Source organism: Pacificimonas aurantium, from assembly GCF_020092905.1.
Lineage (GTDB): Bacteria > Pseudomonadota > Alphaproteobacteria > Sphingomonadales > Sphingomonadaceae > Pacificimonas > Pacificimonas aurantium.
Genome location: NZ_JAGSGB010000002.1, coordinates 398,012 through 453,386, shown reverse-complemented (window position 1 = coordinate 453,386; position 55,375 = coordinate 398,012). Strand labels below are relative to the sequence as shown.

Annotated in this window: 54 protein-coding genes, 2 tRNA genes, 1 other RNA gene and 1 pseudogene (2 of these 58 cut by a window edge); 42 read left to right on the top strand and 16 right to left on the bottom strand. The window is 63.5% G+C overall.

The features are described from left to right. The 4 genes from KCN53_RS08990 to KCN53_RS08975 all read left to right on the top strand — a co-directional run. Positions 1-31, top strand: partial view of a hydrogen peroxide-inducible genes activator gene (locus KCN53_RS08990; protein ID WP_088712675.1) — the end only. 872 nt of this gene lie to the left of the window's left edge; only the last 31 of its 903 coding nucleotides appear in the window; the start codon falls outside the window, past its left edge; the stop codon is at positions 29-31. 54 nt (positions 32-85) lie between these two features. Further along, positions 86-1,066 carry an NADPH:quinone oxidoreductase family protein gene (locus KCN53_RS08985; RefSeq protein WP_088713454.1) on the top strand — a complete coding sequence of 327 codons (981 nt, stop codon included), beginning with the start codon at positions 86-88 and terminating at the stop codon, positions 1,064-1,066. Positions 1,067-1,068: 2 nt separating this feature from the next. After that, positions 1,069-2,400: a M20/M25/M40 family metallo-hydrolase gene (locus tag KCN53_RS08980; RefSeq protein ID WP_088712676.1), complete on the top strand. Its 1,332-nt coding sequence runs from the start codon at positions 1,069-1,071 to the stop codon at positions 2,398-2,400. A gap of 102 nt (positions 2,401-2,502) precedes the next feature. After that, the gene (locus KCN53_RS08975) at positions 2,503-4,383 is read left to right on the top strand and encodes an ABC-F family ATP-binding cassette domain-containing protein (RefSeq protein ID WP_088712677.1); all 1,881 of its coding nucleotides are present in this window, start codon (positions 2,503-2,505) and stop codon (positions 4,381-4,383) included. A gap of 29 nt (positions 4,384-4,412) precedes the next feature. On the opposite strand, the gene KCN53_RS08970 is transcribed toward KCN53_RS08975, so the two are convergent. Then, positions 4,413-5,117, bottom strand: a complete 705-nt coding sequence (locus tag KCN53_RS08970; RefSeq protein WP_088712678.1) for an SDR family NAD(P)-dependent oxidoreductase — start codon at positions 5,115-5,117, stop codon at positions 4,413-4,415. Between the two features lie 273 nt (positions 5,118-5,390). Here KCN53_RS08970 and KCN53_RS08965 point away from each other — a divergent pair. The 3 genes from KCN53_RS08965 to KCN53_RS08955 all read left to right on the top strand — a co-directional run bounded on the left by KCN53_RS08965 (position 5,391) and on the right by KCN53_RS08955 (position 9,125). Beyond that, positions 5,391-5,467, top strand: a tRNA-Asp gene (locus KCN53_RS08965). 60 nt (positions 5,468-5,527) lie between these two features. Then, a complete protein-coding gene (locus KCN53_RS08960) occupies positions 5,528-7,054 on the top strand; it encodes a cryptochrome/photolyase family protein (RefSeq protein ID WP_088712679.1) in 1,527 nt (508 codons plus the stop codon). A 106-nt stretch (positions 7,055-7,160) separates the two neighbouring features. Continuing rightward, positions 7,161-9,125 carry a winged helix-turn-helix domain-containing protein gene (locus KCN53_RS08955; RefSeq protein WP_143712237.1) on the top strand — a complete coding sequence of 655 codons (1,965 nt, stop codon included), beginning with the start codon at positions 7,161-7,163 and terminating at the stop codon, positions 9,123-9,125. A 132-nt stretch (positions 9,126-9,257) separates the two neighbouring features. Here KCN53_RS08955 and KCN53_RS08950 read toward each other — a convergent pair whose 3' ends face one another. The 6 genes from KCN53_RS08950 to KCN53_RS08925 form a co-directional block, all read right to left on the bottom strand. Further along, positions 9,258-9,578 (bottom strand): chorismate mutase, encoded by a 321-nt coding sequence (locus tag KCN53_RS08950; protein WP_317988416.1) that lies wholly within the window; start codon positions 9,576-9,578, stop codon positions 9,258-9,260. After that, positions 9,575-9,808 (bottom strand): DUF2842 domain-containing protein, encoded by a 234-nt coding sequence (locus KCN53_RS08945; RefSeq protein WP_088712681.1) that lies wholly within the window; start codon positions 9,806-9,808, stop codon positions 9,575-9,577. The genes KCN53_RS08950 and KCN53_RS08945 overlap by 4 nt, the downstream gene beginning before the upstream one ends. Beyond that, positions 9,805-10,383: a 5-formyltetrahydrofolate cyclo-ligase gene (locus tag KCN53_RS08940; protein WP_224199547.1), complete on the bottom strand. Its 579-nt coding sequence runs from the start codon at positions 10,381-10,383 to the stop codon at positions 9,805-9,807. The genes KCN53_RS08945 and KCN53_RS08940 overlap by 4 nt, the downstream gene beginning before the upstream one ends. Before the next feature lie 50 nt (positions 10,384-10,433). Then, a non-coding RNA gene (ssrS, locus tag KCN53_RS08935) (6S RNA) lies at positions 10,434-10,591 on the bottom strand. A 12-nt stretch (positions 10,592-10,603) separates the two neighbouring features. Continuing rightward, positions 10,604-11,023: a cell division protein ZapA gene (locus tag KCN53_RS08930; RefSeq protein WP_088712683.1), complete on the bottom strand. Its 420-nt coding sequence runs from the start codon at positions 11,021-11,023 to the stop codon at positions 10,604-10,606. After that, the gene (locus KCN53_RS08925) at positions 11,023-11,304 is read right to left on the bottom strand and encodes a hypothetical protein (RefSeq protein WP_088712684.1); all 282 of its coding nucleotides are present in this window, start codon (positions 11,302-11,304) and stop codon (positions 11,023-11,025) included. Before KCN53_RS08925 ends, KCN53_RS08930 begins: the two co-directional genes overlap by 1 nt. 239 nt (positions 11,305-11,543) lie before the next feature. On the opposite strand from KCN53_RS08925, the gene tkt reads away from it, so the two are divergent. From tkt to thiE, 5 genes are all read left to right on the top strand, one after another. Next, positions 11,544-13,532 (top strand): transketolase, encoded by a 1,989-nt coding sequence (gene tkt, locus KCN53_RS08920; RefSeq protein ID WP_088712685.1) that lies wholly within the window; start codon positions 11,544-11,546, stop codon positions 13,530-13,532. A 26-nt stretch (positions 13,533-13,558) separates the two neighbouring features. After that, on the top strand, positions 13,559-14,563 hold the full coding sequence (gene gap, locus KCN53_RS08915; RefSeq protein ID WP_088712686.1) for a type I glyceraldehyde-3-phosphate dehydrogenase: 1,005 nt from the start codon (positions 13,559-13,561) through the stop codon (positions 14,561-14,563). Positions 14,564-14,580: 17 nt separating this feature from the next. Next, positions 14,581-15,780: a phosphoglycerate kinase gene (locus KCN53_RS08910; RefSeq protein WP_088712687.1), complete on the top strand. Its 1,200-nt coding sequence runs from the start codon at positions 14,581-14,583 to the stop codon at positions 15,778-15,780. A gap of 135 nt (positions 15,781-15,915) precedes the next feature. Then, positions 15,916-16,824: a fructose bisphosphate aldolase gene (locus KCN53_RS08905; protein ID WP_088713456.1), complete on the top strand. Its 909-nt coding sequence runs from the start codon at positions 15,916-15,918 to the stop codon at positions 16,822-16,824. A gap of 14 nt (positions 16,825-16,838) precedes the next feature. Continuing rightward, on the top strand, positions 16,839-17,522 hold the full coding sequence (gene thiE / locus KCN53_RS08900; RefSeq protein ID WP_088712688.1) for a thiamine phosphate synthase: 684 nt from the start codon (positions 16,839-16,841) through the stop codon (positions 17,520-17,522). A 94-nt stretch (positions 17,523-17,616) separates the two neighbouring features. Here thiE and KCN53_RS08895 read toward each other — a convergent pair whose 3' ends face one another. After that, the gene (locus tag KCN53_RS08895; protein ID WP_088712689.1) at positions 17,617-18,216 is read right to left on the bottom strand and encodes an outer membrane beta-barrel protein; all 600 of its coding nucleotides are present in this window, start codon (positions 18,214-18,216) and stop codon (positions 17,617-17,619) included. A 272-nt stretch (positions 18,217-18,488) separates the two neighbouring features. On the opposite strand from KCN53_RS08895, the gene efp reads away from it, so the two are divergent. The 3 genes from efp to KCN53_RS08880 are packed head-to-tail and all read left to right on the top strand — an operon-like array spanning position 18,489 to position 20,228. Further along, positions 18,489-19,052, top strand: coding sequence for an elongation factor P (efp, locus tag KCN53_RS08890; protein ID WP_088712690.1), 564 nt, complete (start codon positions 18,489-18,491; stop codon positions 19,050-19,052). A gap of 4 nt (positions 19,053-19,056) precedes the next feature. Next, positions 19,057-19,419, top strand: coding sequence for a hypothetical protein (locus KCN53_RS08885; protein ID WP_088712691.1), 363 nt, complete (start codon positions 19,057-19,059; stop codon positions 19,417-19,419). Between the two features lie 5 nt (positions 19,420-19,424). Then, on the top strand, positions 19,425-20,228 hold the full coding sequence (locus KCN53_RS08880) for an inositol monophosphatase family protein (RefSeq protein WP_088712692.1): 804 nt from the start codon (positions 19,425-19,427) through the stop codon (positions 20,226-20,228). A gap of 21 nt (positions 20,229-20,249) precedes the next feature. On the opposite strand, the gene KCN53_RS08875 is transcribed toward KCN53_RS08880, so the two are convergent. Together KCN53_RS08875 and KCN53_RS08870 are read right to left on the bottom strand one after the other, a co-directional pair. Further along, a complete protein-coding gene (locus KCN53_RS08875) occupies positions 20,250-21,260 on the bottom strand; it encodes a PEP-CTERM sorting domain-containing protein (RefSeq protein ID WP_172406237.1) in 1,011 nt (336 codons plus the stop codon). A gap of 24 nt (positions 21,261-21,284) precedes the next feature. Continuing rightward, entirely contained in the window at positions 21,285-22,241 is a 957-nt protein-coding gene (locus tag KCN53_RS08870) for a glycine-rich protein (RefSeq protein WP_088712694.1), read from the bottom strand. Positions 22,242-22,476: 235 nt separating this feature from the next. On the opposite strand from KCN53_RS08870, the gene ndhC reads away from it, so the two are divergent. The 21 genes and pseudogenes from ndhC to KCN53_RS08765 all read left to right on the top strand — a co-directional run bounded on the left by ndhC (position 22,477) and on the right by KCN53_RS08765 (position 42,056). Beyond that, on the top strand, positions 22,477-22,854 hold the full coding sequence (ndhC, locus tag KCN53_RS08865) for an NADH-quinone oxidoreductase subunit A (protein ID WP_088712695.1): 378 nt from the start codon (positions 22,477-22,479) through the stop codon (positions 22,852-22,854). After that, on the top strand, positions 22,845-23,390 hold the full coding sequence (locus KCN53_RS08860; RefSeq protein ID WP_088712696.1) for a NuoB/complex I 20 kDa subunit family protein: 546 nt from the start codon (positions 22,845-22,847) through the stop codon (positions 23,388-23,390). Before ndhC ends, KCN53_RS08860 begins: the two co-directional genes overlap by 10 nt. 48 nt (positions 23,391-23,438) lie before the next feature. Next, positions 23,439-24,020 (top strand): annotated as a pseudogene (locus KCN53_RS08855) (NADH-quinone oxidoreductase subunit C); the annotation flags it as partial. A 146-nt stretch (positions 24,021-24,166) separates the two neighbouring features. Beyond that, positions 24,167-25,315, top strand: coding sequence for an NADH-quinone oxidoreductase subunit D (locus tag KCN53_RS08850; protein ID WP_243444649.1), 1,149 nt, complete (start codon positions 24,167-24,169; stop codon positions 25,313-25,315). Beyond that, on the top strand, positions 25,303-25,761 hold the full coding sequence (locus tag KCN53_RS08845; RefSeq protein ID WP_088712699.1) for a hypothetical protein: 459 nt from the start codon (positions 25,303-25,305) through the stop codon (positions 25,759-25,761). The genes KCN53_RS08850 and KCN53_RS08845 overlap by 13 nt, the downstream gene beginning before the upstream one ends. Positions 25,762-25,896: 135 nt before the next feature. After that, complete coding sequence (nuoE, locus tag KCN53_RS08840; RefSeq protein WP_172406238.1) at positions 25,897-26,589, top strand: NADH-quinone oxidoreductase subunit NuoE; 693 nt, start codon at positions 25,897-25,899, stop codon at positions 26,587-26,589. Continuing rightward, positions 26,586-27,890, top strand: a complete 1,305-nt coding sequence (gene nuoF, locus KCN53_RS08835) for an NADH-quinone oxidoreductase subunit NuoF (protein ID WP_088713458.1) — start codon at positions 26,586-26,588, stop codon at positions 27,888-27,890. The genes nuoE and nuoF overlap by 4 nt, the downstream gene beginning before the upstream one ends. Continuing rightward, positions 27,887-28,114 (top strand): hypothetical protein, encoded by a 228-nt coding sequence (locus KCN53_RS08830; RefSeq protein WP_088712700.1) that lies wholly within the window; start codon positions 27,887-27,889, stop codon positions 28,112-28,114. Before nuoF ends, KCN53_RS08830 begins: the two co-directional genes overlap by 4 nt. Then, entirely contained in the window at positions 28,111-28,791 is a 681-nt protein-coding gene (locus tag KCN53_RS08825; RefSeq protein WP_088712701.1) for a hypothetical protein, read from the top strand. Before KCN53_RS08830 ends, KCN53_RS08825 begins: the two co-directional genes overlap by 4 nt. A 35-nt stretch (positions 28,792-28,826) precedes the next feature. Beyond that, positions 28,827-30,887: an NADH-quinone oxidoreductase subunit NuoG gene (gene nuoG / locus KCN53_RS08820; RefSeq protein WP_088712702.1), complete on the top strand. Its 2,061-nt coding sequence runs from the start codon at positions 28,827-28,829 to the stop codon at positions 30,885-30,887. Then, positions 30,887-31,939 carry an NADH-quinone oxidoreductase subunit NuoH gene (gene nuoH, locus KCN53_RS08815; protein WP_088712703.1) on the top strand — a complete coding sequence of 351 codons (1,053 nt, stop codon included), beginning with the start codon at positions 30,887-30,889 and terminating at the stop codon, positions 31,937-31,939. Before nuoG ends, nuoH begins: the two co-directional genes overlap by 1 nt. Next, positions 31,936-32,421 (top strand): NADH-quinone oxidoreductase subunit NuoI, encoded by a 486-nt coding sequence (gene nuoI, locus KCN53_RS08810; RefSeq protein ID WP_088712704.1) that lies wholly within the window; start codon positions 31,936-31,938, stop codon positions 32,419-32,421. Before nuoH ends, nuoI begins: the two co-directional genes overlap by 4 nt. A 59-nt stretch (positions 32,422-32,480) precedes the next feature. Next, positions 32,481-33,101, top strand: a complete 621-nt coding sequence (locus KCN53_RS08805; RefSeq protein WP_088712705.1) for an NADH-quinone oxidoreductase subunit J — start codon at positions 32,481-32,483, stop codon at positions 33,099-33,101. After that, positions 33,098-33,403 carry an NADH-quinone oxidoreductase subunit NuoK gene (gene nuoK, locus KCN53_RS08800; RefSeq protein ID WP_088712706.1) on the top strand — a complete coding sequence of 102 codons (306 nt, stop codon included), beginning with the start codon at positions 33,098-33,100 and terminating at the stop codon, positions 33,401-33,403. The genes KCN53_RS08805 and nuoK overlap by 4 nt, the downstream gene beginning before the upstream one ends. 11 nt (positions 33,404-33,414) lie before the next feature. Next, complete coding sequence (gene nuoL, locus KCN53_RS08795; RefSeq protein WP_088712707.1) at positions 33,415-35,463, top strand: NADH-quinone oxidoreductase subunit L; 2,049 nt, start codon at positions 33,415-33,417, stop codon at positions 35,461-35,463. Then, entirely contained in the window at positions 35,463-37,010 is a 1,548-nt protein-coding gene (locus KCN53_RS08790; RefSeq protein WP_088712708.1) for an NADH-quinone oxidoreductase subunit M, read from the top strand. Before nuoL ends, KCN53_RS08790 begins: the two co-directional genes overlap by 1 nt. Then, positions 37,010-38,479: an NADH-quinone oxidoreductase subunit NuoN gene (gene nuoN, locus KCN53_RS08785; RefSeq protein ID WP_224199545.1), complete on the top strand. Its 1,470-nt coding sequence runs from the start codon at positions 37,010-37,012 to the stop codon at positions 38,477-38,479. The genes KCN53_RS08790 and nuoN overlap by 1 nt, the downstream gene beginning before the upstream one ends. Continuing rightward, positions 38,398-39,183 (top strand): biotin--[acetyl-CoA-carboxylase] ligase, encoded by a 786-nt coding sequence (locus KCN53_RS08780; protein WP_088712709.1) that lies wholly within the window; start codon positions 38,398-38,400, stop codon positions 39,181-39,183. The genes nuoN and KCN53_RS08780 overlap by 82 nt, the downstream gene beginning before the upstream one ends. A 192-nt stretch (positions 39,184-39,375) precedes the next feature. Then, a complete protein-coding gene (locus tag KCN53_RS08775; protein WP_088712710.1) occupies positions 39,376-40,140 on the top strand; it encodes a type III pantothenate kinase in 765 nt (254 codons plus the stop codon). Position 40,141: 1 nt separating this feature from the next. Next, positions 40,142-41,782, top strand: coding sequence for a ribonuclease J (locus KCN53_RS08770; RefSeq protein ID WP_088712711.1), 1,641 nt, complete (start codon positions 40,142-40,144; stop codon positions 41,780-41,782). A 16-nt stretch (positions 41,783-41,798) separates the two neighbouring features. Further along, complete coding sequence (locus KCN53_RS08765) at positions 41,799-42,056, top strand: DUF1467 family protein (protein ID WP_088712712.1); 258 nt, start codon at positions 41,799-41,801, stop codon at positions 42,054-42,056. 45 nt (positions 42,057-42,101) lie between these two features. Here KCN53_RS08765 and KCN53_RS08760 read toward each other — a convergent pair whose 3' ends face one another. After that, complete coding sequence (locus tag KCN53_RS08760; RefSeq protein ID WP_143712238.1) at positions 42,102-44,429, bottom strand: hypothetical protein; 2,328 nt, start codon at positions 44,427-44,429, stop codon at positions 42,102-42,104. A gap of 93 nt (positions 44,430-44,522) precedes the next feature. On the opposite strand from KCN53_RS08760, the gene KCN53_RS08755 reads away from it, so the two are divergent. The 4 genes from KCN53_RS08755 to KCN53_RS08740 all read left to right on the top strand — a co-directional run bounded on the left by KCN53_RS08755 (position 44,523) and on the right by KCN53_RS08740 (position 47,577). Continuing rightward, positions 44,523-44,819, top strand: a complete 297-nt coding sequence (locus tag KCN53_RS08755; protein WP_088712714.1) for an Hpt domain-containing protein — start codon at positions 44,523-44,525, stop codon at positions 44,817-44,819. A 92-nt stretch (positions 44,820-44,911) separates the two neighbouring features. Continuing rightward, on the top strand, positions 44,912-45,961 hold the full coding sequence (locus tag KCN53_RS16170) for a DUF2336 domain-containing protein (RefSeq protein ID WP_088712715.1): 1,050 nt from the start codon (positions 44,912-44,914) through the stop codon (positions 45,959-45,961). Then, complete coding sequence (locus KCN53_RS08745; RefSeq protein WP_088712716.1) at positions 45,951-46,661, top strand: sensor histidine kinase; 711 nt, start codon at positions 45,951-45,953, stop codon at positions 46,659-46,661. The genes KCN53_RS16170 and KCN53_RS08745 overlap by 11 nt, the downstream gene beginning before the upstream one ends. A 130-nt stretch (positions 46,662-46,791) precedes the next feature. After that, positions 46,792-47,577, top strand: a complete 786-nt coding sequence (locus tag KCN53_RS08740) for a succinate dehydrogenase iron-sulfur subunit (protein WP_088712717.1) — start codon at positions 46,792-46,794, stop codon at positions 47,575-47,577. Between the two features lie 75 nt (positions 47,578-47,652). Here the strand turns inward: KCN53_RS08740 and KCN53_RS08735 are convergent, their stop codons facing one another. The 4 genes from KCN53_RS08735 to moaA all read right to left on the bottom strand — a co-directional run bounded on the left by KCN53_RS08735 (position 47,653) and on the right by moaA (position 51,912). Next, positions 47,653-49,794, bottom strand: coding sequence for a methyl-accepting chemotaxis protein (locus KCN53_RS08735; RefSeq protein WP_088712718.1), 2,142 nt, complete (start codon positions 49,792-49,794; stop codon positions 47,653-47,655). Between the two features lie 179 nt (positions 49,795-49,973). Continuing rightward, positions 49,974-50,048, bottom strand: a tRNA-Asn gene (locus tag KCN53_RS08730). A gap of 89 nt (positions 50,049-50,137) precedes the next feature. Continuing rightward, a complete protein-coding gene (locus KCN53_RS08725) occupies positions 50,138-50,911 on the bottom strand; it encodes an NAD kinase (RefSeq protein ID WP_088712719.1) in 774 nt (257 codons plus the stop codon). Then, complete coding sequence (gene moaA / locus KCN53_RS08720) at positions 50,908-51,912, bottom strand: GTP 3',8-cyclase MoaA (protein WP_207790648.1); 1,005 nt, start codon at positions 51,910-51,912, stop codon at positions 50,908-50,910. Before moaA ends, KCN53_RS08725 begins: the two co-directional genes overlap by 4 nt. 125 nt (positions 51,913-52,037) lie before the next feature. On the opposite strand from moaA, the gene KCN53_RS08715 reads away from it, so the two are divergent. Both KCN53_RS08715 and KCN53_RS08710 read left to right on the top strand, forming a co-directional pair. Continuing rightward, positions 52,038-54,122, top strand: coding sequence for a putative bifunctional diguanylate cyclase/phosphodiesterase (locus tag KCN53_RS08715; RefSeq protein ID WP_088712721.1), 2,085 nt, complete (start codon positions 52,038-52,040; stop codon positions 54,120-54,122). Continuing rightward, positions 54,122-54,766: a DsbA family oxidoreductase gene (locus KCN53_RS08710; RefSeq protein WP_088712722.1), complete on the top strand. Its 645-nt coding sequence runs from the start codon at positions 54,122-54,124 to the stop codon at positions 54,764-54,766. Before KCN53_RS08715 ends, KCN53_RS08710 begins: the two co-directional genes overlap by 1 nt. Before the next feature lie 30 nt (positions 54,767-54,796). On the opposite strand, the gene mfd is transcribed toward KCN53_RS08710, so the two are convergent. Then, on the bottom strand, positions 54,797-55,375 hold the 3' end of the coding sequence (mfd, locus tag KCN53_RS08705) for a transcription-repair coupling factor (protein ID WP_088712723.1). Its footprint extends 2,892 nt past the window's final position; 579 of the gene's 3,471 nt are visible here — the last part of the coding sequence; the start codon falls outside the window, past its right edge; its stop codon occupies positions 54,797-54,799.

Here is a 55,375-nt window from a genome sequence, read left to right as displayed (position 1 = left end):
GTTGGTCGACGCTGCCGCTGCGGGCTCCTAGAGCCCGGCAGGACGTCTGCCGGAAATGAACGAAAACAGACTTGGAGGGATCGAAATGAAAGCGCTGCTTTGCAAGGAACACGGACCGCCGGAAAAGCTCGTGGTGGAGGATGTTCCCTCGCCCGAGCCGAAGAAGGGTGAAGTTCGCATCAACCTGAAGGCGGCGGGGGTGAACTTCCCGGACACGCTGATCATCCGCAACCTCTATCAGTTCAAACCCGACCTGCCCTTCTCTCCTGGAGGCGAGGCCTCGGGCGTCGTCGACAAGCTGGGGGAAGGCGTTTCCCATCTGAAGGATGGTGACCGGGTATTGGTCATGTGCGGCAACGGTGCGTTCGCCGAACAGATCGCCGTCGATGCCAGCCGGGTCATTCCCATCCCCGACGATATGGATTTCGATATCGCCGCGGGCTTCACCATGACCTACGGCACCTCCCATCATGCGCTGAAACAGCGCGGCGACCTGAAACCGGGCGAGACTCTGCTCGTTCTGGGCGCTGCCGGGGGCGTCGGCCTCGCTGCGGTCGAGATCGGCAAGCTGATGGGCGCGAAGGTGATCGCCGCTGCGTCGACGCAGGAAAAGCTCGACCTCTGCAAGGAATATGGGGCCACCGAGTTCATCAACTATAGCGATGAAGATCTTCGCGAGGGGATCAAGCGGACGACCGGCGGTGCAGGCCCTGACGTGATCTACGATCCGGTGGGCGACAAGTTTTTCGAACCCGCATTTCGTTCTATCGGATGGAATGGCCGCTATCTTGTTATCGGCTTTGCCGGCGGCGAAATCCCGAAACTTCCCATGAATCTGCCGCTCATCAAGGGCGCCGCCATCGTGGGCGTGTTCTGGGGATCCTTCACGGCCCGCGAACCGAAGGTTCACCAGGAGAATATGACCGAGCTGATGGGCTGGCTGAACGACGGCAAGCTGAAGCCTTACGTGTCGAAGCGGTTCCCTCTTGAAGAGGGCGGCGAAGCCATTCGCTGGATGATGGACCGAAAGGCCATGGGCAAGGTTCTCGTAGAGATTGGCGACTGAGGATGTTTACCGCCCGTTGCGCCGCCCTTCTCGCATTCCCCATCGCCGCAGCGGCGGTTCCGGCCGCTGCACAGCTTAGCCCCGCTGAGCAGCGCATTCCCGCTGCCGTCGAGGCGGAGACCGAGACTGTTGAGGACTTCCTCGAGGAGATCGTGAACGTCAATTCAGGGTCCCTCAACGTCGAGGGTGTGCGGCGCGTAGGGCAGATGGTGCGGGAGGCCTTCGAACCGCTGGGCTTTACAGCCGAGTGGATCGACATGGCCGAGACGGGCCGCGCCGGGCATCTCGTCCTGACGCATGAAGGCTCGGGCGAGGGCAAGCGTATGCTGCTCATCGGCCATCTCGACACCGTGTTCGAGCCGGATTCCCCGTTCCAGCGCTACGAGCTCGATCCGGACGATCCGAACCGGGCGATCGGACCGGGTGTCGCCGACGACAAGGGCGGTATCGCCGTTCTGCTTTCGGCTCTCTCCGCGATGAAAGCGGCGGGAACGCTCGCGCCCGCCGACATCAAGATCGTCCTGACGGGTGATGAGGAGCGTCCCGGTTCGCCGCTCGACGTCGCGCGCCGCGACCTCATAGAGGCTGGCCGCTGGGCCGATGTCGCGCTCGGTTTCGAGGGGCTGTCCGTCGATGCGGATGGTCTTGAATATGGCACCATCGCACGCCGGTCCTCCACCAGCTGGACGCTGACCACCACCGGACGTCAGGCCCACTCCAGCGGTGTCTTTTCCGACGCTTCGGGCTACGGCGCGATCTACGAAATGGTGCGCATCCTCGATGACTGGCGCAGCGATGTGCGCGAAGGCAATCTGACCTTCAACGTGGGCGTCATGGGCGGCGGAACGACTGCGGAGATCGACGACCGCGGGCTCGCCATTTCCTCGTCGGGCAAGACCAATGTTATTGCGCAAACTGCGGTGGCGCGCGGCGGGCTGCGCACGCTGACACCAGAACAGGATGCCGATGTGCGCGCGAAGATGCAGGCGATCGTCGCGCTCAATCTGCCGGGGACGGACGCAGAGCTCGTATTTTCGGACGATGGCTACCCCGCCATGGCGCCGAAGGAGGCAAATCGTGCGCTCTTGGGCGAACTCAACGAGGTCAGCCGCGATCTCGGTCTGCCCGAACTCGGGGAATGGGATCCCGCACGGCGCGGGGCCGCGGACATCAGCTTCGTGTCGGAATATGTCGATGCAGCGCTCGCCGGCATGGCAACGGATGGCGGCAACAGTCACGCCCCGGGCGAGTATGTGCTGCTAGATTCGATCACCCGACAGGCGAAGCGCATGGCGGTCCTTATGAGCAGGCTCGCCCTCCAGCCGCGGGACTAGCTTCCGGCGGCGGGGGCTGCCTTTCCCAGCGAGCGCCCGGTCCTCCGCGCCTTTTCACAAGGCCTCTGCCGCTTCTCGCATGGTCATGCTAGGCGGTCGTCCATGCTGACGATGAAGGACATCACGGTGCGGCTTGGCGGCCGAACCATCCTGGACCGCGCGTCCGCGGCGATCCCGCCGGGCGGGCGCGTCGGGCTCGTGGGTCGGAACGGTGCAGGCAAGTCGACCCTGATGAAGGTCATGATCGGGGAGATCGAGACCGACAGCGGCGACTTCGACCTGCCGAAGGGCATGCGCATCGGCTATCTGGAGCAGGAGGCGCCGAGCGGCGAGGCTACGCCGTTGGAGCTGGTCCTCGCCGCCGATACCGAGCGTGCGGCTCTCCTCGAGGAAACCGAGACCTGTGAGGACCTTGGACGGCTAGGCGAGATTCACGAGCGCCTCAACATGATCGACGCCTGGTCCGCGGAGGCCCGCGCGGCGCGCATTCTGGTCGGGCTAGGCTTCGATGAGGAGATGCAGGGCAGGCCGGTCGACAGCTACTCGGGCGGCTGGAAGATGCGCGTTGCGCTCGCGGCGCTGCTGTTTTCGCAGCCCGACTTGCTCCTCCTCGACGAACCGTCGAACCACCTCGACCTCGAAGCGACGCTGTGGCTCGAGAATTTTTTGAAGGCCTATCCCGCCACCATGGTCGTGATCAGTCACGAACGCGACCTTCTCAACAATGTGGTCGATCATATCCTCCACATCGAGCAGGGACGCGCGAAACTCTACAGCGGCGGCTACGACAGCTTCGAGCGGCAGCGCGCCGAACATCTGGCTCAGCAGGCGGCAACGGCGCGCAAGCAGCAGGCGGAGCGCGAGAAGCTGCAGGCGTTTGTCGACCGCTGGCGGGCCAAGGCATCGAAGGCAAAGCAGGCGCAAAGCCGGGTGAAGGCGCTCGAAAAGATGAAGCCGGTGGCGGCCGTGATCGAGGATCCGACGCTATCCTTCGACTTTCCCTCTTCTCCAGAGCTGAAGCCGCCGCTCATGACGCTCGACATGGCGTCCGTCGGCTATAACGGGCGTCCGGTTCTGTCGCGTCTCAACCTGCGCATCGACCCCGATGAGCGCATCGCGCTCCTGGGGCAGAACGGCAATGGCAAGACCACGCTGGCACGGCTTCTGGCGGCTCAGCTGCCCCCCATGGACGGCGAAGTGCATGCGTCTGGCAAGATGACCGTGGGGTACTTCACTCAGTATCAGGTCGAGGAACTCGACCGGACGGCCACGCCGCTCGAGCAGATGACGCGCCAGATGGACAGCGCGCCGCAGGCAAAGGTCCGCGCGCAGCTCGGCAGGTTCGGCTTTTCCGGGGAACGCGCCACGCAGCTGATCGGCAGCCTGTCGGGCGGGGAGCGGGCGCGCCTCGCGCTCGCGCTCATCACGCGCCATGCCCCGCATCTTCTTATCCTCGACGAGCCGACGAACCATCTCGACGTCGACACGCGCGAAGCCCTCGTTCAGGCGCTGAACGAATATCAGGGCACCGTCATCATCGTCAGTCACGATCGTCACATGATCGAGCTGGTAGCCGACCGGCTGGTTCTCGTCGCCGATCGCCGCGCGGAGGATTTCGACGGCACACTCGACGATTACACCGACTTCATTCTCGGCCGGCGGGAGCGGAAGGGCGGCGCGAAGGGGCAGGGCGCCGGGGCGAAGTCGGCCGCGCCCGCTCAAGCCTCCACTCCGGCGTCCCCTCCCGCGCTGTCGCGCGAACAGCAGAAGGACCTCAAGAAACGCGCGGCCACGCACGAGGCCGCCATGGCCCGTCTCGGCCGCGACATCTCCATCGTCGATACGGCGGTGGCCGATCCCGCGCTGGCTGGCAACGGCGCGGCGATCGCCGACCTCATGAAGCGCCGCGCCGAGCTCGAGGGCGAACTCGCGCGTGCCGAGGCCGCCTGGCTTGAGGCCGCTTCGGCCCTCGAAACGGCTTAGCCCGCCGAACGGCCTGGCGCCCGAAAGCCTCAGCGAACGAAGCTTGCCCCGTTCATGTCGATGACGCTGCCGGTCATGGAAGCCGGAGCGTCATAGGCGCAATAGGCCGCGATGCTGGCGACCTCCTCGGGGGTGCCGACCCGGCCGAGCGGAATGTCGTTGAGCAGCTTTTCGCCCCCACGGCTGGCCAGATAGTCCTCCGCCATGCCGGTCATCACATAGCCCGGCGCGATGGTGTAGATGAGGATGCCCTCACCCGCGAGGCCGCGCGCCAGCGTCTTGCCGAGGCCGACCAGCCCCGCCTTCGCCGCCGCATAATGGCCATAGTCGATGCCGTCGCCGCGATAGGCTGCACGGCTGGCGATGTTGACGATGCGGCCGCCGGTGCCGCGCGCCTTCCAGTGTTCGATGGCGAGGCGGCTGAGGTCTGCGGGCGCCTGGAGGTTGATGGCGAGGCCGCGCGCCCACCCTTCGCTCCAGTCCTCGTCGCTCGATCCCAGAGGCACCTTGTCGAACAGCCCCGCATTGTTGACGAGGACGTCGATCTCGCCGCCCAGCGCGCTTTTCGCTTTCGCCCACAGTTCCTGGGCCGCGCCGGGCCGGGTGAAGTCCGCACCGACCCGGTTGGGTCCTGCCGCCGTTCCATGTCCGATCACGGCCGCGCCGCGTTCTGCAAGTTCGGTTTCGATGGCCGCGCCGATGCCGCGCGACGTTCCGGTGACGAGGATCTTCATGGACGGTCCAGTCTGTTGGAGAGAGGCAGGTTTCAGGCGTGCGCCTAGGCGGTTTCGGCCGCGCGCTCCAGTGCCAGGCCAGTACGGGGTCAGTACCGGGGCCAGCACCGGAACGCCTGCGCCGGTGGATCACGTCGCCGCGATCGGGGCCGGGCCGTTCTCCGAAAAATCTCCCGTCTTGCAATTTCCCGTGTGACATCCGCTTGACAGGGTCCGGCAGCCTACGTACATGGCGCGCCTCCGGTGACGCAAAGCCGCTCCCGGAACTCCCACGCGGGTGTAGCTCAGTTGGTTAGAGCGCCGGCCTGTCACGCCGGAGGCCGCGGGTTCAAGTCCCGTCACTCGCGCCATTTCCCCCTTATCGTCGCACCGGTGAAACCGGCCCGCATCCGCGGTCATTCAGGCTTGGCATGACCCGTCTCGTCTACTTGCTCGGCGACCAGCTGACGCGCGACATCGCCTCGCTTCGCGGCTGCGCGAAGGACGATACCGTCATCCTGATGGCGGAGCTCGACGAAGAGACCACTTACGTCGCCCACCACAAGCAGAAGCTCGTCTTCATCCTCTCGGCGATGCGCCATTTTGCAGAGGAGCTGCGCCAGGCTGGCTGGTCGGTCGATTATGTCCCGCTGACCGACGAGGCGAATAGCGGCAGCTTCACCGGCGAACTCGCCCGCGCGCTCGAGCGGTACGAGATCGAAGAAGTGCGCGTCGTGAAGGCGGGCGAATGGCGCGTCCAGCAGATGATCGAGGAATGGCCCGACAGGTTCGCTATTCCCGTTCGCATGTTCGACGACGATCGCTTCATCTGTTCGCTCGGAGAGTTTGCGGAGTGGGCCGAAGGGCGAACGTCCATCACCATGGAATATTTCTACCGTCAGATGCGCCGGAAGACCGGCCTCCTGATGACCGATGCCGGCGACCCCGCGGGCGAGCGCTGGAATTTCGACAAGGAGAATCGCAAGCCCGCCGACGATGACCTGTTCATGCCGCAGCGTCCGACGTTCGAACCGGACGGTATCACGCATGAGGTCATGGAGCTCGTCGCAGAGCGGTTCCCGGACAATATCGGCACGCTCGACCGGTTCGACTTCGCCGTGACCAGGGACGATGCCGAGAATGTGCTCGACCGTTTCATCGCCGATGCCCTGCCGCGCTTCGGCACATATCAGGACGCGATGCTGACGGGCGAGAGCTTCCTCTATCACGCGGTCATCTCGCCTTATCTCAACATCGGCTTTCTGGATCCGCTCGACGTCTGCCGCCGCGTTCAGCAGGCGTGGCAGGACGGCGATGCTCCCCTGAACGCGGCCGAAGGCTTCATTCGGCAGATCATCGGCTGGCGCGAATTCGTGCGCGGCCTCTACTGGCGCGAGATGCCCGACTATCGTGATCGCAACTTTCTGAACGCGGACCGCAACCTGCCGTCATTCTACTGGACGGGGGAAACTGACATGCACTGCCTCTCCCAGGCAGTGGGCCAGACCGTCGAGCATGCCTATGCCCACCATATCCAGCGGTTGATGATCACGGGCAATTTCGCACTTCTGATCGGCGCCGACCCCCGACAGGTCCATGAGTGGTATCTTGAGGTCTATGCCGACGCCTATGAGTGGGTCGAGTTGCCCAACACGCTCGGCATGAGCCAGTTCGGCGATGGCGGGCTTCTGGGCACGAAGCCCTACGCCTCCTCGGGAAACTACATCAACAAGATGTCCGACTATTGCGGCCGCTGTACGTATGACGTGAACCGGAAGACGGGGGAGGGGGCCTGCCCCTTCAACGCGCTCTACTGGCATTTCCTTGACCGCAACCGGGACAAGCTGGGGGACAATCGCCGCCTCGCCATGCCCTATCGCAGCTGGGATCGGATGGATGAGAAGCGGCGTGACGACTATCGTCAAAGCGCCCGCAGCTTTTTGAAGGGCCTGCGCTAGCTTCTCTGCACGGGTATCAGGAAATTCTGTGAAAATTGTCAGCAGGCTTCGGTCTCTGTCTTCGCCGGTGCTCGACTTCCGCGGCCGTTGGGGTATCACGAGATTGATGGAACATGAGGTCGGAGACGAGGCTGGCGCCGAAGCGCGCTTCCTGGTCGCGGGGGACCTGGTGCTCGACCGCCGGGACCAGCGCGCCTGGCTTTTGGCCGTCCCGCTTCAGCTCGGTGCCAAGGCGCTTACGCTTCTCGAAGAGCTGATGATGAACCCCCGGCTTCTCGTCACGAAGGAACGCCTGTTCGACGCGGCGTGGCCGTCACAGGCCGTTTCCGACACGGTGCTCACCACGGCGATCAGGGAGCTTCGCCGCGCACTTGGCGATCCGGCACGTGCGCCCGACTGGATCGAGACCCACCATGGCAAGGGCTACCGGTTCCTGAAAGATGTCGAGGCTTTGCCTGTACGCCCGAACCCTGCCCTGTCACCTGCCGAGGGCGAAGCGCCCCTGCCGGTCGACGGGGAACGTCGACGCTCTTACCGCCCCTTGGCGATTGCTGGGGGCGCATTGCTCCTCCTCGGCCTGGTTGCAGCCGCCGTCTGGGCATTTCTACCTGCGCGCGAACAACCCGAAGTGTCGCGGGACTCCGTTGCGGGGCAAACTGCACCCCACCGCATCGCCATTTTGCCGTTCGAGGTCGCGAGCGGCGAAGCCTGGCTGGGCAGTGCCATGGCCAACCGGCTGACCGACGTTCTCGGTCGCTCTCCCGACTTTATTGTCGTCGACGGCCAGGTTGCTGCCGCTCTCGCGCAGGCGTCCGAGCCTTGGAAGGCTGCCGGGGCGGAAGGGATCGGCACATTCGTGTCCGGTACTGTCATGGTTGCCGGCGATTCCCTCCAGGCGATGGTCACCGTACATGATGCCGCCGGCACAGAAATCTGGGTCCGCCGTCTCACCGATCGCGGCGAAGGTCTGATCAGCCTGACCGAGCGGGTCGCCTTCGAAACCGCCCGCGCGCTCAAAGTCGCGGCAGATCCCGAGAAGATTGCCGAAATGGCAGAGGTCGGCACGGCATCGCTTGCTGCGTTCGAGGCGCATGCGCGTGCCGTCCAGATCCTCGACTCGCTTGAGGGGTTCCGCAATCCGGACAGCGTGGCGAATGCCATCGAGGACCTGCGCCGCGCGGTGGCTCTTGATCCCACCTTCGCGCAGGCCGCGAAGGACCTCGCCTGGTTCACCCTCCCCGGGCCCTATTCGCCAGACCCGGCCACGGCGGAGGACAGGGTCTTCGCACTTCTGGAAATGGCGGCGCGCCATGCGCCCAACGACTGGGAACGGCGAGCGACGCGGGCCAATTTAGATCTTCGGCATCTGAGGTTCGAAGAGGCGCGGGCCGAGCTTCTCGCGCTGTACGAGGAGACGCGCGCGACATCGGCGCCCCTCAATCATTCGATCCTGACGATGCTCTCCTACATTGCCGCCGCAATGCGTGACCGCGAGTTGATGGAGTGGGTCTGGACAGAGCTGAGCGACTACAATCTGGCGCGCGGACGTATCCAGATGAAGGACCCCGCCTATATTGCCGATGCTCCCGCCTTGCTCGACCGCTTCGTCACCTATCACCAGCAGCAGGAGCCGACGCCGATCGGGTCCTATGTCCTCCACAGTTCGCTCCTTCTCCTCGGCCGGACCGAGGAGGCGGCCAGCTTTCTGAACGGGACGGTTGCGGCTGAAAATGGGCGCTACGATTCCCTGATGCGGGTCGGGCAGGCGTGCGCGGAAGCGCGCCCGGACGATGCGCGGGGTCTCGCTCGTCGAACGATCGAGGCGCAGGGACCTTCCTACATCGCATGGAAGGTCGCGCAGATTTCCGGACTTGGCGACCAGATCGAGCGGAACCGGCCGGTCGCCGACGGGGACGCGCGCCAGCGCACCCTGCTTGTCATGCTGGACGATCCCGGCTTCGATCCGCGGCCCTATCCTCTGCTCGCGCAGGCGCTTACCGAAGCAGGTGTGGACCCGGTCCCGCTTCCTCGTCTGTCCTTTTACTGCCCGCTTACCCCGGCTTCGAACTAGCGGCGGGCATCAAACCGCCGGTGGATCTCGTGCACATGGGGCACCAGGCCGGAGGGCGGGATATGCCGTCACCTCTTCGCGAATTTGGCCAGGCGGGGGGGATCGCCGCGCCCACCCTCATTGGTAAAGGCGTTACTCTCCAGCCTCGCCCAACTGGTCGAACTTGACAAATTCGTGCGCGATGGAGCCTTCGACCAGAACTTCGTAGATTTCGCGCACCAGGGCGGGCGGAAAGTCATGATCTTCGGCTGCCTGCGCAGCCTTGTCGATCACGTCCGCCTTGCGCCATTCGTCCCGCACCACGTCGCGGTCCTGCTTCACCCGCGCCGCGGCCTCGATATAGCGCATGCGCTCGCCCAGCAGCGCGACGATTCGGCGGTCAAGCTCGTCGATGCCGTCGCGGATCTCCGCCATCGTCGTCGTCTCGGCGGCGGGAACGATGCTGCCGCTCACGACCAGCGCCCCACTTCGATCCAGCGTACCAGCGGCTTCAACGGAAATATCCATGCGATACCCAGCGCAATCCAGATCGGCGTCTGCACCATTATCGGCAGGGTGCTGATGGGGTCGGACAGCGCGGTCACGATCAGGACGTAAAGCGCGATCAGCGCGATCATCAGGATCACGCCTAGCGGCTTGCGCAGTTTTGGCTCGGGCGGCGTCTGGGCGGGCAGTTCTGTCATGGCGCGCCATATAGGCGGCTTGGCGTGGCGAGGAAATCCAGCGGAACGTCCCAGGGCTCGGTCGGCAGGCTGTCGACCAACTGGCAGTCCCAGGCCAGGCCGATCGTGCGCGGCCGGGTGCCCGCTTTTGTACGTCGCTCCAGATAACGGTCATAGTGGCCGCCGCCCTGTCCCAGCCGGTCGCCCGCTGCCGTTGCGGCCAGAAGAGGAACGATCAGCACGTCGGGCTCGATCTCCTCGCAGTCGTCGTCGGGCTGCGGCAGGCCCCAGGGTCCGGCCACCAGGGGGCCGCAGGCGCGAAAGATCATGTTCGGCGTGCGGTCTGCGAACCAGGGCAGGGCCGCCGGCTCATGCTGGCGCACTTCGCAGGGCCCGGGGTCGATTTCATACGTTGTGGGGGCATAGCTGCCGAGACGCGCCTCCGGCCAGATGACCTGCATTACATTGTGCGCGGCTGAGGAGAGCGCCTTCGCCCGCGCGTCGTCGCTCATCGACGCGACATGGCGACGCCGTTCGCTGCGCATCGTGCGGCGAAGCTCGCCCTTTTGCTCAGCGGTAATCGCGGGCCCGGTCACGTGCGGGGGCCGTCTGTACGCAAAGGGTTCGACTGCGGCGGAAGGAAGGTGACGGAACCGCCTTGGCCGTTTGCTGGAATATCCTCTGACGCCAAGTACGTCAGGTGGGCGCCGTATGCATCGGGGCAAGGCCCCGAACAGGGACAGCTCCCTTGGATGTTGTATCGCCTCAGGGATGTTCGCTTCGGCTCGTACCAGGCAGTATCCGTCGCCATCGAATTTAGGCGCTCGGACGGTCGCTCTCAAGGGGGGGCGGATCCAATTCGCCGCGGTCTAGAGCCGCCAGCAGGCTTTCCACGCGTTCGGCGGCGCGGTCGATGGCCACGGCTGCGGCGCGCTCTGCTTCCTCGCCTCTTCGTTCGGCGACGGCGATATCGCCTTCCCGGTCGGGGTCCGCTGCCGCCTGATCGGTGTTACCGGCGTCGCTACCGCTGGCACTACCTTGTCGCTGCATTTCCTCGGCGATCATGATGGCCGACATCAGGAGCAGGCGCACTTCGGGCAGGTAGCCGAGCTGGCTGGTCAGTGTTCTGGCTTTTTCGTCGACGACCGCGGCAAGTCGGCGGATCAGCTCTTCTTCACCGGTACGGCAGGCGAGCGGGTAGGTGCGCCCGCCAACCTCGACCCGGACTTCCGCCATCAGCGAGCTCCCATTTCGTGCGCACCAGCCTCGGCCGGAAGATCGGAACCCGCAGCCTTCGACCCCGGCTGGTCTTTGCCAAGCAGCACGTCCAGATCCGCTGCGGCGGCACGGGTTTCCTTCACCAGCCGGTCATGGCGCTGCACCAGTTCGTCATGTTCGCGGCGCAGGCCCGCGGCGGCGTGCGAGTCTCCCAGCTTTTCCGCAACCCCCGATTCGAGCTTCGCAAGCGCCGCCTCCAGGCGGGCCAGTCGGGCGGGGAGGTCTGCGTCTTCGGCCACGAAACACCTGTCTGGAAAAGGGGTTATTTAGGGTTCGTAAGACTGCGTCTCATGATTCGTCAACGCCGGAAGGTCGACGTCTCCTCATCCGCAGGCGGCACGGCTGGTTGCGAGTCTCGGCAAAGCCGAGTAGCGGGCTGCGAAACCATCGTGGACCGTCCGTCCGGTGTCGGTGCTGGACTGGGTGCCAGTGTCGATGTTTCCGCGTCCCAAGACTTCAAGGTAGAGCCTTTACTCCTATGAGCGTTTCGCACGACGACCTCGCAAATGCCATCCGCGCGTTGACTATGGACGCGGTGGAAGCAGCCAATTCCGGCCATCCGGGCATGCCCATGGGCATGGCAGACGCCGCTACGGTCCTGTTCCAGAAGCATCTGAAGTTCGATGCCGCCGATCCGCACTGGTACGACCGCGACCGCTTCGTCCTGTCCGCCGGTCACGGCTCGATGCTGATCTATTCGCTGCTCTACCTGACAGGCTACGAACGTCCGACGATCGGCGACATCCGCAATTTCCGCCAGCTCGACGGACCCTGTGCCGGCCACCCGGAGAATTTTCTTCTCGACGGCGTCGAGGCGACCACCGGCCCGCTCGGTCAGGGGCTTGCGATGTCCGTGGGCATGGCGATGGCGGAGCGCCATCTGAACGCGGTCTACGGCGATGCGCTCGTCGATCACCGCACCTGGGTGATCGCCGGCGACGGCTGCCTCATGGAAGGTGTCAATCATGAGGCGGTGGGCCTCGCCGGGCATCTGAAGCTCGGCCGTCTCAACGTCATCTGGGACGACAACCGCATCACCATCGACGGCCCGACCGACCTCTCGACCAGCGAGGATATCCAGGCTCGCTACGCCGCCGCTGGCTGGCACGTCGTTGAATGCAACGGCCATGATCCGGCTGCCTTGGATGCTGCAATGAAGGCCGCAAAGGCCGACCCGCGCCCCAGCCTGATCGCCGCGCGCACCGTCATCGGCTACGGCGCCCCCAACAAGCAGGGCACCTCCGCCACCCATGGCGCGCCGCTCGGCGGCGACGAAATCGAAGCGGCGCGCGAGACCCTCGGCTGGACCGCGCCGCCGTTCGAAATCCCGGACGCGATCCTTTCCGCCTGGCGCGAGATCGGGTGTGGCTGCGCCGACCGGCGCGCTTCCTGGCTCGATAAGGCGAAGAAGCAGCCGCAGTGGGACGAGTTCGCGCAGCGCATGGACGGCGGACTGCCCGACGGCTTCGAGACGGCGATCGAACAGCATATCGATAGCCTGATTGCCGAGCCGGTGAAGGAGGCGACGCGCAAGTCCTCCGAGAATGTGCTGAAGGTGCTGAACGGCGCCGTTCCGTCGACAATGGGGGGCTCCGCCGACCTGACGGGATCGAACAACACCCGCGCCGGGGATATCGGCGTCTTTTCGGCCGAGGACTATTCCGGACGCTATGTCTTCTACGGCATTCGCGAATTCGGCATGGCGGCGGCGATGAACGGCATGGCGCTGCACGGCGGTGTCATCCCCTATGGCGGAACCTTCCTGATCTTCTCCGACTATTCGCGTCCGGCGATCCGTCTCGGCGCTTTGCAGCAGGTTCGTGCGGTGCATGTCCTTACGCATGATTCCATCGGCCTCGGCGAGGACGGCCCGACCCACCAGCCGATCGAGCAGGTCATGTCGCTGCGCGCGATCCCCAACCTGCGCGTGTTCCGGCCTGCCGACGCGGTGGAAACCGCCGAATGCTGGGCGCTGGCGCTGAAGGACAAGGAAACGCCCGCCGCGCTGGCCCTGACCCGCCAGGGTCTGCCGCAGGTGCGCCTCGAGGGACGCGTGGGCAATCTGTCAGCCAAGGGCGCCTACCGCCTGAAGGCGGCGGATGCCGCGCGTAAGGTCATCTTCATTGCCACCGGGTCCGAGGTTCACCTCGCGCTGGAAGCGGCGGACCGGCTGGAGAAGGACGGTGTGGGCTGCGATGTCGTATCGATGCCCTGCTGGGAACTCTTCGCCGAGCAGCCCGATAGTTATAAGGAAGAGCTGCTGCCGAACGTCCAGCCCGGCGAGATCCTGCGGGTATCGATCGAGGCGGGAACGACGCAGGGCTGGGCCGAGCATGTCATGCTGAACGGGCTGTCGATCGGCATCGACCGGTTCGGCGCGTCGGCTCCGGCGCCTGCCCTGTTCGAGAAGTTCGGCTTTACGCCCGACCAGGTCGTGGCGCGGGTTAAGGCGAAACTGGAATCCTAAGAAGAACAAGAGCGAGAGGTTTGGACATGACGGTGAAGGTATCGATCAACGGCTTCGGACGTATTGGCCGCCTGGTGGCCCGCGCGCTTCTGGAGCGGGACGACCATGATTTCGAACTGGTCGCGATCAACGATCTTGCCGATGCCAAAGCCAATGCCATCCTGTTCCAGTATGATTCCACACATGGCCGCTTTCCGGGCGCCGTGGAAGCGGACGAGGACAGCATCACCGTCGGCGGCAAGAAGATCGCCGTTACCGCGGAGCGCGATCCCGGCAAGCTGCCGCACAAGGATATGGGTGTCGATCTGGTGCTGGAATGCACCGGCTTCTTCCAGTCGAAGGACGCGAGCCAGCCGCATCTCGACGCGGGCGCGAAGCGCGTCCTTATCTCCGCGCCCGCCAAGGGTGTGGACAAGACCGTCGTGTTCGGCGTGAACCACGATACCCTTACGGCCGATGACCTTGTGGTCTCGAATGCTTCGTGCACGACCAACTGCCTCGCGCCCGTGGCCAAAGTCCTGCACGAGACCGTTGGGATCGAGCGCGGCTTCATGACGACGATCCACAGCTACACCAACGACCAGCGCATGCTCGACCAGATGCACGGCGACATGCGCCGGGCCCGCGGCGGAGCGCAGAACATGATTCCGACGACGACGGGCGCCGCGCGCGCGGTCGGCCTGGTGCTGCCCGACCTCAACGGCAAGCTGGATGGCTCCTCCGTGCGCGTTCCGACCCCGAATGTCAGCCTGATCGATCTCGTCTTCACGCCGGGCCGCGATACGAACGCCGAGGAACTGAACGCAGCACTGAAGGCAGCTGCGAGCGGCGCCATGAAGGGCGTCCTCGACTTTACCGACCAGCCGCTCGTCAGTTCGGATTTCAACCATTATCCGGCCAGCTCCACCGTCGACAGCCTGGAAACGGCCGTCCTGGAAGGAAAGCTCGCCCGCGTGGTCAGCTGGTACGACAATGAGTGGGGCTTTTCGAACCGCATGATCGACACGGCCAAGGTGATGGCCTCCTTCTAGAGGGTGGCGAACAATACATGGCTGATTTCAAGACCATCGACGACCTGCCGGCCGACCTGACCGGCAGGCGGGTCTTCGTTCGCTGCGATCTGAACGTCCCTGTGCGAGACGGCGATGTTACCGACGATACGCGTCTGCGCAGCGCTGTTCCTACCCTGACCGAACTCGCCGACCGGGGCGCGAAGGTTCTGGTCCTGTCCCATTTCGGCCGGCCCAAGGGAAAGGAGGATCCGATGCTGAGCCTCTCTCCTATCTCGGCCGAGCTGGAAAAGGTGCTGGGGCGCGAAGTCCTGTTCGTGACCGAAACCTTCGGAGACGTCGCTGAAAAAGCGATTGGCCTGATGGAGGCCGGGAACATCGCCGTTCTCGAGAATACGCGCTTCCACGAAGGTGAGGAGCGCAATGATCCGGATCTGGCGAAGCGGATTGCAAAGCTCGGCGACGCCTTCGTCAACGACGCGTTCTCGGCGGCTCACCGCGCTCATGTCTCGACTGAAGGGCTTGCACGCCTTCTGCCCGCTTATGCGGGGCGGGCAATGGAGGCAGAGCTGAAGGCGCTCGATGCGGCGCTCGGCAATCCGCGTCATCCGGTCGCCGCCGTCGTTGGCGGGGCGAAGGTTTCGACGAAGCTGGATGTTCTCACTCATCTCGTCGAGCGGGTGGACCACCTGATCATCGGCGGCGGTATGGCCAACACCTTCCTTGCCGCAAAGGGTGTCGATGTCGGCAAGAGCCTTTGCGAGCACGACCTGACGAGTACCGCGACCGATATTCTCGACCGCGCGGATGCAGCGAATTGCACCGTGCACCTGCCCTATGACGTCGTCGCGGCGAAGGAGTTCGCCGAGGGTGCCGAGAACCGCACGGTGAACGTGCACGAAGTAGCTGCCGATGAGATGATCCTGGATGTCGGACCCGCCGCCGTAGAGGCACTGGGCGATGTCTTGAAGACTTGCCGGACACTCGTCTGGAACGGGCCCTTGGGGGCGTTCGAGATTGCGCCCTTCGACGCAGCGACGGTGCAGCTGGCAAAAACGGCGGCCGCGCTTACGAAGGATGGGTCGCTGGTGTCGGTTGCCGGCGGCGGCGATACGGTTGCCGCTCTCAACCATGCCGGTGTGGCCGAGGACTTCTCCTTTGTTTCGACGGCCGGCGGCGCCTTCCTGGAATGGATGGAGGGCAAGGATTTGCCGGGCGTCGACGCGCTGAAAGCCTGAACACGCGCTTGTTTCCGCTGCCGAAATCCGTCCGGAACTAAGCAACGGGGCAGGCGGGGCGGCGTTGCCGGTAGGACGAGCGTTCGCTACGAGGGCGGACGCAGTTACGGTTCAATGGAATTCGAGGGAAACCCCATGCACGATCCGAAAATGATGGCGCAAATCGTCGGCGGTGCCGGCTTCATCGCGGCGCTGGACCAGTCCGGCGGCTCGACCCCGAAGGCGCTGAAAGGCTACGGCATCGAGGAAAGCGAATATTCCGGCGACGAGGAGATGTTCGGCCTCATTCACCAGATGCGCAGCCGTATCGTCACCGCACCGTCCTTCAACGGGCAGAAAGTGCTTGGCGCGATTCTCTTCGAAAAGACCATGGACGGCGATGCGGACGGTACGCCGGTCCCCACGCTGCTGTGGGAGCGCGGGGTGGTTCCCTTCCTCAAGGTCGACAAGGGCCTCGCCGACGAAGAGGATGGCGTCCAGCTGATGAAGCCCATGCCCGAGCTCGACGCTCTCCTCGACCGCGCCAATTCGCGCGGCATCTTCGGTACGAAGATGAGGTCGGTGATCCAGTCCGCCTCGAAGAGTGGCATTGCGAAGGTCGTAGACCAGCAGTTCGAGGTAGCAAACCGCATCCTCAACAAGGGGCTGATGCCGATCGTCGAGCCCGAAGTGAATATCAAGAGCGCCGACCGTACCCAGTCCGACGAAATTCTTCGCGACGAACTCTACCGTGCGCTCGATGCGCGTCCCTATGGTAGCCGGGTCATGCTGAAGCTGTCCATTCCGGCCCAACCCGACCTTTTCGCTCCGCTGATCGCGCATCCGAACTGCGCGCGCGTCGTCGCCCTGTCGGGTGGGTTTTCGCAGGACGAGGCCTGTGCGGAACTGGCGAAGAATCGGGGCATGATCGCCAGCTTCAGCCGCGCGCTGCTACAGGATCTCCGTCATCAGCAGTCGGATGACGAATTCGACAAGACGTTGGGTGCGGCGATCGACAAGATTTATACCGCCTCCACCCTGAAGACGGTGCAGACCGGCGAATAGAGGGCGGGCTGGCGATGGCCAAGATCGACCTGGATCCAGAGTTTGCGTCACGCTTTCCCGAAGGGGAGGGCGATGGCCGCCCCCCGTGCCAGCTCTACCTTATTTCCCCGCCCGCCTATGATCCCGGCTTTCCAGAGGTCCTGAAGGCCGTGCTGGATGCCGGGCCCGTGGCGGCGTTTCAGCTTCGACTGAAAGACGCCAGCGACATGGAGATCATGCGGGCAGGGGGCGTCCTCAAACCGATCCTGGCAGCCTATGATGTGGCCCTGATCGTCAATGACAGGCCGGACCTTGCAAGAGAACTGGACGCCGACGGCGTGCATCTGGGCCAGGGGGACGGCGACATCGCCGAGGCGCGTAGCCTTCTCGGTCACGATGCGCAGATCGGCGTGACCTGCCACGATAGCCGCCATCTTGCCATGGAAGCGGCCGAGGCCGGGGCTGACTATGTTGCCTTCGGCAGCTTTTACGACACCGCCACCAAGGAGACGGTGCACCGTCCCGACCCCTCCATTCTGGGTTGGTGGACGACGGTCAGCGAGATCCCCTGCGTCGCGATCGGCGGTATCTCTCCAGGGAACGCAGCCCCGCTGGTCGAGGCGGGAGCAGATTTCCTCGCCGTGTCCGGTGCTGTCTGGAACCATGCCGACAGTCCGGCTGCCTGTGTCGCCGCCTTTGCCGATCTGCTGCGCGCCTGAACGAGCCGACAGTCGGCATGACAAACCGCGAACTCCAAAAGAAAGGGCGGCGCGGGTCTGCCCCGCACCGCCCTTTCATGTTGTTCAGGCCGACTTAGAAGCGCAGCGTGTAACCGGCGCCGACCTTGATTGTGTCGAACGCGACCGTGTCGACCGCGACGCGGAACGCGCCCGGGCCGGCGGCGAACTCGGCCCCGGCACCGACGGTATAGTCGCCCTGTGTGTCGTCGAGACCGAGATCATCATCGTCGATGTCCTCTTCGACATCCGGGTTCAGCTGCCCGAACTCTTCGAGAATGTTGCCGGTATCGAAGTTGATCTCCTGATACCCGCCCCGGGCGAACAGCATCACACCTTCTGTCGGGACCACGCCGATATGACCGGTGATGCCATATTCACCGTCGATCTCGGACTCGCCGAAAGCACCGTTGATTTCGGCGCCGATGATCGCGTTGCGGCCTAGCGGGGCACTGTAGCCGGCGTAGCCGCCGAACGTGCCGCCATCGATGCCGTATCCGAGGCCGTTGAAGAAGCTCTCGTCGAAATCGGTTTCGTCGATATCGCTATCGGCGTCGAAGTCCTGGTAGCTGGCCGAGAGGCCGACATAGGGGCCCGAGAAATCCGCGGACTGGGCGAGCGCGCCGCCGGGAACGGAAAGCGCGGCTGCGGCGGCAAGAATCGAAATCGTCTTCATAGTCAAATACTCCACTGTTACGCACCGATGGCGGGAAAACTCCCCCGCATCGGGACCACCACAATTGACGGAAAAGCCGCGGCGTTCCGCGGAATTTGTCGGCCGGTCGAAGGTCTGTTGCTGCGATGCAACAGGGGATCGGGTAGGGACCGGACGTAGCGGTAACAGGGCTTCTGCGCTGCGGGCGGGCTTCCCGGCGCGGCTTGAGGCGGGGCGGTCCGGCTGATAAGGCCGCGCAGCAATTCCTGCAGCTTCTTTCACATGGTGATCCAATGAAGATTTCCGGCGTGGACATTCGTCCGGGCAACATCATCGAGTTCGAGGGCGGCCTTTGGCGTGCCGTGAAGATCCAGCATACGCAGCCCGGCAAGGGCGGCGCCTACATGCAGGTCGAGATGAAGAACCTGATGGACGGCCGGAAAACCAACAATCGTTTCCGGTCCTCGGAGACGGTGGAGAAGGTCCGGCTGGATACCAAGGACTTCCAGTATCTCTATGCCGAAGACGACATGCTCACCTTCATGGATACCGAAACGTTCGAGCAGGTGACCCTGCCGGCCGACCTGCTGGGAGACGCTGCAGCCTTTCTGCAGGACGGCATGCAGGTGATGCTTGAATTATACGAGGAGAAGCCGATCTCCGTGCAGTTGCCGGAGCAGGTCGAGGCGGACATCGTCGAGGCCGATGCGGTGGTAAAGGGACAGACCGCGTCCAGCTCGTACAAGCCGGCAGTCCTCGACAACGGCGTCCGTATCATGGTGCCGCCGCACATCACGGCAGGCACGCGCGTCGTCGTCGACGTCTACAATCAGGAATATGTCCGAAGGGCCGATTGATCTTATGAAGTTTTCCAAAGCGTTCATCGCCGCCGCCGCTCCGCTTGCGGCGCTTGTTTCCGCGCCGTCCACCGCGCAGGCGCCCGCAGCGCCCGAGGCTGACGCACCTTCGCCCGAAGCCGTCCAGGCCGCGGCGCGTCATTTTGCGCTCGCCAACGGTATCCTTCAGGCCGAGCAGGTTCCGCCTGAAGTGAAGAACCGTCTTTTCCTGTGCATCTATTCGGCTCCGTTTCGCACCATCAGCGAGAACGCTGCCGGCCTGATCGAGGCCAATGAGGAGCTGTCCCTCGATAATGACGACCATGTCCGCCAGGCGATCATGTTCGTCTGCGGCTACCGGCCCCAGCCCGAACAGCCTGCCCAGTAACGTAGATGCCCGCACGTCCCGCGCTCATCACCGTCATGGACCGGGCGGTCAGGAAAGCCGCGCCGCGCCTTCGCCGGGATTTCGGCGAGGTCTCGGCGCTGCAGGTCAGCCGCAAGGGGCCGTCCGACTTCGTGTCGAACGCCGACCGTGCGACGGAGGAGACGCTCGTCGAGATTCTCTCTCAGGCACGTCCCGACTGGGGTTTCGTGCTGGAAGAGGGCGAGGATATCCGCGGCCGGAACGACAATGAGCGCTGGATCATCGACCCGCTCGACGGCACCAGCAACTTCCTGCACTCGATCCCGCATTTCGCGATTTCGATCGGGGCGGAGATCCACGGGGAGATTCGCGCGGCCTGCGTCTACCAGCCGCTGACCGACGAATTTTTCTGGGCGGAAAAGGGGAAGGGTGCCTTTCTTCACAACCAGCGCCTGCGCGTCTCTGCGCGGCGCGAGCTGGGCGATGCGCTCCTGGCGACGGGCATTCCCTTTCGCGGACATGGCAATTTCGAGGCGTTCGACCGTCAGCTACAGGCGGTGGCGCCCAACGTTGCGGGTATCCGCCGCTTCGGTTCGGCTGCGCTGGACCTGGCATGGGTTGCCGCAGGCCGGTTCGACGGCTTCTGGGAGACGGACCTGAACTACTGGGACATTGCCGCGGGCGTCCTGATCGTGCGCGAGGCCGGCGGCTTCGTCACCGACTATCGCGGCTCGGACCGCAAGGTCATGGCCGGCGAGGTGATTGCCGCCAACAACCACCTTCATTCGAAACTGCACAAGCTGCTGGCGGGGGCGCAGCGACAGGGCTGATCAGCCGCGCCCCGGCGCGCCTTAGCTTGTCCGGCGCCTCGCTATCCCGAGACCCATGGCCGCCAGGCCGAAAAGCGCCAGTGCACCCGGGGCGGGCACATCAGAAACGGCTTCGAGCAACTCGACCGTGACGTAGCCATGGTCGTTGTTGGCACCGCTAAGGCCGAACGCATTGAGGCCGGTATTGTAGGACAGCGCGCCGACGGCTGAATCAAAGGCGTGGTAGTCGGTAGGATCGGCATGGTAGACGGGTTGCCCGCCGATCCAGCCGCCGCCCCCACCACCTGTGTGAACAGTCCCGCCGCCGCCGCCGAAACCACCTTCGCCGGTATAAGCGCCAGAGTTGAACGAGTATCCGCCGGCGCCGCCCTGCAGGTAGGTTGCTCCGCGCCCGCCCCAGCTTGGCTGTGTGTTGTTGCCAGAGGCCGGATGCAGCCCTTCTTGGGAAAATCCGCCACCGCCCGCGCCATACCGGCGGTTACTGACACTCGAAGGCGGCGTTTGCGTGTCCGCCGTGGCATTGCCGTCGGGAGCGTTTCCATAGCCGTATGCCGTAGCGGCTTCGCCGTTCCCGCCGGCCGCGATAAGGAGGGGATTGTCTCCTTCACCTACGACGAAGGAGCCGCCTCCACCGCCTGCGCCCGCTGTCTGATAGTTTGTTGAACCGCCCATCTGGCCGACAAGGATGTCCAGAATATCGCCTGCTTCGAACGTAAACTGACCGACGAGCAGCGCTCCGCGTCCGGCCGTCGTCGTCGATCCGTTCGAAAGCGCCTGGCCACCAGCGGCCCCGGCTGCGGTAATCTGATACAAGCCGGAGGTCTGCACCGTCCATTGCTGGATTCCGCCGACGCTGGTCACCTGACCGAACAGGCTGTTGCCCGCGCCATAGGCACTGTCGACCTGTGCCTGGCTAGGCCCGAACCGGCCCGACTGACCGGCGGTGGTGAACTCGTAGATGACCGCCGCGTCAGCCGCGCCGTGCAGTGCAGAGGCGGCGACCAGAACAATGGCGAGCTTGGGTGTGGACATGAATCTTCTCCGCATGCCTTGCTGTCAGGACTGAATTGCGCGCCGGCGGGCAGAGGCAAGGCCCGCAACAGCTAACCCGAGCAGGCCGAGCGCCCCCGGAGCGGGCACCTCGACCGCCTGAAGCAGCGTGACGGTCACCGAGCCGTCGCCTGCACGCTGCGCAGTCGCGAAGTCGATATCGGTGCCGCTGAGATATGAGCCGGCACCGAGCCCGGGGTAATTAGAGTTGTATTGGTTCGCGGGCGAGACGCTGCCGCCGGAAAAGCCGCCGCCGCCGCCGCCTTCGTGCACCGACGCGCCGCCGCCGCCGAAGCCGCCGTCGGTTCCCCACTGGGTGCTGCCGGTGAACGCGCCGCCCACTCCTCCGTTCAGGAAAGACTGTCCGCCATTTGCACCACTGTAGCCTGCGCTGCCATTTCCAGCGAAGCCGCCGCCGCCGCCGCCGCGATTGGCGCTGCCTCCGCCGTTACCCGAGTTTGACGTCCGACCGTCGGTCCCATTGGTGTTCCAATAGTTCCAATTTTCGCCATTGCCGCCAGCAGCAACTAGCAAGGGAATATCGCCCGCAGAGACCACAAAACTGCCGCCGCCACCGCCGCCGGCGCCGCCGCTCGCGTTTCCGCTATCCAGACCCCGCTGACCGACAAGGATCTGCAGGACTTCGCCAGCCACCAGATCGAAAGTACCGGCGACGAAGGCGCCCATACCGGGACGCGTATTGCTGCTACCGCTGTTTCCCCCGCCGGCGCCATAGGCCTCGATCCGGTAGCTTCCGCCGGTCTCAACCGTCCAGTTCTGGATGCCGCCCATGCTGGTAACCTGACCGAACAGACTGTTTCCGGCGTCGTAGGCACTATCGACCTGGGCCTGGCTGGGGCCGAGGCGGCCCGTCTGCCCCGCGGTGGTGAACTGATAGACGACGCTTGCATCCGCCGCGCCCGCAAATGCTACGGCCGCAAGTATCGAGAAATAGAACTTCACTAAAATAGCCCCCTACTCAGACATTCTCTTTCTCCAGCAAATCCTGGGCCAGTTCGGGGAAGTGTATGTTTTCACGGCATTTGGGGTGCGCAGGTCGATTTAAGTGTAAAATTTGCCGACAGCATTCCAGCGACGGCGTCTCGCATCGGGAGGTGCGGCGATCCCCGCCTTGCACCTGCTGCCTCGCTCTCCTAGAAGCCGCGCCAAGCCTGCTACCAGTTGGAGAGTCCGCCCCATGGCCGCCGTTGCCGCGGAATATCTGCCGATCCTTATTTTCCTCGGGATCGCCATCGCGCTTAGCGCCGTGTTCGTCGGACTGCCGATCCTGGTCGCCAACATGACCGGTGCCCAGCAGCCCTATGACGCGAAACTTGCCGAATATGAGTGTGGCTTCCCGGCCTTCGAGGATGCGCGGAACCAGTTCGACGTTCGCTTCTATCTCGTCTCAATTCTGTTCATCATTTTCGACCTGGAGGTTGCATTCCTGTTCCCCTGGGCGGTCAGCCTGGGTGCCACGGGTGTCTTCGGCTGGGGCGCGATGATGGTGTTCCTTGGAATCCTGACGATCGGATTCATATACGAGTGGAAGAAAGGAGCGCTCGAATGGGAGTAGACGCACCCGCCGCTCGCGAACCGCACGACCTCGATATCCAGCACGACCAGTTCGTTCAGGACGTCAATACGGAACTCGACAACAAGGGTTTCCTGACCACGACCACTGAGGACCTGTTCAACTGGGCGCGCACGGGTTCGCTCTGGTGGATGACCTTCGGCCTCGCCTGCTGTGCCGTCGAGATGATGCACACCAACATGCCGCGCTATGACATGGAGCGGTTCGGCGCCGCGCCGCGCGCGTCCCCGCGCCAGTCCGACGTGATGATCGTCGCCGGCACGCTGTGCAACAAGATGGCGCCGGCCCTACGCCGGGTCTACGACCAGATGCCGGAGCCGCGCTACGTGATTTCCATGGGCAGCTGTGCCAATGGCGGCGGCTATTATCACTATAGCTACAGCGTTGTACGCGGCTGTGACCGGATCGTGCCGGTCGACATTTACGTCCCGGGCTGCCCGCCATCCGCCGAAGCGCTGCTGTACGGGATCATGCAGCTGCAGCGGAAGATACGCCGCGTCGGCACGTTCGAACGTTAATCCAGTAAACGCGAAAGGCTGCCGGTGCCCGCTCACCCCGCCCCGATCATGACCCGCGACGAGGGCCTCGCCGAGGCCTTTCCCGAGGCCGACGCTCATACGCACCGCGGAGAGTTGACGTTGACCGTCCCGCGCGGCGCTCTTGTCGCGACGCTGACTGCCCTGCGCGACGAGCATGGCTATCAGCAGCTGATGGAGCTAGCGGGCTGCGACTTTCCCGAACGGCCTGAGCGGTTCGAGCTGAACTACCACCTGCTGTCGCTGACGAAGAATGCGCGCGTTCGCGTGCGGACCTCGACCGACGAGAAGACCCCCGTGCCGTCGATCGTCGATCTTTGGCCGGTCGCAGGCTGGCTGGAGCGCGAGGTGTGGGATCTTTACGGCGTCCTGTTCGAGGGCAATCCCGACCACCGCCGTATCCTGACGGACTATGGGTTTTCCGGTCATCCGTTCCGCAAGGACTTCCCGCTGACCGGCTATGTCGAGATGCGCTACTCCGAGGAGCAGAAGCGGGTGATCTACGAGCCGGTGAAGCTGGCCCAGGACTTCCGCACGTTCGATTTCCAGAGCCCGTGGGAGGGGCCCGACTATATCCGCTACAATCTTCCCGGCGACGAGAAGGCCGTGACGTCCGAGGACGTTCCGACCGAGGAGAAGGGCGAATGAGCGACGTTCTCGACACGACGGCCGCGAAGGACGACCCGTCGACAAATTCCGTCACCTTCGACAGCGAAACGGGCGAGACCGAGTCTCATACCGAGATTCAGAACTACTCCATGAACTTCGGGCCGCAGCATCCTGCGGCTCACGGCGTGCTTCGTCTGATCATGGAGATGGACGGAGAGATCATCGAGCGGGTCGATCCGCATGTCGGGCTGCTTCACCGCGGCACGGAAAAGCTGATCGAGTACAAGACCTATCTACAGGCGCTGCCCTATATGGACCGCCTGGATTATGTCAGCCCGATGTGCATGGAGCACAGCTATGTGCTCGCGGTCGAGAAGCTGCTCGATCTCGAAGTGCCGCTGCGCGCCCAGTATATCCGCGTTCTCTATGCCGAGATGACGCGCATCACGAACCACATCCTGAACACCACCGCGCATGCAATGGACGTTGGCGCCATGACGCCGATGCTGTGGCTGTTCGAGGAACGCGAATATATCTGCGAGTTCTACGAGCGTGCATCGGGCGGGCGCTTCCACGCTGCCTATTTCCGCCCCGGCGGCGTCCATCAGGACCTGCCGCCGAAGCTGGTGGCGGATATCGCCGACTGGGCCGAGAAATTCCCGAAGGTGCTCGACGACTTCGAGTCCCTCGTTGCGAACAATCGCATCTTCAAGCAGCGCAATGTCGATATCGGCGTCATTTCGAAGGAAGACGCTATCGCCTGGGGCTTTTCCGGTCCGTGCATCCGCGGTTCGGGCATTCCCTGGGACCTTCGCAAGTCGCAGCCCTATGATGTCTACGCCGAGATGGATTTCGATATTCCGGTCGGCACACGCGGCGACTGCTATGACCGGTTCATGGTGCGCATGAACGAGATGCGCGAGAGCCTGAGGATCATCAAGCAGTGCCTGGCGAACATGCCGGCGGGGCCGGTGATGACGACCGACTCGAAGATCGGTCCGCCGAAACGGGGTGAGATGAAGCGCTCGATGGAAGCGCTGATCAATCATTTCAAGCTCTACACCGAGGGGTTCCACGTGCCCGAGGGCGACTGCTACGTCGCCACCGAAAGTCCCAAGGGAGAGTTCGGCATATACCTGGTGTCCGACGGCACGAACAAACCCTATCGTTGCAAGATCCGGCCGACGGCCTTTTCGCACCTGCAGGCGATGGAGTTCCTGTGCAAAGGCCACATGCTTGCCGATGCCCCCGCCGTTCTAGGGTCGCTCGATATCGTGTTCGGTGAATGCGACCGCTGATTGCGGCCATTCCGGCAGTCCTTCTGTTCGCCTGTGACGAGGCCCCGAAGCCGACGGCTGCCAGCGCGCCCGAAGTGGTCGACCTCGCCGACCTGCCGGCGGCCTACCGGACGCCCCAGGCCATCGTTCAGGCCATGGCGACGGGACAGCTGTTCGAGCGGCCGGACCGCTGCGAGGGGTTCGCCTTCCAAAATGGACCTGACGGCAATTCGGTCGATGACTGGACGCGCGCCGCGCGCATTGTCCGGGCCCGCACCGGTGCCAACCGGCCGGCGGTCATCACCCGTATCGTCGCAGCCGACGAAACGACCGGGGCCGTGTCCACGGTCTCGACGCCGCTCGGCGCCAACGCCGTTCCGTTTCGTACGGACTGGGAAATCCGCCCTGCGCCCGGCGGCGACCGGATTGGCTGCGTGCAGTCCGTTCTTATTGCGAATGCATCTTAACTAGCGGAAATCCTTGTCGCTGCGGCCATTGCGGCGGTTGCGAAGGGCATCGTTTCTGGGCTAGTCCCCGCCCGTGAAGATCGGGCGCAGCACTCCGTGTCGGGACGCCCGTCTAGATTGACGAGACCGAGCCGAATGCCAGCAGCCACCTATTCCAGCCACGGCCATGCCGCCGACATGGCGCCGGAGCAGCCGGACCATCACGCTTTCGACGGCTTCCAGTGGACAGCCGAAAGCGCGAAGAAGGCTGCGGCGGAAATCGCCAAATATCCCGAAGGGAGGCAGGCCTCCGCCGTGATGGCGCTGCTCGACATCGCACAGCGGCAGGTGGGTGCGCAGACCGGCACGCAGGGATGGCTACCCATTCCGGTCATCGAGTTCGTGTCGCGCGAGCTTTTGATGCCCTATATCCGGGTCTACGAGGTCGCGACCTTCTACACGATGTACAATCTTGTCCCCGTGGGGAAATATCATGTGCAGTTGTGCGGGACGACGCCCTGCATGCTCCGCGGCTCGGATGACGTGATGCGCGTTCTCAACGAGAAGGGCATCTACAAGGGGCAGACCACGCCCGATGGGCTGTTCACGCTGACCGAGGTCGAATGCCTCGGCAATTGTGCGACCGCGCCCATGCTGCAGATCAACGACGACAATTTCGAATGCCTGACCGCCGAGGATACGGCGCGCATCATCGACATGCTTGCCGCCGGAGAGCAGCCGCAGCCGGGTCCGCAGAACGGTCGCCACAGCTCAGAGCCGGCGGGCGGGCCGACGACGCTGACGGCGATGGTCGAGAAGAACCACGACTACCGGAAGGAATGGGCATGAGCTTCGACTTCCTTCAGGACAAGGACCGGATCTTCACCAATCTCTATGGCTTTCAGTCGCCCGAGCTGAAGGCAGCTCAGGCGCGCGGCGACTGGGACAAGACGAAGGCCCTGATCCAGGAAGGACCCGACTGGGTCATAGAGCAGGTCAAGGCGTCCGGACTGCGCGGGCGCGGCGGCGCCGGCTTTCCGACCGGCGTCAAATGGGGCTTCATGCCGAAGCAGCCCAATCCTGAGCGGCCGAGCTATCTGGTCATCAATGCCGACGAATCCGAGCCTGGGTCCTGCAAAGACCGAGAAATCCTGCGGCACGACCCGCACAAGCTGCTGGAAGGCGCGCTGATCGCCGGCTTCGCCATGCGCGCGCGGGCCGCCTATATCTATATCCGCGGCGAGTATATCCGCGAGGCGCAGGCCCTGCAGCGCGCCATCGACGAGGCCTACGACAAGAAGCTTCTGGGCAAGAATGCCGCAAAGACGGGCTATGATTTCGATGTCTACATGCACCGGGGTGCCGGCGCCTACATCTGCGGCGAAGAGACAGCGATGCTGGAAAGCCTGGAGGGCAAGAAGGGTCAGCCGCGCCTGAAGCCGCCTTTTCCCGCCGGTGCGGGGCTTTACGGGCATCCAACGACTGTCAACAATGTCGAGTCCATCGCCGTCGTGCCGACCATCCTTCGGCGCGGCGCGGAGTGGTTCTCAAGCTTCGGACGCGAGAATAATCACGGTACGAAGCTGTTCCAGATTTCCGGACATGTCGAGCGGCCCTGCGTTGTCGAAGAGGCGATGTCGATCCCGTTCCGCGACCTGATCGAGAAGCATTGCGGCGGCATTACCGGCGGCTGGGACAATCTCCTCGCGGTGATCCCGGGTGGCTCCTCCGTGCCGCTCGTTCCGGCATCCGAGATCATGGACGCGCCGATGGATTTCGACGGTCTGCGCGACCTGAAATCGGGCCTCGGCACGGCTGCGGTTATCGTCATGGACAAGTCCACCGACATCGTCCGCGCGATCAGCCGCATCAGCTATTTCTACAAGCATGAGAGCTGCGGCCAGTGTACGCCGTGCCGCGAAGGCACCGGCTGGATGTGGCGGGTGATGGAGCGGCTGGTGACCGGGCAGGCGGAGATTTCCGAGATCGACACGCTGCACGACGTAACCAAGGAGGTCGAAGGGCATACCATCTGCGCGCTCGGGGACGCAGCTGCCTGGCCGATCCAGGGCCTCATCCGGCACTTCCGTCCCGAACTCGAGCGCCGCATCGAAGAGCGCAAGTCAGCCATGAAGGTAGCCGCGGAATGAGCCATCTATTGCTCGGCCTTATTCCGCTCGGCATCATTTTCGCCGCCGCGATCAGCGTTCTCTTTCCCGGTGACGGCAGCCGCCGCAGTGGACCCGAGAACGGCTGGATGAACGCGCAGTATCTCGAACAGGAAGACAAGCGCGCGAAGCGAAATCGCGACCTGCGCCGCCACGACGAAACCGCGGGCAATCTTGAGAAGAATAAAGGGGAGGGCGGCTCTTGAGACTTGCGTCCCTTCTTGCCGGATTCGCCCTGATGCTGGCTGGCGTAGCCCAGGCCCAGTCAACGGGTACGAACATCCGCCAGCCTTCAGATCGGAAGTACCAGCTGGATAACCAGGTCGAGAACCGCGTCCTGCTCGCCGCAGACGAGGCCGCTGCCTGTGTTGCGGACAGGTCCCCGTCACGTCTGCACGATATGTTCGCTGAACCTTTTGGATCGCGCCCGCAGTATCGCGACCTCAAGCGAATCCTGACGCTCGTAGATTGCGAAGGCTTTTCGGGCTATCGTGCGCGGATTGACAGCCTCACCCTCCTTTCTGCGCTGGTGGAGAATCTTGCCGAGCAGGGTCTCGGCGTCGACCGGGATGAACGGGTCTTCTCCACGGACCTGTCGGACGTTCCCGGCGAGAATATCATTCTCCGTTCAAGCAACGAACGGCTCGGCGCCTGTGTGGCTCTTACCGATGCAACCGCGGTACTTCGCTATCTGGCGCCGGACCCGGGTTCCGAGGGCGAGATGGAGCAGCTTCGGGCGATCGCTCCAACGCTGGGAAGCTGTATCAGCGAAGGCACTCAGGTCGAAGCCAATCCGGCGAGCGTGCGCACAACATTGGCCATCGGACTCTACCGTGTAGAGCGCGCCCGGTTCGCGGGTGGCGGGGAAGGCTCGTCCGAATGAGTGGCCGTGGCGAGAATCGTAAGGGTATCCGGTAAATGCCAAAGCTGACCGTAGACGGCATCGAGGTCGAGGTTCCGCAGGGCGCGACCGTACTCCAGGCCTGCGAGGCGGCGGGGAAGGAAATTCCGCGCTTCTGCTATCATGAGCGCCTGTCGATCGCAGGCAATTGCCGCATGTGCCTCGTCGAGGTGAAGCCGGGGCCGCCGAAGCCTCAGGCGTCCTGCGCGCTTCCTGCGGCGGATGGCCAGGAAGTCTTCACCGAGTCCGACATGACCAAGAAGGCCCGCGAGGGGGTGATGGAGTTCCTGCTCATCAATCACCCGCTCGACTGCCCGATCTGCGACCAAGGCGGCGAATGCGACCTGCAGGACCAGGCGCTGATGTATGGCCGCGGCACGTCCCGCTATGACGAGAACAAGCGGGCGGTGACCGAGAAATATATGGGGCCGATCATCAAGACGGTGATGACCCGCTGCATTCACTGCACGCGCTGCGTGCGCTTTGCCGAAGAGGTGGCCGGCGTTGAGGAAATCGGCGCGGTGGGGCGCGGCGAAAACATGCAGATCACCACCTATCTCGAGAAGACGACGACGTCCGAACTGTCGGGCAATGTCATCGATCTCTGTCCGGTGGGTGCGCTGACCTCCAAACCCTATGCGTTCCGCTCGCGGCCCTGGGAGACGGTGAAGACCAATGCCATCGACGTGATGGACGCCCTCGGGTCCAACGTCGTCTATCATGCCCGTGGCCCGCAGATCCTCCGCGTGAATCCCCGGGTAAACGACGACGTCAACGAAGAATGGGTTTCCGACAAGGGGCGCTACGGCCCGCTCGGCCTGATGAAGCGCCGGCTCGACAAGCCCTATGTCCGCCAGAACGGCAAGCTGCGTGCGGCAAGCTGGGAAGAGGCTTTTGCCGCCATCAAGGCTGGCCTGTCCGGCCTGTCCGGCGAGCAGATCGGCGCGATTGCGGGCGATCTCGTCGACGTGGAAAGCATGGCGGCGCTGAAGGATCTTGTCACCGCACTGGGGTCCTCTCGCCATGAATGCCGCCAGGACGGCGCGAAAATCGGCGGCGAGGTCGCCTCGCCGCGGGGCGGCTATCTCTTCAACACGGGCATTGCCCCTTTGGAGACGGCCGACGTCGTTCTTCTGGTGGGCGCCAATGTGCGCTGGGAAGCGCCGCTCGTGAACACACGGCTGCGCAAGGCCGTTCGGAAGGGCGGGGCCAAGGTATTCGCCATCGGCCCCGAGATCGACCTGACCTATGCCGCGGACTGGATTGGCGAGGAGCTGTCCACGCTCTCCAAACTTCCAAAGGCGGCGCTTGAGGCTCTGAAGAAAGCGGAACGCCCGGCGATCATCGTCGGTCAGGGCGCGCTCTCCCGCGCTGACGGTGCCGCGGTTCTGGCGGCGGCCGAGGCCCTGGCGAACGACATTGGTGCGATTTCAGGTGAGTGGAACGGCTTCAATATTCTTCACACGGCTGCGGCGCGTGTCGGCGGCCTAGATCTGGGTTTTACGACCCCGGGCGGTATCGAGGCACTGGCCGGTGAGGCCGCTGCGGGCAAGCTGAAGGCGCTGTTCCTGCACGGTGCCGACGAGCTAGACCCGGTTCCGTTCAAGGATCTGTTCACCATCTATATCGGTCATCACGGCGACCGGGGCGTCGGACATGCCGACGTCATCCTGCCGGCAGCCAGCTTTGCCGAGAAGAACGGCACCTGGGTGAATATGGAGGGGCGAGTCCAGCACAGCTTCCGCGCCGTCTACCCGCCAGGTGATGCGCGCGAGGACTGGGCGATCCTGCGCGCCCTGTCGGACGTTCTCGGCAAGACCCTGCCATATGATACGTATGAAGAGCTTCGCGACCGGATTGCGAAGGACTGGCCGCATCTGGCAGTTCCAGGTCTTTCCGCACCGTCGTGGAGTGCGCTCGGGATATCCGGAGCAGGCGCCATCGGCGCCGATCCGCTGCGCTATCCGATCGGCGATTATTATCTCACCAATCCGGTGGCCCGTGCCTCCGAGGTGATGCAGGAATGCGCCGAAGTCATTCTGCGCGACGAGCACCGCGTCCTGGAGGCGGCTGAGTAATGGTCGACGCCTTCCAGCAGAGCTTCCTGGGGCCGGTTCTCGGTTATATCGTGGCCTACACGCTCCTGATCCTTGCGATCGTGCTTCCGGTCCTCATCGGCGTGGCCTATGCGGTTTATGCCGATCGCAAGATCTGGGCCGCGGCGCAGATGCGGCGGGGTCCGAACGTGGTCGGGCCGTGGGGACTGCTTCAGTCGTTCGCCGACGGTCTGAAGGTCTTCCTGAAGGAAACCATCATTCCGGCGGGCGCGAACAAGGGCGTCTTCCTGCTGGCGCCGATGATCACCTTCACCCTGGCACTGGTCGGCTGGGCGGTGGTTCCGTTCTCGCCGAGCCTCGTGCTTGCCGACATTAATGTCGGAATTCTCTATATTTTCGCGGTTTCGTCGCTCGGGGTTTACGGCATCATCATGTCGGGCTGGGCGTCGAACTCGAAATACCCGTTCATCGGCGGTCTTCGCTCCGCGGCGCAGATGGTTTCCTACGAGGTTTCCATCGGCTTTATCGTGATCTGCGTGGTGCTGTGGGCGAACAGCTTCAACCTAAACACCATCGTCATGGCGCAGAAGGGCACCATTCTCGGGTTCATCAACATGAACCTGTTCAATCCGCTGCTCTTCCCGATGGCGATCATGTTCCTGATCTCGGCTCTGGCGGAAACGAACCGGCCGCCCTTCGACCTGCCCGAGGCGGAAGCGGAACTCGTTGCCGGCTACCAGACCGAATATTCTTCGATGAGCTTCGCGCTCTTCTGGCTCGGCGAATATGGCGCGATCCTACTGATGTGCGCGCTGATGAGCGTCCTGTTCCTCGGCGGCTATCTGCCACCGTTCGAGCTGGAGTTTCTTTACTGGGTACCGGGTATCATCTGGCTCCTCCTGAAGATCGCCTTCATGTTCTTCGTGTTCGCCTGGATCTTCGCTACCGTGCCCCGCTACCGCTACGACCAGCTGATGAGGCTGGGGTGGAAGGTGTTCCTGCCGGTCAGCCTGTTCTGGGTGTTCTTGGTCTCCGGCTATCTGATGTTCGTAACCCCGGGTCATTTCCAATGAGTTTTGCGCAAACGGCCAAGTCCTTCCTGCTGTGGGAGTTCGTGAAGGGTCTGGGCCTGACCTTGAAATATATGTTCAAGCCGAAAGTGACGGTGAACTACCCCTATGAGAAGGGGCCGGTGTCTCCGCGCTTTCGCGGAGAACATGCGCTGCGCCGGTATCCCAACGGCGAGGAGCGCTGCATTGCGTGCAAGCTGTGCGAGGCCATTTGCCCGGCGCAGGCGATCACGATCGAGGCCGAGCCGCGCGCCGACGGATCACGCCGCACGACGCGCTACGACATCGACATGACGAAGTGCATCTATTGCGGCTTCTGCGAGGAAGCCTGCCCCGTGGATGCCATCGTCGAGGGTCCGAATTTCGAGTTCGCTGCGGAAACGCGCGAGGAACTGATCTACGACAAGCATAAACTGCTGGAAAATGGCGAGCGCTGGGAGCCTGCCATTGCAGCAAATCTTGCGGCGGATGCGGCCTACCGCTAGGGCGCTGGCAACTCTCCGAAACCGGCTGAATTTTTGAAAAAAGGGTAACAGGGACCGGCATGGTCGAAGCGATTATCTTCTACATGCTGGCTGCGGTCGTGCTCGTGTCGGGCACCGCAGTCATCCTGTCACGGAACCCGGTGCATTCGGTGCTGTGGCTGATCCTCGCCTTCTTCAACTCTGCGGGGCTGTTCCTTCTTCTCGGCGCCGAGTTCCTCGCGATGCTGCTCGTCATCGTTTATGTGGGCGCGGTCGCAGTCCTCTTCCTGTTCGTCGTCATGATGCTGGACATCGACTTCGCCAGCCTGCGCGCGGGTTTCGTCAGCTATCTTCCCTTCGGCCTGATCCTCGCGGGGCTTCTGGCCGGAGAACTGATCGTAGCGGCCGGCGCTGCGGCGGTGATCGGGCCGCCGGCAGGCGCGCCGCCTACGCCGGTGCTCACAAGTATGGCTGGCATCAGCAATACCGAGGCGATCGGTGCGCTGCTCTACACACGCTATGTCTATGTCTTCCAGGGTGCAGGCATGATCCTCCTGACCGCCATGATCGGTGCCATTGTCCTGACCCACCGCTCGCGCGGCGGGGTTAAGCGGCAGAACATTGCGCGCCAGGTTGCGCGCCAGCCCGGCGAAGCGGTGCGGATTACGAAGCCGAAAGTGGGCGAGGGGGTCGAGCTGTGATCGGTCTCGAACATTATATCACCGTCGGCGCGATCCTGTTCGTGCTCGGCGTTCTCGGCATCGCGCTCAATCGCAAGAACGTGATTGTCATCCTGATGTCCATCGAGCTGATCCTGCTCGCCGTGAACATCAATCTCGTGGCGTTCTCGGCATATCTGGGCGACCTTACAGGGCAGATATTCGCCATGTTCGTCCTGACCGTGGCGGCGGGTGAGGCGGCCATCGGGCTCGCCATCCTCGTGCTGTACTTCCGCAACCGCGGCACCATCGCCGTTGACCAGATCAATCAGATGAAGGGCTAGCGGGAAGGCGGATGCTGCAGACTCTCGTTTTCCTGCCGCTGCTGGCGGCCATCATTGCCGGGTTCGGCAACCGCGCGCTTGGCAATACGCTCGCCAAGGTGGTGACCACCGGTGCGCTGTTCATTTCGGCGATGCTGTCCTGGATTACCTTCTTCGACGTCGGCTTCGGCGACGTCAGTTATACCGTTCCGGTGATGGACTGGATGCGCTCTGGCGACTTCGTCGTCGACTGGTCGCTCCGGCTAGATACGCTGACCGCCGTGATGTTGATCGTCATCACGACGGTCTCCTCGCTGGTGCACCTCTACTCCTGGGGCTACATGGCCGAGGATCCGGATCAGCCGCGCTTTTTCGCCTATCTCTCGCTGTTTACCTTCGCGATGCTGATGCTGGTAACAGCCAACAATCTGGTGCAGATGTTCTTTGGCTGGGAGGGGGTCGGCCTCGCCTCTTACCTTCTCATCGGCTTCTGGTACTACAAGCCCAGCGCCAATGCGGCGGCCATCAAGGCGTTCGTCGTCAATCGCGTCGGTGATTTCGGCTTCTCGCTGGGCATTTTCGGCGTGTTCTTGGTGTTCGGCACCGTCGATATCTCAGTGATCAACGGTACGGCGGACGCCTATCGCGGCGGAACGTTCACCTTCCTTGGCACCGAAGTCGATATCCTGACGACGCTGTGCCTGCTGCTCTTCGTTGGGGCGATGGGCAAGTCGGCGCAGCTCGGTCTCCATACCTGGTTGCCGGACGCGATGGAGGGGCCGACGCCGGTCTCGGCTCTGATCCACGCCGCTACGATGGTGACGGCAGGCGTTTTCATGGTGTGCCGCCTGTCGCCGCTGTTCGAGGCGGCACCCGCAGCTCTTACCGTCGTGACATATGTCGGTGCGGCGACGGCGCTGTTCGCCGCCACGGTCGGCACGGTGCAGACCGACATCAAGCGCGTCATCGCCTATTCGACCTGTTCACAGCTCGGCTACATGTTCTTTGCGGCGGGCGTCGGCGCATACGGCGTCGCCATGTTCCACCTGACGACGCACGCCTTCTTCAAGGCACTGCTCTTCCTCGGCGCGGGCTCTGTCATCCACGCGATGCACCACGAACAGGAAATGACCCACTATGGCGCCCTGCGTAAGGAAATTCCTTTCACCTACTGGGCGATGATGATCGGCACGCTCGCAATTACCGGGGTGGGCATCCCGCTCGCCGGGATCGGCTTTGCCGGCTTCTATTCGAAGGACATGATCATCGAGAGTGCCTTTGCCAGCGGATCGACCGCCGGTTTCGTGGCCTTTGCCGTCGGCGTGTTCGCAGCGCTCCTCACCAGCTTTTACTCCTGGCGCCTCATTTTCCTGACGTTCTTCGGAAAGCCCCGCTGGGCGGGTTCCGAGCACATCCGGCACGCGGTTCATGATCACCCGTCAGACGAGGATGCCGGCCATCCCCCGCACGAACCGGCCGAGCCGGTGGTCGCAGAGGGAACCGGCGGCTATCACCCGCATGAAAGCCCGGCGGTCATGCTGATCCCGCTCGCCATCTTGTCGCTCGGCGCCATCTTCTCGGGCTGGCTCTTCTATTATCCGTTCACCGGCGCGGAGGAAGGCGCCGAGTTCTGGCGCGGATCTCTCGCCTTTGCGGCAGAGCTGATGGAAGAGGCGCACCATGTCCCCGTGTGGGTGAAGCTGTCGCCCTTCGTCGCGATGGTGACGGGCTTCCTGATCGCGTGGAACAACTATATTCGCCGTCCGGGCAGCGCGCCGGCCTTCGCCGCTCAGTTCTCGGCGCTTTACGACTTCCTGAAGCACAAATGGTATTTCGACGAGCTCTACCATTACGTCTTCGTCGTGCCCGCCATGTGGCTCGGACGGACATTGTGGCGGCGCGGTGACGAGGGCACGATCGATCGCTTCGGTCCGAACGGGATCGCCGGTCTGGTCGGCCGGTCGTCGGTCGCGGCGCGCGCGCTTCAGTCCGGCTATGTATATTCCTACGCTCTGGTCATGCTGATCGGCCTTGCCGCGGCTGCGGCCTGGTTCCTGCCCGGCATGCTGAGGGGCGAGTGATGGAGTTTCCCATTCTCAGCGTCATGATCCTGCTCCCGCTGGCAGCGGGGGCGCTCCTCCTTCTTCTGCCCGGCGATGAGGCGGGGAAGGCTAGCACGGCCCGCTGGATCGCCCTTGGCACGACGCTGGTAGAGCTAATCCTGGGCATCGTCCTGTGGCTGGGCTTCGATACGGGGTCCAGCGCGTTTCAATATCGCGAGACGGTGCCGCTCTTCGAACCCTTCTTTTCCTGGGAGCTCGGCATTGACGGCATCAGCCTCGTTCTGATCGCGCTGTCGGTATTCCTGATGCCGATCTGCATCCTGGCGAGTTGGGAGTCGGTGAAGGTACGTGTGCCGGAGTATATGGCCGCCTTCCTGCTGATGGAGGCGCTGATGATCGGCGTCTTCGCGGCCACCGAGCTGTTCCTGTTCTACGTCATGTTCGAGGGCGGCCTGATTCCGATGTACCTGATCATCGGGATCTGGGGCGGACAGAATCGCATCTACGCCAGCTACAAATTCTTCCTCTACACGCTGCTCGGGTCCGTCCTGATGCTCTTGGCCATGATGTACATGGTCTCGGTTGCCGGGACGGCGGACATTCCGACGCTGATGAGCTATGACTTTGCGGAAAGCGCACAGGTCTGGTTGTGGCTGGCTTTCTTCGCCAGCTTTGCGGTGAAGATGCCAATGTGGCCCGTGCACACCTGGCTGCCCGACGCTCACGTGCAGGCCCCTACGGCGGGCTCCGTCATTCTGGCCGGCGTGCTTCTGAAAATGGGTGGTTACGGCTTCATCCGTTTCTCGCTGCCGATGTTCCCCGATGCGTCGGTCGACCTGATGTGGCTGATCTTCGGCCTGTCGATGGTTGCGGTGGTCTACACCAGTCTCGTTGCACTGGCGCAGGCAGATATGAAGAAACTGATCGCCTATTCCTCGGTCGCGCATATGGCGTTCGTGACCGTCGGCCTGTTCGGCTTCAACCAGCAGGCGCTGGAAGGGTCGATCGTCGTCATGCTGAGCCACGGCCTGGTTTCGGGTGCGCTCTTCCTTTGCGTCGGTGTCGTTTACGACCGGCTGCACACGCGTGAGATTGCGGCCTATGGCGGCGTAGCCAATGTGATGCCGCGCTATGCGATCTTCTTCATGCTGTTCGCCATGGCCTCTGTCGGTTTGCCCGGCACCAGCGGCTTCGTGGGCGAGTTCCTGGTCATGCTCGGGGCATTCCAGGCATCAACCTGGGCGGTCTTCATCGTCTGTACGGGCATTATCCTTGCCGCAGCCTACATGCTGTTCCTGTACCGGCGCGTCGCCTTCGGTACGATTACCAATCCCGCCGTCGAGGCCATGCGCGACCTGACGGCGCGCGAATATGCTTGCCTCGTTCCCATGGCGGTCGTCGTCCTTTGGATGGGCGTCGCTCCAAACATCTTCATCGACCCTGTTCGTGCCCCGGTCGCCGACATCGTCGCCCGGCTGGACGCCGCGGGTGCACCGCAGCAGCAGGTTGAGCTTGTCGCTGCACCTGGCACGACGGCGGAGACAGTCCCGGGAGCAAGCCGCTGATGCAAAGCCTGACCGGAACCCTGATGCAGCCGCTGTCTGAAAGCCTATCCATTGCCGCGCCCGAACTCGTTCTGGCGCTTGGGGCGATGACCCTCCTGATGATCGGTGTTTTCCGCGGCACGCGGAGCTTCGTAGGTCTGAGCTGGGGCGCCGTCGTGATCTATGTCATCGCGGGCCTTTCGCTTCTCGGTGACGCTTCGAGCGCGTTCGCATTTGGCGGTCTCTATGTCGCGGACGACTATTCCGCCTTTCTGAAAGTGCTGATCTTCGTCGCCGCTGCTGCCTGTACCGTGACCGCAATTCCCTATTTGCGCCGCGCCCGCTCGGACAAGTTCGAATACCCGGTGATCATCATGCTTGCCGCGCTGGGCATGTCGATGATGGTTTCGGCGGCCGACTTCCTCGCCCTTTATGTCGGGCTCGAGCTGCAGAGCCTTGCGGCCTATGTGCTGGCCGCGTTCCACCGGAACGAGGCGCGGTCGTCGGAAGCGGGCCTGAAATATTTCGTTCTCGGCGCATTGGCGTCCGGAATCCTGCTGTACGGCATCAGCCTCGTCTACGGGTTCACCGGTACCACCAGCTTCACGATCCTCGCTCCGCTGATGAGCGCCGAACCGTCAATCGGGCTGATCTTCGGTCTGGTGTTCATCTTTGCCGGACTCGCGTTCAAGATTTCCGCCGTCCCGTTCCACATGTGGACGCCCGACGTCTATCAGGGCGCGCCGACGCCGGTGAGCATGTTCTTCGCCTCCGCGCCCAAGGCTGCGGCCATGGGCCTGCTTGTACGGGTTGCGATGGAAGCGTTTGGCGGGCTTGCCGACCAGTGGCACCAGATCATCGCCTTTGCTGCCGTTGCGTCCATGATCCTGGGAGCGGTCGGCGCAATCGGCCAGAGCTCGATCAAGCGCCTTCTGGCTTATTCATCCATCAACAATATCGGCTTTGCGCTGATCGGCCTCGCTGCATCGACGCCCGAGGGTGTGTCCGCCGTGCTGTTCTACATGGCCGTCTATCTCGCAATGACCATCGGCAGCTTCCTCGTCGTTCTCTCCCTGCGCGATACGGCGGGCCGGCCCATCGACGACATCGCCGGGTTGGCGGGTCTCTCGCGCACCCGGCCAGGCCTTGCGGCGGCCCTCGCCATCTTCATGTTTTCTCTCGCCGGAATCCCGCCGCTCCTCGGCTTTTTTCCGAAGTTCAGCGTTTTCCTCGCCGCCGTAGAGGCAGAGATGTACGTCCTTGCCGTCATCGGCGTCGTAACGTCGGTTGTCGGCGCCTACTATTACCTGCGCGTCGTGAAGCTGGCCTATTTCGATGAGCCGACCGGCGAAATCCTGCCGCAGGAGAGCAATGTGAACGGGACCGTCCTGGCGGTCGCCGCCATCTTCTGTTCGCCTATCGGGCTCCTGCTGATCGGTCCGATCGGCCGCGCGGCCGACCAGGCAGCGTTGGCGATGCTCAGCTTCTGACGAAGCTCGTCGAACTCTCGGAGGTCGGCAGCACCAACGACTGGATTGCTGCCGCAGCAGGACGGGGCGAGTCCGACGGCCTCTGGGTGCGGGCAGACCGGCAAACCGAGGGGCGCGGCCGACGCGGCCGCACCTGGGTATCGGATACCGGCAATCTCTTCGCGTCCTGCCTCGTACGCCCCGATGCCGGCGAACAGCCGGTGCACCAGTTCAGCTTCGTCGCAGCTCTCGCCCTCCATGACGCGCTCGCTAACTTTGCCGCCCGTGACCGCCTGCGACTGAAATGGCCCAATGACGTTCTGCTCGACGGGGTGAAATGCGCAGGCATCCTGATCGAGGGAAGGGATGAAGTCGTCATCGTTGGCTGCGGCGCCAATCTGGCGCATCATCCCGAAGGGACCGAACGTCCGGCAACCTCACTTCCCGCCGCGGGGCTATCCGCGCCGTCGCCCTCGGATACGCTTGCGGCCCTCGCTTCCTCCTTTGATAAATGGCGTCAGCTCTGGCGAGCGCGCGGCTTTCTCGCGCTGAGAGATGCCTGGCTCGAGAGAGCTGCCGGTCTGGGAGAGCCCATCGTTGCACGCCTCGGCAGGAAAGAAATACCGGGCAGGTTCAGCGGAATTGCTACCGATGGGGCGCTGGAGCTGGCGTGTCCGGATGGGTCCGTACGCCGCATTCATTCCGGAGAAGTCTTCTCGCTTTAAGAGACCGGCAATGCGCGAAGCGCCTTTCCCCGCCAAAATCGCTAAGGCGGAACGCCTACCGCTCGCACCTGACTTCTGTTTGTCATAAGGGGGCCGTTTCGTTCGCGGCAGCTTGCCGCGCACAATCCAATCTTCGGGCTGTTCGCCATCCGCGCGCCGGCCCTGATCGCTTCGGTCGGAGGAGAGCGCAGCATGTTGCTGGCTATCGATGTCGGAAATACCAATACCGTCTTCGCGCTGCTGGACGGCGGGATCGTGCGCAATCGCTGGCGGATGTCGACGCAGGCAAGCCGGACCGCCGATGAGTATCTCGCCTTCCTGATGCAGCACTTCGCCATCGGCGCGATCGACCCGACGATTGTCGAACGGGTCGTTATTTCGACAGTGGTGCCGCCGGTAGTATTCAACCTGACAAAGCTGGCGGGCGAGTATTTCGGCTGCAGTCCGCTTTTCGTATCGAAGGACCTGGACCTCGGAATCGGCATCGACGTACCGAACCCGGCGGAGGTCGGAGCCGATCGTCTCGTAAATTCCGCCGCGGCCTTTGCGGAACATGGCGACGACCTGATCGTCGTCGATTTCGGAACGGCGACGACATTCGACATCATCTCCGGCGGAGCCTATGCCGGCGGAGTGATTGCGCCGGGCATAAATCTCGCTGTCGATGCGCTCTACGCGGCGTCGGCTCAGCTTCCCCGCGTCTCGGTCGCACCCCCGGCGGACGGCAAGGCCTGGGCGAAGGGGACAGTCAACGCCATGCAGGCCGGTATCTTCTACGGCTATATAGGTCTGATAGAGGGTCTTGTGACCCGCATTCGCGAGGAATCGGCGCGCGACATGCTGTGCATTGCCACGGGCGGTCTCGCCCCCATATTCGAACGACATACGGACATTATCGAGCGCGTGGATCAGGACCTGACGGTTCGCGGTCTTGCGCTCATCGCAGACAGGAACTGACTTGAAACCAGAAGACGAACTTATCTTCCTGCCGCTCGGCGGGTCGGGCGAGATTGGCATGAACGTCAATCTCTATGGCTGCCGTGGCAAATGGATCATGGTCGATCTCGGCATGACGTTTTCCGAGCCGGCCTATCCCGGTGTGGATCTGGTTTTGCCCGACCTGTCATTCATCGAGGAGCGCCGCGACGACCTGCTGGGCGTTGTTCTGACCCACGGGCATGAAGATCATATCGGGGCCATTCCCTATCTGATCGAGGATCTCGGTGTTCCGCTTTACGCTACGCCCTTCACGGCGGGCCTGATCCGCAAGAAGCTGATTGAAGAGGGGCTTGAGGATCAGATCGAACTGAACGTGGTGGACAATGAGGGCTCGGTGGACCTGGGGCCCTTTTCCTGCCGCTATGTGCCGCTCGCTCACTCGATTCCGGAGGGGAACGCCCTCCTGATCGACACCCCGCACGGGCGGCTGTTCCATACGGGCGACTGGAAGATCGACCGCGAACCGGTGATGGGAAACCCCACGACGGCGGAGGAGCTGTCCGCGCTCGGCGACGAAGGCATTCTCGCTCTCGTCGGGGATAGCACGAATGTCTTCAATCCCCGTGAAAGCGGGTCGGAGACCGGCGTGCGCGAAGCGCTGGACAAGGTTGTCGCGGAGCAGGAGGGAAGGGTGCTCGTCACGACCTTCGCCTCCAATGCTGCGCGTGTGAAGACCCTCGGCGAGGTCGCACGCGATACGGGCCGGGAAGTCTGCGTCGTCGGACGCTCCCTGCACCGTATTCTCGAGGTGTCCAGGTCGGTCGGTTATCTGACCGACTTCCCCGAGCCCCTGCGTGAAGAGGAGGCGATGAAGCTTCCGCGCGACAAGGTCCTCATCTTGGCGACAGGCGCCCAGGGGGAGCCGCGCGCGGCCCTTTCCCGGATCGCGACCGGAGATCATCCCCGGTTGAAGCTGGATGCCGGCGACACCGTCATCTACTCCTCGAAGGAAATTCCCGGCAACGAACTGTCGATCGGCGCCGTCCAGAATGCTCTCGCCGCCGCGGGCGTGAAGATCATCACCGAGCGGCAGGCCAATGTGCATGTCTCGGGCCATCCCGGAATACCGGAGCTGGAAGCGATGTATTCCTGGATCCGGCCGAAAATCTCCGTGCCCGTACACGGAGAGCGGCGCCATATGGAGGCGCATGCGCGCCTTGCCGAGCGGGTGGGTGTGCCCCAGCAGATCGTTCCCGTGAACGGGTCCGCTATCCGCTTGGCACCCGGAACGCCGAAGGTTGTCAGCCATGAGCAGCATGGCCGCCTGGTTCTTGACGGCGATGTTATCGTTCCCGCCGACGGCGAGACGATGGTTGGTCGCCGCCGTCTCCTTCACAATGGCTGGATTGGTGTGTTCGTCGCGTTGAAGGGTGATCGGCTGGCCGGAACACCCGAATTTCAGATTGAGGGTGTACCGGTCGAGGACGAGGTGGACGAGTTCGTCGGCGAGTGCCGCGCCGAGGCCGAAAAGGCCGTCAAGAAGAGTGCCGGCAAGTCCGACGAGCAGCTGGCCGAGGCGGTTCGAATCGCTGTGCGGCGCACGGCGCGCGAGTGGACCGGGAAGAAACCGCTGACTCGCGTCAGCATTGTGAGACTCTGACCGCGGAGAAGCGACGATGGGCCTGGGTAGCGCGCTGGCGATCTACCTTCTTATCTGGACGGTAACCTTGTTCCTCGTGCTGCCCTTCGGGGTACGGACCGCAGAGGAAGAGGGCGAAGACCAGATTCCCGGCCAGGCCGATAGTGCGCCCGTTCGGCCCCTCATCTTCAAAAAGTTGTTGTGGAATACGCTCCTGTCGGCCGCGATCTTCGCGTTGCTCTATGCGAATTTTCATTTCGGCTGGGTGGACATAGAGCGCCTCGGTTTCTTCTAAGCGGCGGGTGCCGGTCGACTGCTCGGCTGGCCAGCGCTGCGTCCGCTACTCCTTCCTGAGCCGGTCGGTTGCCTGCGCCAAGGCGACATATAACCGTCCGACATCCGAGGAGACGAGCGCGACGGAAAGGGCGTTGCCTTGCCGGTCCTGCATGACCCGGCGAAGCATGGCTTCATAATCGGCAAGATAGTGCCGCACCGCCTCGCGGAATTCCGGCTCTTCCTCATACATCTTGGCGATCCGCTTCATGTCACCGCTCTCGAGCAGGCGCGAAGCGCGTCTCGTGAAGACCGACCGGTCCCCGGCCAGATAGGAGGTCCATGCCTGTTCGGTAACGTCGGCGGACATTGCCTTGGTGATGTCGATGGCGTGGGAATTCAGCGCCTCCATCAGCAGGTTCGATTGCTCGGCAAGGTCGCGTTTCTGGGCTGCTTCGAAATGGTCATTGGCTTCCGCAACGCGGGTTTCGACCGCAGCGGCAGTTTCCGCAACCGAGACGAGCGACCGAGACAACCGCTCGGCAGCGGCCTGTGCGGCGCTCGCGGAGCGTTCGGCCACTCCCTCCAGTCTTTCGATCTCGCCTTCCACAGGCCCCCCGACGGCTTTCGAAACCGCGTCGCTGCTTGCGGCTTCCAGCGCGTTCACCGCGTCGCCGACCACGCCGTCGAGGGTTTCGCGTACCGACTTCGCCGCCTGATCTGCAACCTCGCGCACGCGGCTGAGGGCTTCAATCAGCTTGCCTGACGCCTCGAGGGCTGTGTCCTCCGACTGGAGCTTGACCGCCCCCAGCAGCGACTCGGCTTCTGCGAGCTCTCGGCGGAGCGTCTCGGACGCGCCCGACATGCGCTCGGCGCTTGCATCGAGGGCGCGCACACCATTTTCGATATCTTCACGGATGGCGCGCGCGGGTTCGGAAATTTCCTTCGTGCGGACGCCGAGACTCTCGATCTCCTGGCCGATCGCAGCGATGGACGAGCGAACATCTTCGAGTTCGGAGCGGCGCTCCGCGGCGGCCGGCGCCAGGGAATTGGTAAGATCCTCGGTCAGGCGGTCCACATGAGTTGCCGTATCCCCCAGTTCAATTCGCAGAGTCTCGCCACGTGCGGCCAGTTGCTCGAGCGGCTCGCCCAGAGCGGAACTGCGGCGTTCGATGTCGGCAAGGCGTTCCGAGGCCGTCCCGATCGTCTCGTTTGCACTACCGAGAGAACTGCGCAGGCGCTCGTCCTGGGCCGCGAGGTCGGCGGCAAAAGCCTCCACCCGTTCGGAAAGCGCATCCAGGGAGGCGCGGGCTTCATCTGCGGCGCGCCGGGCTTCGCCCCCGACGCGAGACCCCGCTTCTTCGCCGATCTCCCGCAGGCGATGTCCTTCGTCCCTGATCGTGCCTCGCAGCCCCTCGACCGTCTCCGACGCCTCGCTCAGCGTTCGTCCGGTTTCCTCGCGCAGGTCCTGCCGCACCCGGTCGAAGGTATCGGCGACCCGTTGCAGGGCTTCATCGGAAGCGCCGAGAAGGTCGCTTCGGCGCTCCTCCAAAAGGCCTTCCACGTCGCGAACGGCCCGGTCGATGTGCGCCAGCATTTCTTCGCAGTTGCGTCCCCGGCCGATCGCAGCCTCCGCAGCGCGTTGTTCGATTACCTCCAGGTCCTGGACGATCCGGCGCAAGTTGCCGAGCCGTTCAGTCGCCGTCTCCGTGTGGTCGGCCAGCGCCGAACCGACGGTATCGGACATCTCGGCAAGTTGCGGCAGCATGTTCTCCATATCAGCAACCTGCGTGCGCGCAGCGTCCGTGCGGTCGGCAAGGTGAGAGATGGAGGATTCGATCCGTTCGCGGTCTTCGGAAAGCGCGGCCGAAAGTGTTCGGCCAGTTTCCAGGGCACGTCCTGTCATGCCTTCGAATTCGTTGCCGAAGCTGCCGAGACGGGCACCCGTCTCGTCGACCCGCTCCGAGGTCGAGATAAGAAGCCGATCGACATGGCTAAGCCGAGCGGCGATCTGATCGGCCGCAAGATCGAAGCGTTTCTCGGCGGCTTCGATCTCGGCAAGCGATCGCCGACTACGGCCAGGGTCGACGCGCAGGATGACGAGCGCGCAAAGCCAGATGGCGACGATAGGGGAAAACAGCCCCGCGGCGATGGCGGCCCATTCGGTGAGAGCGATCAGGTCGAGACTCGTTCCCCGGGCGAGCTGCCATATTGCGGCCGCGCAAATACCCAGCCAGAGCAGCGAGAGAAAAGCCGCAACGAAAATGACCAGCCGGCCACGCGGACGTTCCGGAGTATCGTCGTTGTCCGGAACGCGCGTATCGGGCGGCGAAACGGCGTCATCGGCCATAGGGGCGTCGAGGTCCTCGTCCATGCCCGTTATTGCGTCCGCCATATTCAATCCCATTGTTTTTTTGCGCTCCTGTGATACCAAGGTGCACAGGTAGTGCACAGGGCCGTGTGCATCCGCAATCACTGGGGTCGAGGGATGGTGCCAACCGCGCTGAGAGAGATCGCGGGGGATGACGAAGAGCTGTTGATGCAGTTGCTGGCCGATCTGGCCCAGAGTCTCTCCAAGTCGATTGAACTGTTGAGGAACGCTGAGAGTGACGATGAGGTTCGGCAGTTCGCCCACAGGCTCAAGGGCGGCGCGCTCGGCATCGGGTCGGAACGACTTGCGGCGCTCGCAGTGTCGGCCGAACGGAACCCTCACCTGCTGCGGGAACTGATGGCCGAGATCGATGCTGTGTTTGCTGAGGAGTTCGGCCAGCTTATCGACGCCTAGGACCAGCCTGCGCCGGGCACGACCCACACGTTATCGGTTTGGAAAGTATTGCTTTCTAGAACCCGTCCTGATCCAGGCCGGGAGATGTACGCGTGATTGACGAGAGCCGGCGGCAGGGTGATCGGCCGGCGCCGCGGTGGCGCGATGCCGGGCTCCCTCCGGCTGCGCTCGGCCGGTATCCCGACCTCTTGTTCGACCGCACGATCCCTGTGGTTACCGACCATTTGCGGGCGCTTGCGCTGTCCGCACTTCGTTCGCTGCTAGCCTGCGTCGCCGAACGCCTGCTGTACGATATCGAGGACTTCGGAAAGAGCCTGGATATCAGCCGTGCGCTCGACCGCATGCTCGGGTCGCCGGGTGTGCGTGATGCCGAACTGAGTGCTGCCCTCGTCCAGCGGGCGGAGGAGCATCTGGTAGCCGAACGGCTGGCCAATCTCGACGAGATCGCGTTCGACCTGGATGCGGCGATCTCCGGGCCGATGCTGGCGCGCCTTGCCGAATATGAGGACGCGCAGGTTCGCAGCCCCGTTCTGACCTTCTCACGCCTGATGGAATTGCGCTGCGGCGAGGAACCGCGTCTGCTGATGGACGAACTGCCAGCGGCACTTGCGGAGAGGCTGTACTGGCTGCTCTCCGCCGAACTCGCACGAGGACAGGACACAGCAACGGTGCGGATGATCTGCGGCGCCGTGGAGCGCTTGATCGCCGAACGCGACATCGTTCGTTCGGCCCAGCACGCCGCAGTAATGCTGATGCAAAGGCTCGAGGAGCGAGAGGAACTGACCGACGGGTTTGTGCTCCGCCTCGTTGCGGAGGGCGAAGTGCTGCTGGCCGTAGCTGCTCTCGCTGTACGAGGCCGGGTCTCTACAGGTACGGCCTGGGTTCTCCTTTTGCGCGGAGAGCCGGATGTGCAGGCGGCCTATCTTGCGGCAACCGGATTCGGGAATCAGGCTGGCGCCAGGATCATCGCACTTTTGCGCTGGGCTGGGGGCAGGGACGAAGACTACCGGCAGGCGGTCAGGGGCGCCAAGGATGCATTCGACCGGTTGGACCGCGACGACGCCAACGCCTCGCTCGAATGGTGGCGCCTGAACCGGGAGTTCCGCCTCGCTCACGCGCAAATGGTCCGCAATGCTGATTGATCTGCCCACGAAAAACCCGGCGGATGAAACGCGTTGGCGTACCAAGCGACCGCCGATGGGGTTGGAGCGTCCCTTCCAGTCGCATATCGATACGATTCGTGCCCAGGCCGACCGGCTGGGAGCCCATGCCGACAAGGGCGCTCATCCTCATTACGCACGCTACGCCCGCGATATCCGGGAAGCGGCGACGCATCTCTCCGGTGTCACCGACGAGTTTACGGCGGTCGGAGCCAACCGTCAGCAGCGGGGGAAAGTCGATCTCGGCAGGATGCTCGACGACGTGGCGACCCTGATCCAGCCGCTCGCCGCGGCACGTCAGATTACCCTGGAATGGCCTGCTCGGCAGACGGCGGCACCGATTGTCGCAGGGGCCTCCCTCAGGGTCCGGCAGGCTATCTTGAACGTAATGAGCAACGCCCTGAAATTCGCACCCTCCGAAAGCCCCGTCCGTGTAGAAATGTCGGAAGAAGACGGCAGGGTCTCGCTGGCCGTATCCGATACCGGTCCCGGTATCCCGGATGACGACAGAGCGCGGGTCTTCGACCGCTACGAGCGGCTCACCAGCGAGGCGGATGGCATGGGGCTGGGGCTGTCGATATCACGCGACTATATGCGGTCGATCGGCGGTGACATTCATGTGGGCGACAGCCGCATGGGCGGGGCTACAGTGATCCTGTTCTTTCGCAAGACCGAGGGCTGAAGACACCTTACTTCGCCAGGTGCGTCTTCGCGTTCCACGCGGCGCGTTGTCCCAAAGCGGAGATGTCCGGTTGCCCTTCATACCCGCCTGCGTCTATCTGCATTCGAAATGAGAGTATTACGAGGATCACATGGCTCAGTTCTCGCTTCCGGCGCATAGCAAGATAAACGGCAAGACGCGCACCTATGAGGCGCCGGCGAACGCGCAGACGCCGAAGACCTTCGAAATCTATCGCTGGTCGCCAGACGACGACGAAAACCCCCGTTTCGACCGCTACGTTCTCGACCTGGCCGACTGCGGGCCCATGGTTCTCGACGCGCTGATCAAGATCAAGAACGAGGTCGACCCGACCCTGACCTTCCGTCGTTCCTGCCGCGAGGGCATTTGCGGCTCCTGCTCGATGAACATCAACGGCACGAACACCTTGGCGTGCATCCAGCCGATCGACGAACTGGGCGGCACGGTGCGGATCACGCCGCTGCCGGCCATGGAAGTCGTCAAGGATCTGGTGCCCGACTTCAAGCATTTCTACGCCCAATATGCGTCGATCGAGCCGTGGCTGAAGACGAAGACGCCCCCGCCGGCTGGCAAGGAGCGGATCCAGTCTCCCCAACAGCGTGAGGAACTCGACGGCCTTTACGAGTGCATTTTGTGCGCCTGTTGTTCGACGGGCTGTCCGAGTTACTGGTGGAATCAGGACAAGTTCCTAGGCCCGGCAATCCTTCTTCAGGCCTATCGCTGGCTGGCGGACTCACGCGACGAGCTGATGGGTGAGCGGCTCGACCAGCTGGAAGATCCCTTCCGCCTGTATCGCTGCCACACGATCATGAATTGCTCGAATGTCTGCCCGAAGGGCCTAAACCCGGCCAAGGCGATTGCCGAGATCAAGAAGCTCGTCGTCGAGCGCCAAGTCTGACGTCACGGGCGGAGCCCGCTGCCAGCAATAGGCGCCGAACTTTGGACCGATGCCCGGTGGCGCGGCAACTTTTCGTCAGGCTGCGCGCACGCGGCTGAGAAAGGCATTCGCCTGGCGTTGCAGCTCGACCGCCTGTGCGGTGAGTTCTCCCGCGGCGCTCAGGGCCTGTTCCGCGACGATGCCCGTCTCCTCAATTCCATCGCGGACCTTGGAAATATTAAGGGCGACGGCTTCTGAGGCCGCAGCGGCCTGTTGCGTGTTCATCGCGATTTCGCTCGTCGTGGCCGACTGCTGCTCTACGGCGGAGGCGACGGTCGCGGCGATGCTGTCGATATCTCCCACAGCCCGCCCGATCGCCTCGATGGCTTCGGCCGCTTCTCCCGAAACGCTCTGAATTCCGCTTACGCGCTCGGCTATCTGCAGCGTCGCCTTGCTCGTCTGACTGGCGAGCGCCTTGATTTCTCCGGCGACGACAGAAAAGCCGCGGCCGGCATCGCCCGCACGTGCCGCTTCGATGGTGGCATTAAGCGCGAGCAGGTTCGTCTGCTCGGCGATCGAGTTGATCAGATCGACGACATCGCCAATCGTGTTTGCATCGCCTGCCAGCCCCTGCACGATCTGGTCGGTCCTGCGAGCGCGTTCCGCCGCACTTTGGGAGCGCCCGGAAGATTCGATGACCTGAGTCGAGACCTCCGCGATCGAGCGGGCCATCTCCTCGGACGCGTTCGCGACCGCCATCGCATTCTGACTGGACTGCTGCGCTGTTGCGGCCACGTCGGCCGTCATGACCGCATTTTCTTTTGCTGCCTTGGCGACCTGCTGCGATCCGAGTTCGATCTGGCTCGCCGCGGAACTGATGGCCGCCGTCACTGAATGAACACTGTTTTCGAACGCGTCGGCAAGCTCCTCGATCGCCCGGCGCTTGTCAGCCTCCGCCTGCTCCTTTTCAGCCTGGCGTTCCCGCCGCCGGCGGTCTTCATTCTCGCGTTCGCGGATTTCCGACAACCGGGCGGCTTCCCTCTGCTTTTCGACTTCGAGCGCATTTTCCTGAAAGACGGCTACTGCGCGAACCATTTGCCCCAGTTCGTCCTTGCGATCGGACGTCTCAAGTCTGATGTCTTTCCGCCCGCTGGCGAGGTGCATCATGGTGTCGGCGAGGCGCAGGAACGGCTCGCCGACGAGCATGCGGGCTCCCGCATGGCCGAGCAGGGCCGCGATCACGCTTAACAGCGCAAGCACGATCAGCGCCGCCAGAGTCCAGCGCATGTTGATGAGGGCATTCTGTGTGGCGGCGTTCAGGAGCGCCGTCGCGCGGTCGTTTGCGCGGGCGGCAGTGCTCTCGAACTCCGGCCCGAGCACTTCGATCAGTTCGCTCACATCGGCATCCCGCTGCCGCGAGATTTCCAGCAGCCGAGCAAAGGCGGCGTCATATCTGACGACATCCTCGATAACCGAATCGGCCTCCGAAACGAGCCCCGTCCCGTCCGCCGCCTCGAACAAGCGGTTGAGCGAATCCTCCAGGTCCAGGAGGTTCCGGCGAGCTGAAAGAACTGCCTCTTCTTCGCCGGTGATCCTGTACCGGTTCACGTCGATCCGGGCCTTGGAGTAGAAATCGAGCGCCCTCGTCGCGGCGAGTGATGCCGGGTAGTCCTCGGCCGCGAAGGAACGCTCAACGAAGCGAGTGAGGCGGTTGCCGATCTGCACGCCCACTCGGTCGAGAATGGGCGTTACCTCGGCGGAAATCTGGGTCTGCCCTTGGCTGATCGACTCGAAGCTCTGCCTTTCTTGGGCCAACAGCTCGCTCATGGCGGCGACATCCTGCTTCAGAGCGCCGGCGCCAAGCTGTGCGTCGACGTTCCGTACGATGCCCTGAGCGGCTTCCATTTCCTCGACGACGGCGTTACCGAGTTCGGCATTTGGTGTGATCACATAGTCCTTCGCCCGGCTCTGCGCATGTGCGGCGGCGGCGTTGGCGTCCGAAAGACTGCTGCTGACTGCAGTAATGGTCCGAACCTCCTGCAGGGCGTGGCCGGTGCGCACGATGCAGAAGATTAGGATAAGGCTGCTGACGACGAGGAAGCCGGCGAACAGGCCGATCATGCCGCCCAGCTTGCGGCTGACCGACCAGTCGCGCGTGTGCGCATCCATTACCGCGAACAACTGCGATGACGCGCGCTTTACGCGTGTCCTGATGCTTGAGAAACGCCCCGCCGCCATTCGACCAGTCTTTCACGCTGCACTCGATACGCGGGGCAGAGTAGCAGTGGAGGATTTAGCTTAAGGTTAATGTCGGGTCAGGCTTTCGAACCCGAAACGGGGCCCGCTGGCGGATACCGGGTTGCGGGTCGGCGCACCGCTTTGGGCGCGCCGACCGCAGATCCATCCGAATGGAAGAATGGCTCCCCGGGTCTGATTCGAACAGACGACCGATCGATTAACAGTCGATTGCTCTACCGCTGAGCTACCGGGGATCATCGGAGAGGCGGCGCTATATCAACAGGCTGGCGCGGTGCCAAGACCCGTCCGCAATTTTCTTCCGAGGGGGCGGTTGTAGAACCGATCAGGCGAGAAACTGCTCCATCACGATGCGGTCGTCGAGTGCATAATCCGGGTCGAACAGCAACTCGAGCGTTACGGTCCGGTCGGTGCTCACCGTCACCGAGGCGACGTCGCGGACTTCACGTTGGTCGGCGACGGCGGACACGGGCCTCTTGCCGGCTTCGAGCATGTGAAATTCTATGCGCGACTTTGCCGGCAGGATGGCGCCGCGCCAGCGGCGCGGCCGGAACGGACTGATCGGGGTGAGGGCGAGGAGGTCGCTGCCGAGCGGAAGGATCGGGCCGTTGGCGGACAGGTTGTAGGCCGTCGATCCCGCTGGGGTGGCGACAAGGACGCCGTCGCAGACAAGTTCCTCCATGCGAACGCGCCCATCTATCTGGATCTCGATCTTTGCGGTCTGGCGCGTCTCACGCAGCAGGGAAATCTCGTTGATAGCGGGGAAAATCTGCCTGTCCCCGGCCAGCGACCGGGCCTCCATGATGAGGGGGTGCAGCTTGAACCGTTTCGCCGCCTTGATGCGGTCGGCAAGCCCTTCGGCCCGAAACTCGTTCATCAGGAACCCCACCGTGCCGAGGTTCATGCCGAAAACCGGCACCGTCCGTCCTTCGGCGAGCATGCGGTGCAGAGTCTGCAACAGGAAACCATCGCCGCCCAGGGCCACAAGGATATCGGCCTGTTCCGGCTCAACCCAGTCCGCCAGACCCTCGAGCTGTTCGCGGGCGGCGCGGGCGGGCGCGGTAGGAGACGCCAGAAGGCCGAGCTTCGGCTGGCTCATCCGCCTGTCACGCTCATATGGCGGTCGACGGCAACGTTTTTCGCGCCTCGTTCGATCGTGAAATCATGGCCTTCAGGCTTCAGCCGCATTGCCTCGTCGAGCGCTGCATCGAGAAGCGAGCCGGCCGGGTCCTGCCGCACGAGCGCGCGCAGATCGACATGATCCCCCTGACCCAGACACATGAACAGTTCGCCTTTGGCGGTCAGGCGGACACGGTTGCAGCCGGCGCAAAAATTATAGGTGAGGGGAGTGATGAAGCCGACATCGCCTCTGGTGGCCTCGCTGCGGAAATAGCGCGCCGGTCCGCCGGTGGACTTGACGAGAGGCGACAGGGTGAATCGCTCGGCGAGCCGCTCCTTCACCACCGAGAGGGGCAGGTAGTCGTCTGCGCGGTCCCGGTCGGTCTGACCCATCGGCATCGTTTCGATGAACGTGATGCTATGGCCCTCGCCGTGAGCCCAAGCGACCATGTCGCCGAGTTCATCCTCATTGAGGCTGCGCAGAGCCACCGTATTGATCTTCACCGAAAGGCCGGCGGCGGCAGCGGCTCGAATTCCGGAAAGCACGTTTTCCAGCTTGCCCCAGCGCGTCACCGACCTGAACCGGTCCTCGTCCAGCGTATCCAGGCTGACGTTGATGCGCCGGACGCCGGCCTCGTGCAGGGAGACGGCGTGCTTCTCGAGCTGGTTCCCGTTGGTGGTCAGGGTCAGCTCCGACAACCCCTCGCTCCGAAGTCCGCCGAGCCGATCGAGCAGCTTTGCGATATCGCGTCGCACCAGCGGTTCACCGCCCGTCAGGCGGATCTTGGTCACGCCGCGCTTTACGAAGGCGCGTGCAATGGTCTCGATTTCCTCGAAGGACAGGACATCCCTGCGCGGCAGGAATGTCATATTTTCCGCCATGCAGTAGGTGCAACGGAAGTCGCAACGGTCGGTGACCGAAATCCGCAAATATGTGATCGTCCGCCCGAAGGCATCGACGAGATTTGGCGCTTGGCCCATGTTCATAGGGCCCGGCTATCGAAGGCGTAGCGTACAAACAATAGCTACGATGGTCGCCAAGTCGCGTGTTAACACGTGAAAAGACTGTGTTAGGGTGATCCCATGCGCTTAATGTTGCGGGGCAGATGAAAAAAGCACCCGTCCTCCTCCTGTCGATCCGCTACGAGCGAGAGGTAAAGGCCGTTCTCGAGCAGGCGGGGAAGTCTGTGCTGCTCGCGGCGCCAGACTCCGATGTCGGGCGCGCCTACCGGAATTCCTCGGCTTTCATCGCCCTCGTCGACGCGCGGGGCGCGATCGAACTGGGCCTCGCCAAGGCTGCCGAACTGTCTCAGCATGTGGCGGACCGGCGCGGGGCTATGCTCGTGCTGCTGTCGCGAAAGGATGCGCAGTCGCTCGACCGTGTCTACGAGGTCGGCGCGACTCACTATCTCGTCAGCCCATTCGGCGGCGACCAGTTGCTGTCAGCGCTGCGCTTTGCTGAGCGCATGATCGAACGGATGCGCACCAGTGGTACCGAGGCGGCGCTCGCCCAGGCGCAGGACTATCTGCAACAATCGCCGCGCTGGTACTGGTCTGCCGGGTCGAACACGGTTCGTCTGAACGACGACCTCAGTGCGCTTCTGGGGCTTACGGGTGCCGAAGAGGTCCCGCTTCGAATGCTGGCCCGCCTTCTTCCTGTCAGGGAACTTGCGGACTTCCGTGCGGCGATGCGACCGCTACTCGAGGCAGAGGTCAGCGGTCCGGTCGATCATCCGTTGAACCTGCCCGACAAGAAGACTCGGCTCGTGCATCATGTCAGCCCGGTTCACGGTGAGAATGGTGAGTTCAGCGGCCTCATGGCGGCCGTCGAGGACATCTTCGAAACCGCGACCCAGAAGCGGCTGTCCGCGCACTTCGATTCGCTTACCGGACTTGCCTCGCTGAGCAGTATTCGTGCCCGCATAGACGAGGCGCTCGTCGCCGACCGGGACCCTCAGGTCGGGGCTATCGCGGTCCTCATCGGCCTCTCGCGGTTCGACCAGATCAACGCATCCTTCGGCAGGCATGTCGCCGACCTGCTGCTGCAGGCCGTCTCGCGGCGACTGCGGCGTCTGATCGAGGAGCGCGGCTTCGACAATACGGTCGCCGCGCGCCTCGGGGGAACGGAATTTGCCGTCGTCTTCTTCGGTCCGATCCAGCTGAACCAGGGCGTCTTTTTCTCTCAGCTCGTGTCGGGCATCTTCGACCGGCCGTTCATCATCGAAGGGCGGCGAATCTATCTGTCCTGCCGAATCGGCATTGCGGCCAGCGACCCGGATATGACCAGCTCCGACGAGTTGCTGCGCGCGGCGACGTCCGCACTCGCATCCGCCCGGTCCCTGGGGCCAAATGCCTTTCAGGTCTACTTGTCCGGCCACGACACCGATCCCGTCAGGCTGGCCACCCTGGAGCAGTCGGTTCGCGACGCGGCGCGCAGCGGCGAACTCGACCTTCGCTACCAGCCGCAGGTGGACGCCTCGAACAACCAGATCGTCGGAGTCGAGGCGCTGCTGCGCTATGAACATCCGGTCTACGGCCAGTTGACGGCCGATACGCTTCTCAGCACGGCCGAACGCGGTGAATTCGGTGTCGAGTTCGGCCGGTCGATCTTGCGGCAGGCCTTCCGCGAGGCGGCCAGCTGGCCGAGCGACATGCAGCATCTGCGCCTGTCGGTGAACGTGACGGCGGCTGACATGCGCGACACGGAGTTCGTCTCTTCGTTGATCGACTCGCTCTCCCAGGCGAACTTTCCGCCCGATCGCCTGACGTTGGAGATCACCGAGGGGAGCCTGGTGGAGAATCTCGAGCATACCGCCGACATGCTGTCGGCGCTGAAACGGCGCGACATTCGCATTGCCATCGACGATTTCGGAACGGGCTACAGTTCGCTTGCCTATCTGAAGGCGCTGCCGCTCGATTATCTGAAGATCGACAAGCGAATCGCTGCTGACATTACCGGCGAAACCCGCGACAAGATCATCGTCCGCGGCGTCATAGACATGGCGCGTTCGCTCGACATGACGGTGGTCGCAGAAGGCGTGGAAAGCGAAACGCAGCTCGACCTGCTGATCCGCGCGGGCTGCAACTGGTATCAGGGCTTCCTGTGCGCGGGGGCGATGCCGACGGATGAGATGGTGCCGTTCATCCGGCACTGGAACAAGGCCGCCGGCAAGAAGGTGGCGAATAGCTGATGGCCGAAATATCGGCTCCCCCCGTTCGTATCGACGTCATCAGCGATTTCGTCTGCCCCTGGTGCTGGATCGGCAAGCGCGGAGTGGACGCGTTCGCGCGCACCCGGCCGGTCGAGAGGATCTGGCACCCCTATATGCTGCACCCCGGTCTGCCTCCGGAAGGGATGGAGCGTGATGCGCTGATGCGTATGAAGTTCGGGGCAGAGGGGCTGAGCCGCGATGCCGGCCGCGCCATTTCGGAGGCTGCCGAGTCGGTCGGCCTTTCCATCGACTATAGCCAGGTCGAGCGTGTGCCCAACACGACCGACGCTCATCGCCTCAGCAAATGGGCGAGCGGGCAGGGTGTGGGCGACGAGGTCGCCGAAGGTCTGTTCAGCGCCTACTTCTCTCGCGGCCAAGACATAGGTCAGACCGACGTTCTGGCTGAGATCGGAGCGGAGGCCGGGCTCGATGCCGACCTGGTGAGAGAGCTTCTTGCCAGCGATGCCGACCGGGCGGCGGTGGAAAATGAAGCGGAGGATTTTCAGGCACGCGGAGTTCCCGGCGTGCCCGCCCAGCTGATAGAGCGAAAGGGCATGCTGGTCGGCGCACAGACGCCCGAGGCGATTGCCGAGGCCGTGGAACGCCTGACCGCAGAGGACTGACCGTAGAGGACTGACCGCTAGCCCGTCGCTTTATCCGGCGAGGCGGGCCATCGATTTCGAGACTTTGAGAGTTCCGGTGAGCCGCTGCTGGGGGCTGCGCCAGTCGCGCTGGATGAACATCTTGTGGTCGGGCCGCAGCTTCACGACACCGGCATTTTTCTGAGCGAAGCCGATCAGCTTTTCCGGACGGGCGAACTCGTCATTGTGGAACGTGATGAGAGCTCCCTTCGCGCCGGCTTCGATCTTCGAGATATTGGCGGTCTTGCAGTGAATTTTCGTCTCGATGACCTGAAGCAGGTTCTTCACCTCGTCGGGCAGTTGCCCGAAGCGGTCGACAAGTTCGGCAGCCATGGCATCGACATCTTCGGCGTCCTCGATGTCCCCCAACCGCTTGTACAGTGACATGCGCAGATTGAGGTCGGACACATAGTCCTCAGGGATGAGGATCGCGGCATCGACGTTGATCTGCGGCGAGAATGCCTCGCGCGGCGCGTCAAGCCCGGCGTCGTGCGCCTTGGCTGTCAGCATCGCCTCTTCCAGCATCGACTGGTAAAGTTCGAAGCCCACTTCCTTGATGTGTCCCGACTGCTCGTCGCCGAGCAGATTACC

What these genes read in the sequence shown, in the direction of transcription:
- gap (WP_088712686.1), top strand. Translation starts at nt 13,559, where the DNA reads ATGACGGTGAAGGTATCGATCAACGGCTTCGGACGTATTGGCCGCCTG.
- KCN53_RS08875 (WP_172406237.1), bottom strand. Translation starts at nt 21,260, where the DNA reads ATGTCCACACCCAAGCTCGCCATTGTTCTGGTCGCCGCCTCTGCACTG.
- KCN53_RS08980 (WP_088712676.1), top strand. Translation starts at nt 1,069, where the DNA reads ATGTTTACCGCCCGTTGCGCCGCCCTTCTCGCATTCCCCATCGCCGCA.
- KCN53_RS08880 (WP_088712692.1), top strand. Translation starts at nt 19,425, where the DNA reads ATGCCCGCACGTCCCGCGCTCATCACCGTCATGGACCGGGCGGTCAGG.
- KCN53_RS08805 (WP_088712705.1), top strand. Translation starts at nt 32,481, where the DNA reads ATGGTCGAAGCGATTATCTTCTACATGCTGGCTGCGGTCGTGCTCGTG.
- KCN53_RS08850 (WP_243444649.1), top strand. Translation starts at nt 24,167, where the DNA reads ATGAACTTCGGGCCGCAGCATCCTGCGGCTCACGGCGTGCTTCGTCTG.
- KCN53_RS08955 (WP_143712237.1), top strand. Translation starts at nt 7,161, where the DNA reads ATGGAACATGAGGTCGGAGACGAGGCTGGCGCCGAAGCGCGCTTCCTG.
- KCN53_RS08860 (WP_088712696.1), top strand. Translation starts at nt 22,845, where the DNA reads ATGGGAGTAGACGCACCCGCCGCTCGCGAACCGCACGACCTCGATATC.
- nuoE (WP_172406238.1), top strand. Translation starts at nt 25,897, where the DNA reads ATGCCAGCAGCCACCTATTCCAGCCACGGCCATGCCGCCGACATGGCG.
- KCN53_RS08830 (WP_088712700.1), top strand. Translation starts at nt 27,887, where the DNA reads ATGAGCCATCTATTGCTCGGCCTTATTCCGCTCGGCATCATTTTCGCC.
- KCN53_RS08975 (WP_088712677.1), top strand. Translation starts at nt 2,503, where the DNA reads ATGCTGACGATGAAGGACATCACGGTGCGGCTTGGCGGCCGAACCATC.
- KCN53_RS08910 (WP_088712687.1), top strand. Translation starts at nt 14,581, where the DNA reads ATGGCTGATTTCAAGACCATCGACGACCTGCCGGCCGACCTGACCGGC.
- KCN53_RS08970 (WP_088712678.1), bottom strand. Translation starts at nt 5,117, where the DNA reads ATGAAGATCCTCGTCACCGGAACGTCGCGCGGCATCGGCGCGGCCATC.
- KCN53_RS08765 (WP_088712712.1), top strand. Translation starts at nt 41,799, where the DNA reads ATGGGCCTGGGTAGCGCGCTGGCGATCTACCTTCTTATCTGGACGGTA.
- KCN53_RS08725 (WP_088712719.1), bottom strand. Translation starts at nt 50,911, where the DNA reads ATGAGCCAGCCGAAGCTCGGCCTTCTGGCGTCTCCTACCGCGCCCGCC.
- KCN53_RS08930 (WP_088712683.1), bottom strand. Translation starts at nt 11,023, where the DNA reads ATGGCGGAAGTCCGGGTCGAGGTTGGCGGGCGCACCTACCCGCTCGCC.
- KCN53_RS08895 (WP_088712689.1), bottom strand. Translation starts at nt 18,216, where the DNA reads ATGAAGACGATTTCGATTCTTGCCGCCGCAGCCGCGCTTTCCGTTCCC.
- KCN53_RS08845 (WP_088712699.1), top strand. Translation starts at nt 25,303, where the DNA reads ATGCGACCGCTGATTGCGGCCATTCCGGCAGTCCTTCTGTTCGCCTGT.
- ndhC (WP_088712695.1), top strand. Translation starts at nt 22,477, where the DNA reads ATGGCCGCCGTTGCCGCGGAATATCTGCCGATCCTTATTTTCCTCGGG.
- KCN53_RS08775 (WP_088712710.1), top strand. Translation starts at nt 39,376, where the DNA reads ATGTTGCTGGCTATCGATGTCGGAAATACCAATACCGTCTTCGCGCTG.
- KCN53_RS08745 (WP_088712716.1), top strand. Translation starts at nt 45,951, where the DNA reads ATGCTGATTGATCTGCCCACGAAAAACCCGGCGGATGAAACGCGTTGG.
- thiE (WP_088712688.1), top strand. Translation starts at nt 16,839, where the DNA reads ATGGCCAAGATCGACCTGGATCCAGAGTTTGCGTCACGCTTTCCCGAA.
- nuoH (WP_088712703.1), top strand. Translation starts at nt 30,887, where the DNA reads ATGGTCGACGCCTTCCAGCAGAGCTTCCTGGGGCCGGTTCTCGGTTAT.
- moaA (WP_207790648.1), bottom strand. Translation starts at nt 51,912, where the DNA reads ATGGGCCAAGCGCCAAATCTCGTCGATGCCTTCGGGCGGACGATCACA.
- KCN53_RS08735 (WP_088712718.1), bottom strand. Translation starts at nt 49,794, where the DNA reads ATGGCGGCGGGGCGTTTCTCAAGCATCAGGACACGCGTAAAGCGCGCG.
- tkt (WP_088712685.1), top strand. Translation starts at nt 11,544, where the DNA reads ATGAGCGTTTCGCACGACGACCTCGCAAATGCCATCCGCGCGTTGACT.
- KCN53_RS08790 (WP_088712708.1), top strand. Translation starts at nt 35,463, where the DNA reads ATGGAGTTTCCCATTCTCAGCGTCATGATCCTGCTCCCGCTGGCAGCG.
- nuoG (WP_088712702.1), top strand. Translation starts at nt 28,827, where the DNA reads ATGCCAAAGCTGACCGTAGACGGCATCGAGGTCGAGGTTCCGCAGGGC.
- KCN53_RS08905 (WP_088713456.1), top strand. Translation starts at nt 15,916, where the DNA reads ATGCACGATCCGAAAATGATGGCGCAAATCGTCGGCGGTGCCGGCTTC.
- efp (WP_088712690.1), top strand. Translation starts at nt 18,489, where the DNA reads ATGAAGATTTCCGGCGTGGACATTCGTCCGGGCAACATCATCGAGTTC.
- nuoI (WP_088712704.1), top strand. Translation starts at nt 31,936, where the DNA reads ATGAGTTTTGCGCAAACGGCCAAGTCCTTCCTGCTGTGGGAGTTCGTG.
- KCN53_RS08760 (WP_143712238.1), bottom strand. Translation starts at nt 44,429, where the DNA reads ATGGCGGACGCAATAACGGGCATGGACGAGGACCTCGACGCCCCTATG.
- KCN53_RS08985 (WP_088713454.1), top strand. Translation starts at nt 86, where the DNA reads ATGAAAGCGCTGCTTTGCAAGGAACACGGACCGCCGGAAAAGCTCGTG.
- KCN53_RS08715 (WP_088712721.1), top strand. Translation starts at nt 52,038, where the DNA reads ATGAAAAAAGCACCCGTCCTCCTCCTGTCGATCCGCTACGAGCGAGAG.
- KCN53_RS08710 (WP_088712722.1), top strand. Translation starts at nt 54,122, where the DNA reads ATGGCCGAAATATCGGCTCCCCCCGTTCGTATCGACGTCATCAGCGAT.
- KCN53_RS08885 (WP_088712691.1), top strand. Translation starts at nt 19,057, where the DNA reads ATGAAGTTTTCCAAAGCGTTCATCGCCGCCGCCGCTCCGCTTGCGGCG.
- KCN53_RS08960 (WP_088712679.1), top strand. Translation starts at nt 5,528, where the DNA reads ATGACCCGTCTCGTCTACTTGCTCGGCGACCAGCTGACGCGCGACATC.
- KCN53_RS08755 (WP_088712714.1), top strand. Translation starts at nt 44,523, where the DNA reads ATGGTGCCAACCGCGCTGAGAGAGATCGCGGGGGATGACGAAGAGCTG.
- nuoF (WP_088713458.1), top strand. Translation starts at nt 26,586, where the DNA reads ATGAGCTTCGACTTCCTTCAGGACAAGGACCGGATCTTCACCAATCTC.
- KCN53_RS08740 (WP_088712717.1), top strand. Translation starts at nt 46,792, where the DNA reads ATGGCTCAGTTCTCGCTTCCGGCGCATAGCAAGATAAACGGCAAGACG.
- KCN53_RS08945 (WP_088712681.1), bottom strand. Translation starts at nt 9,808, where the DNA reads ATGACAGAACTGCCCGCCCAGACGCCGCCCGAGCCAAAACTGCGCAAG.
- nuoL (WP_088712707.1), top strand. Translation starts at nt 33,415, where the DNA reads ATGCTGCAGACTCTCGTTTTCCTGCCGCTGCTGGCGGCCATCATTGCC.
- nuoN (WP_224199545.1), top strand. Translation starts at nt 37,010, where the DNA reads ATGCAAAGCCTGACCGGAACCCTGATGCAGCCGCTGTCTGAAAGCCTA.